Raw genomic sequence first — 57,671 nt, 5'->3', positions numbered from 1 at the left:
TAAATACTTCTTTGGCTTGTGCAAATTGTACCCCAAGATTTTTGTAAAGATATAATGTAATAAGTATAAAGAGACAAACTTTTATTATATCTGAGAATGAAACCGCCATTTTTTCCCGAACAAACCGTTTGCGAATCATATATAGTACAGTGAGTACGATGAGTAAGATAAAGGTTTCTTCTAAGTCAATTCCTTTTAGTGTATTGAAAATCGCGGCACCGATAAGAGATACCATCGTCATATAATAGGAACGTTTTGTTCCGTGATAAATCCCGCGGGATAAAATAACGAGTAAGATACCAAATGTTAGTGATAGACTAAAGGAAATTTGTATAAGGTGTTTAGGAACTAAAATATGAAGTGCATGAGCCCGTTCAATACTTGTTGGGAAAATGGTAGAAAAAATCACCATAAGTCCTGCGAAAATTGTTAATGCTGCAGATGCCCAAGAACCGAGTTTTCCTAGAAAATCACGTTGCAACGACCAAATGACTCCGGTTGTTTCGAGGGCAGGTGCGATGAACGGTTTATCTTCAAATTTCTTTAAAGCAGCTCCTGTCATTTCAAATGCTGCAAAAATTAAACCGAGACCAAACGGTAAAATATAATATACAAGGCGGTATAGTAACATAGCAGGGAGTAATACACCTGTATCTACGCCGAATTGTCCAATCCCTGTTAAGAAAACAAGATCAAAGGAACCAAGCCCCCCTGGTACAAGACTCACAACGCCAGCGAGAGCTGCAATGACATATACACCAAGAAATTTATGGAACTCTATTTCAATTCCGAATAGAAGTAAGATGACATACATTACTATGCCCGCTGATACCCACTCTACTAATGAAACTAATGAATAGAGGACAGTTGGATTTTTTTCTACTTGTTGCTCTTCTTTTTTTTGTTTGCGATTTTTTATTTTCGAAATACCTATGTATAATGGGACAAAAAGAGCAAAAAAGATGAAAACAGGCCATAGCCAAGGTTTTTCATGTAAAATGAATCTTGTATCTAATACCCCAATCAGGCCGAGAAAAGATAATAATGCTAGTCCGTTAATAAAGGCCGTTGTCATCCAGGCGATACTTCGAATAAGTTTACCATTTTCCTGTACATAAGGCCGATATAACATAGTCCTTATACCTGCCCCGACAAGACCACCAAATCCTATAAATCCATTGAATGTATTAGCAGTCCAAGAAATACGGAAAATCTTTTTAACTGGGATATCAGCTTGTAAATGCCGCAGCATAACAAAATCATAAAAAAACATTGTAGCAACAGCTAATGCACCGAGCGTAACAGCTAAGAAAAAACCACCAGGTGGAATATGCTTAATTGTTTCAACTGCTTCTCGAAATGAAATACCAGATAGTTCTTTTCGTGCTTGAAAAAATACAATTGTTAATACAACAAAGGGGAAAATAAATTTTCCAATTTGTAATATACGTTTCCATGAAAACGACATAAAGACAACTCTCCTTGTATAAGAAAACTGAGGCAATAGTTTTATTATGACAAACTTCAATAAAAATAAAAAGAAAAATTCATTGAAATTTTAGTTGTAATCTTAATGTAAAAGATTTTTTGAAAGAATTTATTTCTTTTGAAGGAAATCTGTTTTTAAAATCGAAAATCAAAACATATTAATACCTTAAAAGACTTTTGCGTATATTTTGATAAAGAAACAATAATGGTAAGACATGTTGTCAAGAAACTGATTCAGAATAAATACATAACAGAAAAATTAGCTTTAAAAATCAGTTTAAATGGTGGGGGGAGTAACTAGCATGTCCAATTTAATGGTTGAAAACCAAACGCAGCAAGTAACTGTTTTCTTGGGAGAAGTAGTTGAAGTGATCACAAAATATGTAAACTATCATTCGTTACCTTTATTATTAGAAGAAACACCAGAAGGCGATGAGCAATATTTTGCTGGATTGTTAGCTTCCATTCGGCGCTTGCTTGTATTTTGTGAAGAAGGTTTAGATGCTTGTGGCGTATTACTGAATAATACGCCGTTTCGAAAAAATGCAGCGGAAAGAACGTTATATAAAATTTATCATCAAGTAATTGCAGAGTTTTTTTCACCAAAAAATGATCATTGGTATGAAAATAGTCGATCAGCTTATACGGGAAAGAATTCAATTGTGTTTCAAAAACAACCTCCTTTTTCTATTGAACAAATGATGAAAGAGCTAGAAGGGAATTTTCAAATGTTGCGCGAAGAACTAGAATATTATGAGACAGACTATCAAACGAAAATGATACAAAAATATTAACGACTGTAAGAAGCTAGGGAACTCCTAGCTTCTTTTGCTTTTCGAACCGTCATATACGCTCGTAATTTGGAATACATTTAAAGAGGATATATTGATGGAGGTGTCATATGAGTCAGCAAGAAGTGTTCACTGATTACTTTCATGAAGTTGAAAATTGGTGTGAAAGTGTTCTCCACGTATTAGATAGCCGGGCAACAGAAGTGTATGATGTTCATATGCTTGCATATAAAATTCAAATGCTATTAGATCGGATAAAAGAAAATGAATATGACTACGATGCTGAATTTGTTTATGAAATTAGTGATGATGTTGAACATATTCAACACTACTTACAAGAAGCGTTAATGCCTGACTCAGAACAATATGTTTTATATGAAAGAAATTATACAGAAGCTTCTGTACCAATTGGCGGACATACCTTGCCGCCGCTTCCGTATCCGTATAATGCGCTAGAGCCTTATATCTCACGGGAAATTATGATGCTGCACCACGATAAGCATCATCGTAGTTATGTAGAAGGATTGAATAAAGCGGAGCAGATGATGGCAGAGGCGAGAAAAACAAATCAATTTGATTTAATAAAGCATTGGGAGAGAGAAGCTGCCTTCCATGGTTCGGGACATTATTTACACACTATTTTTTGGAACAACATGAAAAAAGAGGGTGGTGGTAGCCCGCATGGAGACTTATCAAGGCAAATTGAAAAAGATTTTGGGAGTTATTTACGTTTTCAAAAACATTTTACAGAAGCAGCAGCGAAGGTGGAAGGGTCAGGCTGGGCCATTCTCGTTTGGGCACCTCGTTCCGGACGATTAGAAATTTTACAAAGTACACTTCATCAATTATTTACGCAGTGGGATACAATACCTCTATTAGTACTGGATGTTTGGGAGCATGCATATTATTTACAGTATCAAAATCGAAAAGAAGAATATATTAAAAATTGGTGGAATATTGTCAATTGGGGAGATGTAGAGAAAAGATTTGAAAGTGCAAAAAATTTACAGTGGATACCATATTAGACGCATCACAATGCGTCTTTTTTAGTTGTTTGTTTATTCTTATGCAGTTAGTCACTCTATCAACTTCCATTCATATTTTAAAGGTCCAAGCATACACTTGTACAAAAAGTTCCAAAAAGGACGTGAATATATGCGAAGAAGATGGATTGTCATTGTACTTATTATAATATGTGCAAGTATGTTGCCACATGATACATATGCGCAAATGAAAAATGTTAGTGCGCGTAATGCTGTGTTGATGGAACAACATTCGGGGCGTGTATTATATGGAAAGTTAGAGCATGAATCTGAAAAAATCGCAAGTATTACAAAAATTATGACCGCACTTTTAGCGGCCGAATCAGGGAAAATGAAAGAAAAGGTACCCATTAGTAATACAGCAGTTCGGGTGGAAGGGTCAGCGATTTACTTAAAACCAGGACAGAAAGTACCGTTGGAAGATTTAGTATATGGTTTAATGCTGCGCTCTGGAAATGATTCAGCTCAGGCAATTGCAGAATATGTTGGTGGGAGTATAGATGGATTCGTTTATTTAATGAATGAAAAAGCAGCACAAATTGGAATGAAGGATACACATTTTTCTAATCCACATGGTTTAGACGGAGATGGAACACATTATTCTTCAGCATATGATATGGCACTGTTAACAAGGTATGCTATGGAAAATGAGGCATTTCGTAAAATTTTTGGAACGAAAACGTATCAGTCTGAAGCATGGGACTATCCATGGAAAAATAAACATAAGCTTGTTACTTCTATGTACGAGTATGCAACAGGAGGGAAAACTGGATTTACGAAAAAGGCAGGGCGCACACTTGTAACGACTGCATCAAAGGGTGGCCTAGATTTGATTGTTGTAACATTGCAAGCTTCGAGTGATTGGGATGATCATATGTACTTATTTAATGAAGGATTTAAACAATATACAGCAACTACGGTAGTAGCGAAGGGGCCCCTTTCTGAACTGCAAGACAAAAAGTATACAAATCATATATATACGAAAAATGATTTATTAGTGCCACTAACGGAAGAGGAAGCTAAAAAGGTCACGTTGAAAATCGAATTTGATAAATCAGCCAAACTGATAGATGGAGAAAAAGTAGGGCGTGCCGTTGCCTATTTAAATGATGAAGAAGTTGGAGAGCGTAATCTTTTTTATAGTAAACGGAAACTTATTGTGACTACAGGTTTGTTTTGGAAAGATTTTAAAGAAGTATTTTCTCACATGTTAGGTGTGGAAGTAGATGGTTAATATTATATGGGTTGCGATGGCGGTAATTGGTATTGTATATGCAATGTTTAATGGAACGATGGACGAGGTGAATAAAGCGGTTTTCGATGGCTCAAAAAATGCTGTAACCATTTGTATCGGGCTAATTAGTGTTCTTGTTTTTTGGCTTGGCTTAATGAAGATTGCCGAGGAAGCGGGTCTGCTAAAGAAACTTGTTGCATTGTTTATGCCTCTTGCAAAAAAACTGTTTCCAGAAGTTCCGAAGAATCATCCAGCACTGGGTTTTATCTTATCTAATATGATGGCAAACTTTTTTGGACTAGGGAATGCAGCCACACCACTTGGGATTAAAGCAATGGAACATTTAAAGGAGTTAAATGGAGGAAGAGACTTTGCGAGCCGCTCTATGATAACATTTCTTGCTTTAAATACATCAGCTATTACACTTATTCCCACTACTGTTATTTCGATTCGGATGACGTATCATTCTGCAAATCCAACTGAGATTGTAGGCGTAACGTTTATCGCCCAGGTTTTATCTATGATTGGAGCAATATGGATTGATCGTTATTTTTACCGAAGAAGAAGTAGAAAGGGGAAGAAAAAATGAGCCTCGTTAATACGATTTCTTTATGGGTTATTCCATGTGTTATTGGATTTATTCTATTATATGGGACGATAAAAAAAGTACCGACGTATGAATCATTTGTAGAGGGCGGGAAAGAAGGAATTCAAATTGCGGTATCTATTTTGCCATTTATGGTTGGTATGCTTGTTTCTATTTCAATTTTTCGAGCTTCTGGCGCGTTAGATGCAATGATACATGTAATGAAACCAATGTTAGATACTATCCATGTGCCAGCAGAAATTGTGCCTCTTGCTCTTATTCGTCCTATTTCTGGATCAGCAGGGCTAAGCATTACAACGGATTTAATTGCTACATATGGACCAGATTCGTTTATTGGGAGACTCGCGTCTACGATGCAAGGAAGTACAGATACAACCTTTTATATTTTAACAGTTTATTTTGGAGCGATTGGGATTCGGAAAATGGGCGATGCTTTAAAGGTAGGATTATTTGCTGATTTAATTGGGATTGTGTGCTCAATTGTATTTGTTTCACTTATGTTTTAGTAATAATGATTCATTTTTAATTCAAATTAGACTATAATACGGATACAGCCACTATTAAGAATGTGCTTAATAGTGGCTTTTTTATGGATTGTTTTTGACGAAACTGTGAACATTTGTTGTAAGCAAATAGAAGGGTGTAAATCATAATAAAGAGGAAAAATGTATTTTATTCCTTTATTAGCTTATAAAGCTGACGATGTTGTTTACGGTAAGTAAGGGTAACTGCCATCAAGGCTAGACAGTTGCCAAGTCCTTCTAATGAAGGTAAGATGAATTTGAGGTGAAGAAACGAAATGGAACGACTACAAAAGGTAATAGCACAAGCAGGTATTGCATCGAGACGAAAAGCAGAAGAACTCATTCAACAAGGGAAAGTTAAGGTTAACGGGAAAGTCGTGACCGAACTAGGAACGAAAGTGAGTGCGCAAGACAAGGTTGAAGTAAACAACATTCCTCTTGAAAAAGAAACTCCTGCTTACTTTTTATTATATAAACCAACCGGTGTTATTTCGAGTGTAACAGATGATAAAGGAAGAAAAGTGGTAACAGATTTCTTTCCAGAAATTCCGCAGCGTCTTTTTCCAATTGGCCGATTAGACTATGATACATCTGGTTTAATATTGATGACAAATGACGGAGAGTTTGCGAACATTTTAATGCATCCAAAGTATAAGGTTGAAAAAACATACGTGGCCAAGGTAAAAGGCCCGCTAACTGGTGAAAAAATCCGCATGTTAGAAAGAGGCGTTATGCTGGAAGAAGGAAAGACGGCGCCTGCACGTGTGAAAATCCTTTCTTGGGATAAACGTAAAGAGATTGCAATTGTACAATTGACAATTCATGAGGGAAGAAATCGCCAAGTACGTAGAATGTTTGAAGCAGTTGGATGTAAGGTGATGAAATTAAAGCGTGAGCGTTATGCCTTCTTAGAGTTAGGTAATTTACGCCCAGGGGATGCAAGAGAATTATCTCCTCATGAAGTAAAGCAACTTCGTGCTCTTGCTTCAACGAAACCGAGATAGTACGGAGTATAGAATGTTAGAGCTTCTATCAGTAAAGAAACCTTTGCTGATAGAAGTATACATATATAATATATTTCAATTTTTTTACATATAAGTCACTGTTATGCAGAAAAATACATGACTGCTACTTGATTTCTTCTTTAATTTTAAACCTTGCATGTGGCAAGAAAAGGACCTGACCACTTTTATGGATGGGCATATCTCCACCTAAAAGAAGGGGGATATGTCGGTTTTTTTATTGGTATTTTTATAGAAAAGTTTAGTATGTGCTAAACTTCTTTATTCAGTTAAGGAAGGAGAGACACCGTGAAGAAAAATAGACTATTATTTCGCGTAATTATTTTGCTTCTATTAGGAGGAGCGTTAGGGTTTACGTTATATCAAAACTTTTTTGTTGATAAAGAGAAAGTGCAAGTAGGAAAAGAAGCACCAAACTTTGTTGCTACGGATTTAGAAGGTAAAAAGATTACGTTAAAAGAATTGAAAGGCAAAGGAGTATTTTTAAACTTTTGGGGAACATGGTGTAAACCTTGCGAGAAAGAAATGCCGTATATGAATGAACTGTATCCGAAATATAAGGAAAAAGGTGTTGAAATATTGGCATTAGATGCAGACGAAACAGAACTCGCAGTGAAAAATTTTGTAAGTGGGTACGGGCTGAAATTTCCTGTAGCCATTGATAAAGGCCAAGAAATTTTAAATACATATGGTGTAGGTCCACTACCGACAACGTTTTTAATTGATAAGGATGGCAGGGTTATCGAAAAAATTACAGGTACACAATCGAAAGAACAAATGGAAGAATATTTAAAGAAAATTACTCCGTAAATGAGAAGAGTATGGAAAATCTATTAGGTTCTTCGCTGGAAAAGGTGCTGTACATGGATTTTCAGTACCTATCCTAAAATTTCTGAGTATTTCGTTAATTAATCTATAAAACATAGATATATAGTAATAAGAAAAAGGCGGTGAGAAATTTGGAACAAGTAAAATGTGATTGTGGTCATGTAAACCCAATCGGTACAATTTTTTGTGAAGCTTGCGGAAAGCCTTTTGAAGATGAGCAGGATACAAAATTACTAGATATGCGATATGAAGGAAGTGCGCGGCGTTCTCTTACACATACCAAAACAGTGATAGATAAAATTTGGAGTTTTTTTTCTTCTGTAAAAGTTGGAATATGGCTTATTGTTATTACACTTATCGCATCTGGAATTGGAACAATTTTCCCGCAAGAAATGTATATTCCACCAACTGTCACGCCGGGAGAATATTATGAACAGCAGTATGGTTTCCTTGGAAAACTGTATTATCAATTAGGGTTTAATAATTTATTTAGTTCTTGGTGGTTTATGATTTTAGTAGCATCTATTGGAATTTCTCTTGTGATATGTAGTTTAGATCGTGTTGTTCCTTTATATAAAGCGCTGAAAAAACAAAGGGTAACAAGACATCCGAGTTTTTTAAAAAGACAGCGATTATATGGAACAGCACTTGCGACAAAAGAAGAGATTGAATGTGTGAAAGAGAATTTGGAAAAGAGAAAATACAATATTCAAGTGGAAGGGGATAATATTCTAGCGGAAAAAGGTCGTTTTTCACGCTGGGGTCCATATGTAAATCATATTGGTCTTATTATTTTCTTATTTGGAACGATGCTTCGTTTTGTCCCTGGTATGTATGTAGATGCATCACTTTGGCTTCGTGAAGGTGAAACGAAAGAAATTCCTGGAACAGACGGAAAGTACTATTTGAAAAATGAAAAGTTTATTAAAGAAGTTTATGATAAAGGCAAAGAAAATGAAGTGTTTAATGATGCGATTGATCGAGTTGGAAATAAGATGATTGCGAAAAATTTTCAAACAAATGCTGTTTTGTATAAAGTAGTCGGGAAAAATGTTGCTGGTGAAGAGCCGAAGCTTGAGAAAGTGAAAGAGTATGACATTCGAGTAAATGACCCTCTTAAATTTGATGACTATGCTCTGTATCAAGTCGATTATAAAGAAGGTGAATTAAGTAAGATGTCTTTCTTTTTACAAAAGAAAGAAGGCGGTCAAAAATGGGGTCCGATTACGGTTGATCTAGCAAATCCAAAAGAAACATACGATTTAGGAAATGGGTATTCTCTGCATTTGTTAAGTTATTTTCCGGATTTTTACTTCGATGAAAGTGGAAAGCCAAATACAAAAACGAAGCTTCCTAACAACCCAGCTTTTGTCTTTAAAATGTTTACGCCTGAAACACCAAATGGAGAAGTGAGTTTTGTTGGAATTCAGCAAAATATAGAGCCTGAAGGAAACAATTTATATAAAATGTCTTTTGCAGGTATCGAAACGCGTAACGTTACAGCACTTACTGTCCGAAAAGATTTAACACTTTGGATAATCGCTTTAGGGGGCATTATTTTTATGATAGGCGTCATCCAGGGGATGTATTGGAATCATCGTCGTATTTGGGTGCAGCGTGTTGATAATGAATGGTGGATTGCTGGTCATACAAATAAAAATTGGTATGGTTTGCGAAAAGAGATCGAAAAAGTGGTAGAAGGGACAAATATTCCGCAGCCAAATGACAAAGTAAATGAGAAAAAAATTAGATAAGGTGGGGAGAGAGTATGGTAGAAATAAGTAGTAATTTCTTATTTACTGCTTTCGTATTATATTTAATTGCAACACTATTCTTTGGGGGAGCGATTAAAGAAAAAGGGCGGAAGTGGGCAAACATCGGGATAACCATCACAATTTTAGGCTTTGCTGCTCAATCAGTATATTTTGTTACGAGATGGATTGCATCAGGGCATGCACCGGTTAGTAATTTCTTTGAGTTTGGTACATTTTTCGGTATGATGATGGTCGGTGCGTTTATTCTTATTTATTTTATGTATCGGACAAGTATACTTGGCTTATTTGCGCTTCCAGTTGCTATTTTACTAATTGCCTATTCAAGTATGTTTCCAAGAGAAATTAATCCGCTTATTCCGTCGTTAAAAAGTAACTGGCTTCATATTCATGTAACAACAGCAGCGGCTGGACAAGCTATTTTATCGATTAGTTTTATTACGGGAGTTATATATTTACTAAAAAATGTGGATCAGTCAAAAAAAAGCAAGCAAAGATTTTGGCTCGAAGCAGTTATTTTTTCACTTGTTTGTGTAATTGGATTTATAGTGGCGACAACTGTTTTTTCAAGTGTAAAGTATGAAGCGAAGTTCCAATGGATTAATAAAAATGAACAGAAATCAGAAATGGTATATAATTTACCTGCTTTAGTTGGTCCCCATGAAGGAAAGTTAGTTACAGCTGAAAAATTGGAGCCTGTAATAGAAACTCCAGCTATTATTAATGCGAAAAAATTAAACACTGTGATTTGGTCAGTATTTGTAGGAACGGTGCTCTATATTCTCCTAAGATTAATTTTACGAAAACGAGTAGCGGCAGCGATTCAACCTGCGCTGCAGAAAGTTGATAGTGATTTACTTGATGAAATCGGATATCGGTCTGTCGCAATTGGTTTCCCAGTCTTTACATTAGGTGCATTAATCTTTGCGATGATATGGGCACAAATTGCATGGACGCGTTTTTGGGGATGGGATCCAAAAGAGGTTTGGGCACTTATTACTTGGCTCTTTTATGCAGCGTTTTTACATTTACGCTTATCGAAAGGGTGGCACGGTGAAAAATCAGCGTGGCTTGCAGTAATTGGCTTTGCAATTATTATGTTTAACTTTGTAGCAGTGAATTTAGTAATTGCAGGTTTGCATTCGTATGCATAACGAGTATTGGAGTTCAACGAATTCTATTGTGTAGTTCATTATTGCGGTATAAAATAGGAAGGTGACTGTCACTTTCCTATTTTAATTTTGTTAAATTCTTTTCTTTTTTGAGAAAAACATGACAAAGTATAGAGTGATTTTGTAAAATGATGTCGAGGACAAATTGTATAGTTCAGAGAAAATACATATTTTCGGAAAAAATATGAACATATTTTGTTATTTATGTGAAACATAATGCAAAAGTGAACTTTCTAATCGTGGCGAGGTTTGTCTGTGAAAAGTTATTTCACTTTAACGGGAAATTACGGCTAGCATATGTCCTATTAATTTAACTAATTCTCATAAGGGAAGTTTGAGTGTATTGAAGAAAGGTAGGTGTGAACCGTTGTGACGTGTATGTGTACAGCGGATAGCCATGGAAAATGAACTAAAGATTTTAATTGTAGATGATGAAGATCGTATCCGTCGTTTGTTAAAAATGTATTTAGAGAGAGAGCAGTACATCATTGATGAAGCTGACAACGGAGAAACGGCTTTAGAAAAAGCATTGCAAAATGATTATGATCTTATCCTTTTAGATATTATGATGCCTGGAATAGATGGCATTGAAGTTTGTAAAGGGATTCGTGAGAAAAAAGCAACGCCAATTATTATGCTAACGGCAAAAGGAGAAGAAATAAATCGAGTGCAAGGATTTGAAGTGGGCACAGATGATTATATCGTAAAACCGTTTAGCCCGCGTGAAGTTGTGCTGCGTGTAAAAGCTGTACTTCGTCGATCCGTTACAACAACATTCTTTACGCAAGATACAACAACAAAAGATGTTATTGTATTCCCGCACTTAACAATTGATAATGATGCACATCGTGTTACAGCAGATGGAGAAGAAGTGAATTTAACACCAAAAGAATATGAATTATTACTATTTTTAGCGAAGGCACCGGATAAAGTGTTTGACCGTGAACAATTATTAAAAGAAGTATGGCAGTATGAATTTTTCGGTGATTTACGTACGGTTGATACGCACGTAAAGCGTTTGCGTGAGAAATTGAGTAAAAAATCAGCAAATGCAGCGAAAATGATTGTAACAGTATGGGGTGTTGGTTACAAGTTTGAGGTTGTGAACGATTGATGCTTTGGAAAAGTGTTGTTGGAAAACTATGGATGACCATTTTGCTCCTCGTTTCTTTCGTCCTGGGTTTTGTCGCTATTTTACTTTCTCAGTTTTTCGACAATTATTATGTGACGATGGGAGAAACGAGGCTGACAAATGTTGCAACGAGCGTTTCTGAATTAATAGAAGAGGGGGCGGATGAAAAGACGATAGAACATATCGCATATAAATTCGCTGACCCTCTTTCGCGGATTATTATTATTAAAGAGGATGATAAAGTATCTGCTTCTCCGACCCAACAAGGATTGGTAACATTAACATTAGAAGATTTAAAACATGATAAAGAGTTGCAAGCTGTATTTACAGAGCGTAAAAAGGTACAAAAAATAAAAAGCGTCCCAGATAAAAAAAACAAGAAGAATCATGAAAATGATATTATGGTCGTTGGTGTTCCGTTAAAATCATCAAAAGATGGTGCAGTTTTTGTATACCAATCGTTACAAGTACCAAAACAAGGAATAGAAAAATCGACAGATTTTATCTTTTTATCTGCGGGGATTGCAATTATTTTAACAACATTCTTTGCGTTTTTCTTATCAACTCGGATTACAGCGCCGCTTCGTAAAATGCGTGAAGTAGCTTTTGAAGTAGCGCGTGGGAAATTTGATGCAAAGGTACCAATGGTTTCGCAAGATGAAATCGGTGAATTGGCAACAGCATTAAATCAAATGGGGAAACAATTAAAGTTTAATATGAATGCACTGCAGCAAGAAAAAGAACAGCTTTCTAGCATTTTAAGTAGTATGGCCGATGGTGTTATTACGTTAAATCAAGAAGGAGAAGTTGTTGTAATTAATCCGCCAGCAGAGCATTTCTTACAAGTGTGGCATGAAGAAAAAGAGGTAGAGTTAAGCGCAAGTTTACCATCTGAGCTTGTTGAATTGTTCCATTCAGTTGTAGAAAGTGAACAAGAGCAAGTTGTGGAAATTAATTTAGAAAAAGGGAATTATGTTGTATTGATGACACCTCTATACAATCAGACAAAAATTCGAGGGGCTGTTGCAGTACTTCGTGATATGACAGAAGAACGCCGTCTAGAAAAAATGCGGAAAGATTTTATTGCGAATGTCTCGCATGAATTACGTACACCGATGGTAATGCTTCAAGGATATAGTGAAGCAATTTTAGATGATATTGTTCAAACGAAAGAAGAAGTGCATGAATTTGTACAAATCATTTATGATGAATCTGTCCGATTAGGGCGTCTTGTGAATGAGTTGTTAGATTTAGCTCGAATGGAGAGCGGTCATGTAGAATTACATATATCAGAGGTGGATGTTGTTCCATTTGTTGAAAAGATTGCACGGAAGTTTCAAGGGATAGCCAAGGAAAAAGAAGTACAATTACTCGTTGATTTTCGAACTTCAATAAAGCAACATCCTTTTGATCCTGATCGAATGGAACAAGTATTAACAAATTTAATTGATAATGCGTTGAGGCATACAAATACCGGTGGTAAAGTATCACTTATTATTGATGAGAAAAATAACGGAATTGTATTCGAAGTTTCAGATTCTGGAGTTGGTATTCCAGAAGAGGATATTCCGTTCTTATTTGAGCGTTTTTATAAAGCAGATAAAGCTCGTACACGCGGGAAAACAGGTGGTACAGGTTTAGGGCTTGCAATTGCCAAAAACATTGTGCGAGGACATGAGGGTAAAATAACAGTGTCGAGTGTAGTAGGTGAGGGCACAACATTCTCTGTATATTTACCATCAGAAGTATAATGAAAAGCTTATCATTTTGATAAGCTTTTTTTTAAAGTGAAACAATGAGCTATGCGGGCTGTATTACTTAATAAGTACCAAGAGAATTTTTATGGATAAGTATCTCTAGTCTATATGAATCCAAATTAAAAAACGACATAAAACCATCTTTTTAGGTGGGTGAGAGCATCTGGCCAAGCATAGAAGCGGTCGGGGTCTTTTCCCGCCGCATGCGAAGTTTAAACAAAGGGAGAAAGCGAGTGGAAGCTCCTTTTTTTCTGAATAGCAACAATCTATATGTTGGAAAATCAAAATGGATTCCTATAGTAAAAATACATAAGAGAAGGAGGGGAAATATGAAGCTCTATACAAAAACAGGAGATAAGGGCAGAACGAGTCTTATTGGCGGGCGCGTAGATAAGGATGATTTGCGTGTGGAGGCATATGGAACACTCGATGAGGCGAATTCGTTTATTGGGCATGCAATGACACGATTGCAAGGTGAATTGTTTCAAGATATTTATCAAGAACTTGAAAAGATTCAGCATGAGTTGTTTGATTGCGGCGGGGATTTAGCGATTGTGAATAAAAAAATTCCGTATAAAGTAACGGAGGATATCATTACTTTTCTAGAGAGAAGGATTGATGTATATGTAAAAGAAGCACCGCCGCTGGAACGCTTTATTTTGCCAGGAGGAAGTGAAGGCGCAGCGATTATTCATATCGCTCGTACTGTTACAAGAAGAGCAGAACGCAGCATCGTGTCTTTAAAGAAACAAGATGAGATAAATGAACATGTTTTGCAATACGTAAATCGATTATCGGATTATTTATTTGCAGTTGCAAGGGTTGTGAATGCTCGTTCTCGTGTAAACGATGTAGAATATGAAAGAAGTGCGATTGTATTTCGAGATGAAGTAGAAAAGAAAGAGACATAGACTCTTTCTTTTTTTGTATACTTTTTTCTATAATCAACCACAATAGAAAAAGTGTGGTTGATTATAGAAAACGGAGGATTTACAATGAAAGCTTTAAAGGTTATATTGTTTTTCTTTTGTATTTTTTTTATAGGGCAAGCAGAAGGTGCTGCTGAAGAAAAACAGTGGACGTGGCCAGTAGAGGGACGTATTAGTGATTATTTTGGAACGAGAAACGGAAAGCATTTTGGTATTGATATTGCTGCACCAACAGGTACTTCAATTGTAGCTATGCAAGATGGCATTGTAACAAGATCTTATTTTTCTGATAGTTATGGTCATGTTGTATTTATTAAACATAGAGATTATGAAGCTGTATATGCACATATGAATAAACGACTTGTGAAAGAGGGAGAAGAGATTTTGCAAGGGCAAATAATTGGACAAGTAGGGAATACAGGACAGTCTAATGGAGCGCATTTACATTTAGAAGTTCATAAAGGATCTTGGACAATGGCGAAAACATATGCGGTAAATCCGCTGCAAATACTTGGCGAAAAACAAAATACGGTAGCATCTGCTTCTGTATATGTTGTACAAAAAGGAGATACGCTATTAAGTATTGCTAGGAAGTTTGGCACAACTGTTGGAGAATTGAAAGTGAAGAACCACTTACAAAAAGACAACATTTATCCAGCGCAAAAATTACATATTAATTAAAAAAGAGCTAGTCTTCCTAGCTCTTTCGTTTGTTACCAAAAAATAAACAGGCAAATAAATCCGGCAATTGCTAAATAGCTATAATAATAAAATACTTTCGCTCTTGTTTTCTCTTCTGTTCTAAATAAGACGATAGTAGGTTCAATAAGGCCGATAATTAAACAAAGTAGACCGAGAAACATACAGCCGAGGGATAGTGAATACAAGGCGATTTGGACGACTTGAAATGGAACAATAAATTTTAATACAAACGCAATTAGTGCAGTGTAGCAAATTGTTCCAATATACATATTTAATGTTGTGTTAGAACGGTAACCTGGCAGTTTTTTAAAAAATGGTCTAGAAACAATCTCTATTTCTAAAGATGTATTAGTTTGAATGATTTTTTCTGCCTTCTTTCCTTGATGAAACAAAGAAAGGATCCAATTTCGTTCCCCCTGAAAGACGAACTGGCTTTTTGTTAAATAATGATCGATTTTGACTTTTTTCCAGCTTTTCCATGGGTGTCGTTCGCAAAGTTTTAGTTTACTGTCTGAGTTTTTATCATATTGGTATATGCTAATTCCGTGTTTATCAAAGGCAGCATAATATGTATCTCTTGAGAATTTTCCTGAGTCAACAGGACAATAGAACAGTAATTCTTTTTTTAAATAAAAATATTCTTTGCGAAGATTTTTTTTCATAACTTCTTGAATTGATTGTTTTTTTTCTTTACTCATGACATTTCCTCCATTGTAAGAAAATGCTGTTTTCTTAACAATATCATATATTATCACTTTCGCATATGAATGGCTAGGGAATTGCCAACATTAAGGGCCAAACACGAAAAAATGTTCTTTTTTGTCATATTATTTACTAGTCGTTAGAATGTCATGCAATCATGAAGATTTGACTATATAAAGTTTAATAAGCATGATATTAATAAAAAAACATGCATCTAATTAGATGAGCAAGAGTATCTAACATGTTACCGAATATAAGGATAAAAACAAGGGAAGGTTTTTATAAAGTGTGAAAAAGAAGCATTTTCATTCACATTGCTTTAAAGTTGTTGTATAATGATGAGGAAAATAGAATATCGGTCTATCTTCGGGGCAGGGTGAAAATCCCGACCGGCGGTGATGAACACATGTGTTTGTTCTAAGCCCGCGAGCCGTTAAGGCAGGATTTGGTGCGATTCCAAAGCCGACAGTACAGTCTGGATGGGAGAAGATGGAGGTTCAAGCGTTCAAAAAAGATAAGTACTTGAACGTCTATTTGATGTGCCTAAAATTTCTCCCTTTGCATTTTGGATGCAAAGGGTTTTTTCATCTAGAATATTAGGGCATAGCAGAACCTTTCCACTTTCCATGAGATGATCGATGGAAAAGGAGAGAGAATTATGAAACAACAAAAGAGTGTAGTAAAAATGATGAGCATTGCGATGCTATCGAGTATTGCGTATTTGCTAATGATGCTGGATTTTCCATTTCCAGGATTACCACCGTTTTTGAAAATTGATTTTAGTGATGTCCCAGCATTAATTGTAGCAATTATTTTTGGACCACTTTCTGGTGTAATTGTAGAGGCGATTAAAAACGTTCTTTATTATGTCATCCATGGAAATTTAACGGGAGTGCCAGTAGGGGAAGTGGCGAATTTTATCGCTGGATGTCTTTTTATTCTTCCGGCATCTATTTTGTTCCGTAAACATCGCACAATTAAAAGTTTAACAACTGGATTGATGTTAGGGGCAATTTGTATGACTCTGATTATGAGTGTACTAAACTATTTTATCATTTTACCAGCCTACACTTGGTTCTTAGGTCAACCTGCTATGTCTAGCGGTGCAATGCGTCAAATGATTGTGGCAGCAATTTTACCTTTTAATTTAATTAAAGGAATTGTAGTAACAATTGTGTTTGTTCCTTTATTTTCTCGATTAAAAGTATGGGTGTTTGCAAAAATGAAAAATGCATAAATAAATAGAAGATTTTGCATCAGTGGATATTTTTCTGCTGATGCTTTTTTATCTTGTAAAAGCTTGATTGCCGACAAGTTTCGATTTGTTTAGAAGGTGTATTATTTTTATAGAATAAAAATAACCCTCATCATTTGAGGGTTATTTCTGGAGGCTATTCAAATTTTAATGCGTCGCCGTCGAATGCTTCATCTGCCACTTTAATAGAATCTGTTGGGCAACCTTCAAATGCATCCATCATATCATCGATTAATACATCTGGAATCTCAACGATACCTTGGTTATCGTCTAATGTTACGAATGCAATACCTTCATCATCGTAATCATAAATATCTGGTGCAGCAGCTCCGCAAGCTCCACATGCAATGCAAGTATCTTTATCAACAATTGTATATTTTGCCATCTTTGAATTACCTCCTCGAGAATATGTATAAAAAACACTGATAAAAATTCTAATCTTATTGTAAAACGGTTTTTATAACTTTTCAATACAAAATTATAATGATAATGCTTATCAATTAGATCTGTCAACTAATTTCTTTAGTCATTCATGATGTTTTAAAAATATCTAAATAAGTTGCATTTTGTTACAATGGAAGTAGAAGTAGAGTGAAAGGATGGAAGCGGCATTGCAGCTACAATATACTGTACTATACTGTTTAAAGCAATTAAAAGGTGAAAGGACAGTTTCTTCCATTTATCATCTTTTAAAAGGAAAGCGTTCTTCACAAACGTTTCAAGATGGGAATATGTTTCATCTTTCCTTTTTATTTGGTGTATATAAATCTTTAAGACGTCATGATTATGATAAACAGATTGAAACATTATTAAACGCACAACTTATTACATGTGTACATGAAAATACTTACATTTTATCTGAAGCAGGAGAAAAACAATTAAATGAATGGGAGAAAATATTTTATTTCCCGAAACATTTACATGGCCTGCAATACGGTGAACTTGGAGAGAATTTTTGGAAAAGATTATCCTTAATTATACAAACTGTATCAAATTTAAAGCGGCAATATGTGAAATTTATTCCAATTCAACAAGATACAGAAATTACGATATGGGTAAAACGATTTATTATGAGCTCCTCTGTTTCAAGAGAACATTTAGCGAAACAGTTATATAAAGAAATAAATTTAATATTAAAAAATGTGACTTCGTTAGAAGCAACAATTTTTGTGTACCGTCTCACAGGGTACCGACGTATTGGTTATACAACAAATCAACTTGGAGATATGATGAAGCAAGAGGCACTTCGCATATACTTTTTATTTTGGGGAACAATTCATTTCATCATTCAACAAGTGCAAAATCATAAGCAACAGTTTCCGTTGTTAACAGAAATCATTGCGTATCCAAATGAAAAAGCAGATTTATTTAGTATATCTACACAAAAAACGTATCAATTATGGAAACAAGGAAGAACTATGGATGAAATCGCGCGGATCAGGAAATTGAAAGTTGCAACAATTGAAGATCACATTGTCGAAATTGCATTACGTGAGAAAGAATTTCAGGTGGAGCAATTTATAGAAAAAGAAAAAATGAAGCAAATACAGAACATGATTGAAAAGTTACAAACACGAAAGCTGCGAATATTAAAACAAGCTGCTGGAGAGCATGTTTCCTATTTTGAGATTCGTCTTGTATTAGCACGAGTAGGGGGATTACATGAGACTTGAAGATATTTTATATCAGTGGTTTGGGTACCGAACATTTCGAAACGGACAAAAGGAAGTCGTTGCAGATTTATTAAAGGGAAACTCTGTTGTAGCAATGCTGCCAACTGGAGGCGGAAAATCACTTTGTTATCAACTTCCGGGTCTTGTACAAGATGGAACGGTACTGATTGTTTCACCATTATTGTCTTTAATGGAAGATCAAGTTACACAATTAAAATATATAGTGAAAAATCAAGTTATTGCTCTTAATAGCTTTCGGACGATAATAGAAAAAAAAGAAGCGATGCGGCGGTTGCATTCCTATAAATTTGTCTTTGTATCCCCTGAAATGTTGCAATCAGATATGTTGCTAAAAGAACTAAGAAAAATTCATATTTCTTTATTTGTTGTGGACGAAGCACATTGTATTTCTCAATGGGGATATGATTTTCGAACAGATTATAAAAAGCTAGATCAAGTTATTGCATCAATGGGTTACCCGCCGGTTCTTGCTTTAACAGCTACAGCTACGAAAGAAGTATTACAAGATATTATTGAAAGCTTACACTTGAAAGATGTGAAGCAGCACTTATATTCGATTGATCGTCCTAATATCGCGATGAAAGTCGAATTTCTACAAACGATTCAAGAGAAAAAAGAAGCATTATTATCTTATGTGAAATATTTACAAGGACCTGGGATCGTTTATTGTTCAAGTAGGGCTTGGACTGAACGCCTTGTAGCGTACTTAAGAGATGAAGGTATTGATGATATTGCATATTATCACGGGGGAATGGAACATGAAGAACGGATGTTAATTCAGCAACAATTTATGAACGATCAACTGCAAATTGTTGTCTGTACAAGTGCATTTGGTATGGGAGTAAACAAGCAAAATACACGGTATATTATCCATTTCCATTATCCAATCAATATAGAATCTTATTTACAAGAAATTGGACGAGCAGGCCGTGATGGAGAACCGAGCATTGCTATTTTGTTATGTAGCCCGCTTGATCATGATTTGCCTCTCTCCATTATTGAAGAAGAATTACCAAATGAACAACAAATTCGTTTTTTATTTTCTTTATTGCGAGAAACAGCCACGCAAACGAAAGTGTTATCGTTAGAAGATATAGAAGAAATTTGTTATAATGCAGCAGGGTTAAATGAACAATACTGGAGATTTATTCGATATCATTTCGAAAAGATGAAAATCATACAACATAGGAAAGTGATGATTGAATTCTTGTCAGATGATGCTGAGCAGAAATTAATTACAGAAGTGAGAACGCGGCTTTATAATAAATATGGTCAACTAGAAACGATGAAAGAATGGATAGGGCGAACAGATTGTCAAAGAGAAGCAATTCTTTCTCAATTTGGATATGGAAAGGAAATACAGCCGAAAAATTGTTGTAATTATTGTGGGATTCATATGGAAGATTATAAAAAAAAGCAAGCGAGACAACCTGTTTTCGACTATAATTGGGAAACAGAGTTACAATTGCTCTTCGGATTTAGAGGGAAGGAATGATGGATATACGTAAAAAAAGTATTGAAGACATGAGCCCAAAAGAAATCCGATTAAATTTATATATTACACAAGCAATTATTATATGTGTGGGAATACTATTAGCGTATACATTCTTTCCGAGTGTGGATACATTTTTGAATTTGTGGTCTTGGGATTTTTTATCTATTTTTTTTATAGGTGGAGGAGTAGCTTGTATTATTGTTCTGTTGGATTATATTGCAATGAAACTTTTTCCTGACTCGTGGTTTGATGACGGTGGAATTAATGATCGCATGTTTCAAGGTATGTCTGTTTTTCAAGTGTTGGCTGTTACTCTTTTAATTGGAACAGCAGAGGAATTTTTATTTCGGGGTGTGATCCAAACATATTTTGGTTTAATTTTTGCGAGTGTGGTATTTGCTGTTTTACATATTCGCTATATTACAAAGCCGTTTTTATTTTGTTTTGTATTACTGATTAGCATTGTATTTGGTTATGTGTTTCAATATACAGGGAATTTATTAATTACAATTTTTGCGCATTTTTTAGTCGATTTCATAATGGGGTTACAATTAAGAAATCAAACGAAAGATGATGGTGACCGAGATGACGACGAGACAGACAACAGAGTTTGAAGAGAATATAGAAGAGTCAACGCAAACAGAAAAAGAGGGTTTACCGCCGCGTAGTGAAGTTCATAAAGACAAAAAAAATAAAAAATCAAAATTTAAAATAAAGCATTTTTTTGTTCGAATTTTAACAGTATTATTTATCCTACTTCCGATTGGAATTTTATGGTATACAGATCGTTACATTGCAGAAAAAAACGGAAAATCAAGTGCTGATTCTGAACATAGTGCATTTGAAGTTATTTTTTATGATTCAAAAAAGAAAACAAATCATGAATCAAAATCATCTTCATCAGAGACATTTCAGTTTCATACAGTAAAAGAAGGAGAAACTTTGGAAGAGGTTGCAAAGAAATATTTTCCGAACGAAGATGGAATAGCGATTATAAAGAAATATAATGAGGTAGCAGGAGAATTAGAGTCAGGACAGGTGTTAAAAATTCCGAAGAAGACAGAATCAGAACAGAAAAAGTAAAAAGAAAATTTTATTCTGCTTTTCGCGGACAGTAAGCCCCCATCTTAAGATTATGAGGAATTTGGAGAAGAGTGATGGGGGATAACTGTTAAGTCGTATCAATCTTATTTTTACAGGAAGTTATTCTTCTCTCTTCATAAATTGCTGTGGTTATATTCTGTTAAGAAGAAAGATGGGGGAAGTGTATGACATGGATAGTACTAGGTTGCTTCATTTTATGTAGTGTAATTGTTTGTTTTATTATGATGTATAGAGAAGCGATACGTGATACATTGTTGGAGCATAGCATATCATTTGCGAATTTTCCAATAAGTTTTGGAGAGGTTCGAATTTTTTTTATTTCAGATATTCACAGAAGAACAGTATCTCAATCTTTAATACAGAAAGTAAAAGGAAAAGTAGATCTTGTTATTATAGGTGGGGATCTAGCGGAACGAGGAGTACCTCTATCACGAGTAGCTGATAATATTAAACGATTAAATGAACTTGGACAAGTATATTTTGTTTGGGGAAATAATGATTATGAAATTGATTTTCACGAATTAGATGCGTTACTTCTTCAAAATGGCGTGAAAATTTTAGATAATACAGGAACTTTATTTGAATCGGAGCAGGGAGAAAAAATATGGTTATTAGGTGTCGATGATGTAGGCTTAAAGCGTGATCGATTAGATTTAGCATTAGCAGATTGCGAAGAAGAGGGTTTTCGCATCCTTGTGAGCCACAATCCTGATATTGCACATAAATTAAATGGAACGGAACGTATTTCCTTTATATTAAGTGGTCATACGCACGGTGGGCAAATTCGATTGTTTCATGCTACACGTTTTTTGAAAGGTGGAATGTATGAATATCCACATACGACTTTATTTGTAAGTAATGGTTATGGAACAACATTTGTACCATTACGGTTTCAGGCCCCTGCACAAACGCATTTGATCACATTACGAAGAAAAGATTGACGTTGTTTTTTAAGGTGGGAAGATATATGCCAAATACTACCGGTAAATATAATATTAAAGCAATTTCCAATATGCTAGGTATACATCCAGGAACATTGCGAGCTTGGGAAAGACGATATCAAATCATTACACCGAAACGTAATGATGCTGGACATCGTTTATATACAGAAGAACATGTTCAAATTTTCAAATGGCTTATTAATAAACTGAATCAAGGTTTTACCATTGGACAAGCAGTAAGTTTATTAGAAAATAATCAATTACAAAATCACATTTTATTAGAAAAAGAATATAATAAAGTAGAACTTTTAGTAGACGATATCTTGTATTCTTTGTTAAAATTTGATGAAATACAAGCTCACGAATTATTGAACGAAGCTTTTAGTATTTTTTCAATAGATAAAGTGATTACAGATGTGTTCTTAAAATTGCTGGTCAAGTTAAGAGAGCAACGCTTGAATGAAAAAATAACAAGTGCTGAGGAACAATATGCAATTTCTCTTTTACAATCACGTATGGGAGCGATTTATTATAGTATACCCACCAATACAGGAACATCAAAGGTGCTTTCTATATGCGTTCCAGGAGAATTACATGAACTTGAATTGTTTATTTTTACAACATATTTACGACGAAAAGGTTATCCAACAATCTATATTGGGACAGGCATAGAAGAAGCCGGCATTCATGATGTAATTACACGAGTAAATCCTAAGTTTTTGTTTATTTCTTGTACAATGCAAGAAAATATAATGGCGAGTATTCAACTTGCAAAGAGATTGCATGAGCAATATAAAAATCTTTCTATCGGACTTAGTGGTTTTGCTTTTAGGTTTACTTCTAATGAAGAAAGAGAAGAGATTTGTAATTTGTTTGTTGGGGATACGACAGAAGAATGGGACGAATGGTTAAAAATGTCAGAATAGTTGTTCGAAAAGAACCATCTATTTTCTGTTTCATATAATAAAAATTAGATACAACGGTTGCGTAAGGAGGTTACGGGATGAGGCTAGAACGTTTAAATTATAATAAAATAAAAATCTTTCTAACGTTCGATGATTTGTCAGAACGTGGACTCACGAAGGAAGATTTATGGAAAAATGCCCCTAAAGTACAACAACTATTTCGAGATATGATGCAAGAAGCAAATAAAGAGCTTGGTTTTGAAGCAGATGGTCCAATAGCAGTGGAAGTGTTTTCATTACAAGCGCAAGGTATGGTTGTTATTGTTACAAAAGAAAATCAAGAGTTAGATACGGAAGAAGAATTTCAAGATGAATTTATTGAAATGCAAGTTACTCTTGATGAGAGTGAACATATACTATACGAATTTGCTTCATTAGACGATATAATTGCTTTAGCTGGTCGTTTATATAGTCTTGGAGTTACAGGCGGAAAGCTTTATGGGTGGCAAGATCGTTTTTATTTGTGGTTAGAAGAGGAAACAGCTACTTTATTGAAAGAAGATATGATTGCCATCTTAGCAGAGTTTGGCAGTTCTTCTACAATTACAATTTATCGTATGATGGAATATGGAAAAGAGCTAATGGCGAATGACGCAATTAAACAAATCTACAAATACTTTATCGCAAAAGAAAACCTCAGCTAAGTGATGTAGTTGAGGCTTTCTTTATATAAAGTATTTAAACATTATATTATATAAAAAATGTTAGCTTTTTAAGTATTTCGCTTTTCTAAAAACAACAAAAAGACTATAATAATATTGAAAACGTTTGCAAAAATAAAAAAGGTTTGCATATATTTGTTAGCGTTTTCTCTTGCATTCCTATTTTAAGAGTGTATACTAAGCAATGAAGGTTTACTAAACAAGTGAAATTACAGGGGGTTTACTTACTATGGTAGCCGAAAAGGGAGCTCAAACACAAACACAACAAAGAGAACAACATTTTGAACTGTTGAATTCGACGCAAATTGTTATTAAAGAAGCCTTAGAAAAATTGGGTTATCCAAACGAGGTATATGAATTACTTAAAGAACCAATTCGTATGATGACAGTGAAGATTCCAGTTCGTATGGATGATGGGACTGTTAAAATATTTACAGGATATCGTGCTCAGCATAATGATGCTGTTGGTCCGACAAAGGGTGGTATTCGCTTCCATCCGAATGTAACGGAAAATGAAGTAAAAGCACTTTCGATTTGGATGAGCTTAAAATGTGGTATTGTTGACCTACCATATGGTGGGGGTAAAGGTGGTATCATTTGTGATCCACGTGAAATGTCTTTCCGTGAGTTAGAAAGATTAAGCCGTGGCTATGTAAGAGCAATTAGTCAAATTGTAGGGCCAACAAAAGATATTCCGGCTCCAGACGTATTTACAAATTCACAAATTATGGCATGGATGATGGATGAATATAGCCGTATTGATGAATTTAATTCACCTGGATTTATTACAGGGAAGCCACTTGTTTTAGGTGGATCTCATGGTCGTGAAACAGCGACTGCAAAAGGTGTAACAATTTGTATTCGTGAGGCAGCGAAAAAGCGAAATATTGATATTAAAGGTGCACGTGTTGTTGTACAAGGATTCGGAAATGCAGGTAGCTTCTTAGCGAAGTTTATGCACGATGCGGGAGCGAAGGTAATTGCAATTTCTGATGCTTACGGTGCACTTCATGATCCAAACGGTCTGGATATTGATTATTTATTAGACCGCCGTGATAGCTTCGGTACAGTAACGAAATTGTTTAATAATACAATTTCTAATAAAGAGTTATTAGAACTAGATTGTGATATTTTAGTACCAGCTGCTATTGAAAATCAAATTACAGAAGAAAATGCAGCAAATATTAAAGCGAAAATTGTTGTAGAAGCAGCAAACGGCCCTACAACATTAGAAGCAACGAAAATTTTAACTGAACGTGGCATTTTACTTGTTCCAGACGTATTAGCAAGTGCTGGTGGCGTAACAGTATCTTACTTTGAGTGGGTACAAAACAACCAAGGTTACTATTGGACAGAAGAAGAAGTTGAGGCTCGTTTAGAAAAAGTAATGGTAAGCTCGTTTGATTCTATTTACGAAACAGCGCAAATTCGTAAAGTGGATATGCGTTTAGCGGCTTATATGGTTGGTGTTCGTAAAATGGCAGAAGCAAGTCGCTTCAGAGGCTGGGTATAAACCGATTCTTGATTATGAAAACCGCAATTTCCTTAAAGGAAGTTGCGGTTTTTTGTTGTAATTAGATTGCAAGGTAAATTAAAATTTTTCTCAACGTGGCATCTTCTATTGAGAAAAGTTGAAGTGTTTGGAATAAGTCAAAAGATGATTAAGGAAGGAAAGATGAAAAGTGCAAATAGATCCAATGAAACGAGTGGATGAATTAGAACAGCGAATTATGGATTTAGAAAAGAGATTAGAAGAAAAACGAATAAGAAAAATAAGGCCGATTCAAATATTGGGGGAGGCATTTGCTTCTCTGTTATTTGGTGTATTAATTGTTGGCCCGCTTATTACAGTTGTAGTGGCGTTATTTGTATTCCTAATGAGCTACATAAATTCGTAAAAAAGAACACTTGTTCTAACAGAACATTTGTGCTATACTCTCCTTAGATAGAAAAACGGAAATAAAGTGAAAGTTTCACAATGAGAAGTTTATTTGGTATTCATTGATGGAAAATATTCGCTAATTATAAAGGAGAGATTTTAATGAAAACGACTGCACAGCAACGTTTTATGATGCCAACACATGTAATGGAGCGAGTTGAAAATTTACGTAAGAAGAACGTGAAAGAATATTCCTTCTTGCATACAGTGAATCGTTTTTTTGGTTTAGAAACGAAGCAAGATGAAATGTGGTTTTATGGTTTTTATACGGTGGCAGTAAGTGTACTATTATTTATGGTATTTGTTTCGAATATGATGGATTTTCTGTTTTCATAATAATGTTTGCGATAGGGACACATCATCTGAATACATATAAGATTAGGAAGATGATTCTATAAGAGCGGAGATGATGTGAATGGCGAAGTTTCCTATACAGCGAAATTACATTAAACATGGAAGCTCTCGGCCTGGCCTTCCACTTTCAAAAGTTCGTTTTATTGTCAGTCATGACACAGGGAATCCAGGTAGTAATGCGATTGGAAATCGAGACTATTTTAATGAAGTGCAACCGAAAGCTTCAGCTCATACATTTATTGATGATACAACCATACTCGAGATTATTCCGATCAATGAGGTAGCCTACCATGTTCGATACAATGTTCCAACAGATAATGATATATATGGTTACAATGCGAATAGCGCAGCAATTGGTGTTGAACTTTGCTACGGTGGGAATATAAACTTTTGGGATGCATATACACGCTTTACATGGTATCATGCTTATTTGTGTCATAATTTTGGGTTGAATCCAAGGACAGATATTGTTTCACATAAAAAGCTTGATTCTACTCGTAAGATTGATCCGGAACACGTATTAAATAATCAAGGTATACCTTTTAAACAATTTTTAGCGGACGTCTATCGCATGTACGTATCGTATAGATGACAAATATATGAAAAATGAATACAATAAAGATAGGTGCCTACTGCTGAAAGTAGGTTTTTTCTTGTTTTTAATTGTTTATTTGAATAGAGAGTAGAAGACTAGGAGTTGAGCCTTATATGCAAAAGGAAACAGCAATTATCATCGGCGGAGGGCCATGCGGATTAGCGGCAGCGATTGCGATGCAAAATGTTGGGATGAATCCACTTGTGATTGAAAAAGGGAATATTGTTAATGCAATCTATAATTATCCAACACATCAAACGTTTTTTTCCTCTAGTGAAAAACTAGAAATTGGTGGAGTAGCCTTTATTACAGAAAACCGTAAGCCTGTTCGGAATCAAGCATTAGCATATTATCGGGAAGTAGTGAAACGGAAGCATGTACGTGTGAACGCGTTTGAGCGAGTAGAAGAAGTGCGGAAAGAGGAAGATACTTTCCTTGTTCAAACGTTAAAGAGTGATGGTGAGCGAGAGAAGTACAGTGCAAAATATGTTGTTATCGCAACAGGATATTATGACAACCCTAATTATATGAATGTTCCTGGAGAAGAGTTAGAAAAAGTAACACATTATTTCAAAGAAGGGCATCCTTATTTTAATAGGGACGTTATCGTTGTAGGAGGAAAGAATTCAAGTATAGACGCAGCGTTAGAGCTTGTAAAGTGCGGAGCACGTGTAACGGTGTTATATCGTGGTCAAGTATATTCTCCTAGTATTAAACCGTGGATTTTACCGGAATTTGAAGCGTTAGTGCGACAAGGAACGATAAAAATGGAATTCGGTGCACATGTAAAAGAAATTACAGAACATACAGTCACATATACAGTGGGAACCGAAGAATATACGGTTTCAAATGATTTTGTCTTTGCCATGACAGGTTATCATCCAGATCATAGTTTTTTAACAGAAATGGGTGTGGAAATTGACTCTGAAACAGGAAGACCACTGTATAACGAAGAAACGATGGAAACAAATGTGGAAGGAATTTTTATCGCGGGTGTAATTGCTGCTGGTAATAATGCAAATGAAATTTTTATAGAAAATGGTCGATTTCATGGGGATGCCATTGCGGAGCTCATTGCAGCTCGAGAACAGAAAAATTAGTAAGAACGGTAACAAATGAAAAGCACCTCCATCTAATTCGTAGGTTTAAGAGTTAGACGGAGGTGTTTTTTTGTTACAATCAAATTTTAATGTTTAAACATAGATTGAATCTCTGTTTGTTTTTTTGTTACTTCCAGTGCAACAAGTAGCTTAATACGAGCTTTTTGAGCATTTAAACCATATGTGAAGACAATGCCCATATTTTTCAATTGTTTGCCCCCGCCCTCATAAGAATATACATCTTGAACAATTCCGTTAAAGCAGCGAGAAACGAGAACAACTGGAATCTCTTTATCTATCAAACGCTGCAGAGCAGGAAGTGTACGCGGTGGTAAGTTTCCTTGTCCGAGTGCTTCGATAATGATTCCATCAACTGGCAATTGCTCAATTGCAGCTAATAATGTTTCATCCATACCAGCATACGCTTTTAATATGACAACATTTTTTGTAATTTGTGCGACAGCATATTTTTCATGATGCATTAATGCGTGATGGAAGACAACACCGCGCTTAGTTACCATGCCGATTGGTCCATATTGTGGACTTTGGAATGTTGCTACGTTACTTGTATGTGTTTTTGTCACATTCGTTGCACAGTGAATTTCATCGTTTAATACGACAAGAACGCCTTTTCCTTTTGCTTCTTCACTACTCGCAACTTTTACTGCTGACAAAAAGTTATATAAACCGTCTGCTCCTAACTCATTACTTGAGCGCATTGCTCCTGTAACGACAATTGGAACATTGGCTTGTACAGTTAAGTCAAGGAAATAAGCTGTTTCTTCTAATGTGTCTGTTCCGTGTGTAATGACAACACCTTGCACGTTATTGTTTTTTACCTTCTCGTCAATCATGACTTGCAATTGTAGCATTTCATTTGGTGTCATGTGAGGAGATGGAAGATGAAAGACATCTTCAACAATTAAATCGATATCTTCTTCTAAATTTGGAATGAATTTCAAAAGTGGATTTTGTGCGCCTGGTTGAACAACTCCAGTTTCTTTATCTTCCTCCATCGCAATTGTTCCACCTGTATGCAAAACAAGAATTTTTTTCAATGCCTTTACTCCTCTCCAATCAATGCAAATACATTAAGAACATAACATGATTTGATCGGATTCGACAATGAAAAAGTATAAAACTTCTAAGTAATTATCACAATGAAAATAAAGTGAAACTTCCATCAATGGAGAGTTTTTCATCCCCTGCTGATGGAAAGTCCAACCAATCAGGCTTTTACGGGAAAAATGACTTCCCCCTAACTTCCTCGTTTCTCTTTTTCTTGAACTGGGGGCACCATGTATCCGCTTTACAATTTTAAGGTGGAAGTTTCAGTGTCCACTAGAGTGGAATAATAATGAAAAAGGAGCTGTAGGTTTTGAAAACAATGGAGAGAATTTTAATTTGGTTACTAATTGGACAATGTATTTGTTTGTGTATTGTTCAATTGCTTTTAACGGAGGAAAACATAGCAAAATATGTATCGAAAGTTGTCTATTATGAAGGCGTTACAAAAGGGCTTATAACAAATGTTTTAGAGGTAAATCAATAGTTTTTTTCATTTGCTTCTAAGAGAGAGTGTGCTACAATAGTTGAGGACTTGAAACGGGGTAAAGTGAAACGGTTATTAGTGAAAAGAGCTGATCGTTAATGGAACCAATCGGATTTTTACTTCCTGTTAATGTAAAATGAAACAATGTTGAGAGAAGCAGGGAATACCTGCTTTTCCTTCTGTTCTTATAAGTGAAAAATGGGGTGTTACAATGGAGAAACGAATTTCAATCGCAATTGATGGCCCGGCAGCTGCAGGGAAAAGTACGGTTGCTAAAATTGTTGCTAAAAAATTGTCTTATGTTTATATTGATACGGGTGCAATGTATCGTACTGTAACATATGCGGCATTAGAGCAAGGGATTGATATTGAAAATGAAGAAGAGTTAATGGGAATAGTTAGGGATATAGACATTTCATTTCAACAAGGAGAAAATGTACAGCTTGTCTTTTTAAACGGAAAAGATGTATCAGAAGTGATTCGCACACCGGATGTAACAAATCGTGTATCGATTGTGGCAAGACATCGCCTTGTACGTGAAGAAATGGTGCGTCGTCAACAAGCTTTAGCCGAAAAGGGCGGCGTTGTTATGGACGGACGTGATATTGGGACGCATGTATTGCCGAATGCGGAAGTGAAAATTTTTATGCTAGCTTCTGTTGAAGAGCGAGCTGAAAGAAGGCATTTAGAAAATACCCAAAAAGGATTTCTTTCTAACTTAGAACAACTAAAAGAAGAAATTGCGCGCCGTGATAAATTAGATTCTGAACGTGAAGTGTCTCCGTTAAAAAAAGCTGAGGATGCAATTGAATTAGATACAACGTCTTTATCTATTGAGGAAGTAGTTCAAAAGATTATGGATATTGTATCGGTAACGTTCGCAAAATAAAGGAAGGGGGACCCCCTTCCTTTATTTTTATTTCTATTTCTATCTGTTAATAAGGAGACAATTTTCTTGACAAATTCATCGATTTGTTAGAAGTTAGTAAAAGAGGGTATTTTCTAAATATTTTACATACATGCAAATGGAAGCCATTGTTTCCATTTCGTATATACATAAAGATGCTTTATCATTTTAGTAGGGAGGTATTTCCATGGTAGAAAAGATGAATGAAGAAGTTGTAAACACAAAGGCATTACAAGTAGGCGATATTGTTACAGGTACAGTAACTAAAGTTGAAGAAAAGCAAGTATTTGTAAATGTTGGGTACAAAACTGATGGTGTGATTCCAATTAGTGAACTGGCAAATGTTCATATTGAAAAAGCAAGCGATGTTGTAGAAGTTGAACAAACTCTTGAATTGAAAGTAATTAAATTAGAAGATGATGATTTAGTGTTGTCTAAACGTGCAGTAGATGCAGAAAAAGCATGGGAAGTATTGCAAGGGCAATTTACATCAGGTGAAGTATTTGATGTAACAATTAAAGATATCGTTAACGGAGGTCTAGTTGTTGACCTTGGTGTTCGTGGCTTTATTCCGGCTTCACTTGTAGAGATGCATTATGTAGAAGATTTTACTGATTATAAAGGAAAAACATTGGCAGTAAAAATTGTAGAATTAGATCGCGAGAAAAATCGTGTGATTCTTTCTCATAAGGCAGTTGTAGAGCAAGAGCTAGACAAGAAGAAAAAAGAAGCGGTTTCTTCTTTACAAGCAGGCGATGTTGTAGAGGGCACAGTTCAACGTTTAACTGACTTTGGAGCATTTGTAAATGTGGGCGGTGTAGATGGCTTAGTTCATATTTCTCAAATTTCTCACGATCGTGTAGAGCAACCATCTGATGTATTAACAGAGGGACAAACTGTAAAAGTAAAAGTGTTATCTGTTGATGCTGATACGCAGCGTATTTCTTTATCTATGAAAGCGGTGCAACCAGGTCCATGGTCGAATGTTTCAAATCAAGTAAAAGTAGGCGATTTATTAGATGGGAAAGTAAAACGCCTTGTTACTTTTGGAGCGTTTGTTGAGATTTTTCCTAGTGTAGAAGGACTTGTTCACGTTTCGCAAATCGCAAATCGTCATGTGAAAAACCCGAATGAGGTATTAAACATCGGACAAGATGTGAAAGTAAAAGTATTAGAGGTTCATTCAGAAGAAAAGCGTATTTCTTTAAGTATAAAAGAAGCGCTTGAAGAAAATAATGTAACAGAAGATTATAGCAAATATGAACCAACTTCTGATTCTGCAACATTCCAATTAGGTGATATTATTGGAGAACAGCTAAAAAATTTAAAGAAATAATGAGGGATGTGTGTGGTAAGAGCAAAGCGTAAATTAGAACATATTGAGTATGCTCTTTCTACTGGACAGTCTCGTACACATGGCTTTTGTGATGTTGCTTTTGTTCATCAAAGCTTACCGAATATAAGTTATGAAAGTATATCATTTCAAACAGAAATCGGCGAACTTGTTCTAAGTTCGCCGATTTTTATCAATGCGATGACTGGTGGTGGCGGAGAGCACACACTACATATAAATAAACAACTAGCCCAAGCTGCACAGCAGTATCAACTTGCAATGGCCGTCGGTTCACAAATGGCGGCGTTAAAAGACACTAATGAAGCAGCGTCTTTTAAAATCGTGAGAAAAGTGAATCCGAATGGAATTGTTATTGCAAACTTAGGCAGTGAAGCAACAGTAGAACAAGCGAAGCGAGCTGTTGATATGATTGAAGCAAATGCTTTACAAATTCATTTGAATGTCATTCAAGAATTGACAATGCCAGAAGGCGATCGCGATTTTACTGGTGCATTAAAGAGAATTGAACAAATTGTTAAGTATTCTTCTGTTCCTGTTATTGTAAAAGAGGTTGGTTTTGGCATGAGTAAAGAGACGGCAGAGGATTTAGCAAGTATTGGGGTTTCTACTATAGATATTGGTGGATATGGCGGTACAAACTTTGCGGCGGTTGAAAATGAAAGAAGACAGCGAGTACTTTCCTATTTCAACGAGTGGGGTATTTCGACTGCTTCTTCTTTAATTGAAGTATCCTCTACACAAAACCCTCTCTCTGTTATTGCATCAGGTGGTATTCAAACAGCACTTGATGTAGCGAAAGCATTAGCGTTAGGGGCGTCAGCAGCTGCATTTGCCGGTCATTTTTTACGGATTTTGATGCAAGAAGGTATAGAGAAATTAATTGAAGAAATTGAATTATTACATACAGATTTACAGTTTATTATGACGGCGCTTGGAGTACGAACAATCACTGAGCTTCAGCAAGTACCACTTGTTATTAAAGGTGATACATACCACTGGGTGAACGAGCGTGGGATTGATACAACAATTTATAGTAGGCGCTAGATAAAATGCATCTTAGGAAGCTTTTTGATAAAGTTCATGTAAAGTAAATCCTAAATGATGCATTTTTTTATTTTGCACGTCTCATAATACTTTTGTTATTTGTTTAGCTAGGAGAAACTTTGGATTTTACTGTTAACGAACAGCGATATAAAAATCAACCGAATGAATCAACCATTCGGTTGATTTTTTTTGTTTATAAAATTTATACAATGAGGAAGAAAGGAGCGGATGATATGGAAAAGTTAATTGAAGTAAGAGAGTTAGAAAAATGTTACGCGCAATTTAAAGCATTAAATGGGATTTCATTCGATGTAAGAGAAGGTGAAATTTTATGTTTCCTAGGTCCAAATGGTGCGGGGAAAAGTACAACTATTCATATTTTGTCGACCATTTTGCAATACGACGGGGGCGAAATTTTATTTGAAGGAAAAGATGTAAAAAAACATGCACGATATGTAAAGCGCAATCTCGGTATTGTCCCCCAGGATTTAGCGATTTATGAAGATCTATCAGCGGAAAAAAATGTAGCATTTTTTGCAGCCCTTTATGGCTTGAAAGGAACACAATTACAGCAATCTGTAGATGAAGCGTTGCAATTTGTTGGGCTGCTTGATAGGAAAAATGAAAAACCGAAAACTTTTTCGGGCGGAATGAAAAGAAGGCTGAATATAGCGTGTGCAATTGCACATAAACCAAAAGTTATTATTATGGATGAACCGACAGTTGGGATTGATCCGCAATCTCGAAATCATATTTTACAGTCGATTCAACAATTACAAGAACAAGGATCTACAATTATTTATACAACCCATTATATGGAGGAAGTAGAAGAGATATCGACGAGAATTATCATTATGGATCATGGTGAGATTGTTGCAGAGGGAACAAAAGAAGAGCTCAAAAAGTATATCGCGGATGAAAAACGCTATTTCATTGAATGTGAACAGATAACAGCTGGTATAGAAGAGGGCTTTTTTAAAATTGAAGGAATGAAAGAAGTAATAATAAAAGACGAGCTAATAGAAGTTGTTGTATTAAAAGGTGTGGAAAATTTGGATAAAATCATTACGCTTCTTGTAAATGAAGGAATGAAAGTGAAAAATATTATGAGTGAACGTGCAAGTTTAGAGACAGTGTTTTTACAGTTAACGGGAAGAAAATTAAGAGATTGAAGGTGAAAATAATGAGCTTCTTTGTGTTATATAAACGCGATGTAGTCAATATTGTCATGAATCCAGTCCTTTTACTAACGAATACAATTTCTCCGATTTTATTTATATTAATTTTCGGTTATTTGAGTAATGGTAGTTACGGAGAAAGTGGGATTACATCCTATGATTATTATGGCGTTACAATTTTGATTTATGGCATCTTGAATGTATCAATGACAGCTTCTAATAGTTTTATGGAGAAAAGATTGAAAAATAGTAATTTACGAGTTATGTATAGCCCAATTCGTGTTTCTTATCTATATTTGTCGAAAATATTTGCTACATTTACTTTTACATCTGTTTGTTACTTATTTGTCATGTGTGTAGCGCATGTAGGCCTGCATGTAACATTTGGAGGAAGGAATGTTGGCTATGTCATGATCATTATGTTGTTGTTTAATTTTTTATCAGCGGTTATTGGTGTATTGTTTTGCTGTATGTTTAAAAGTGAAGAGGTAACGAATAAAATACTAAGTTTGTTAAATAACGCTTTCGCAATTTTAGGAGGAGTATTCTTTTCTCTTGATGGATTAGGGGATGCTGTTCGAACAATATCATATATTTCACCAGTAAAGTGGGTTGTAGAATGTGTGATGAAGATCATATATGATCAAGATTTTAGTCTTTTTCTTACAACAGGCGGTGTGTTAGTTTTGTTAACTTGTTTCGGATTAGTTGGTTGTAAATTTCTATTTAAAGTGGAGGATTATGTATGAACGAGATTTTCATTGTTTTTCGTCATAATATCCGGAGAGCTATTAGTAAGAAGAATTATATACTTTTAACAATTCTCCTTACGTTTATTTCTATTTCACTCGCTATCTTCTTCACATCCAAATTTGAATTGAAAGGAAATATTGCGTATGTAACAAAAGAAGACAAGGGTAATATACATGTAGAAGGATTTCGTATTAAAAATACGAATGAAATTCCAAGGATGTCTGAATTTGTAATGAAAAAATATGATGCGGCAGTGATCCCAAAAGACAATGGAGAGATAGAAGTAAGGACGATTAAAGAGCATGATTTTAAAGAAAAAGTTGAGATAGCATTTCAACAAAAAAGTAGCGGTTCTCTTCAGCCAGGTGGAGTGAGGAAAATAGGTACGAATATTTTGGGCTATCTTTGTATGTTTGTATTACTAGAGAGTATCATGTTTATGAGTTTTTTTACAGAAGATAAAGAAAATCATACATTTACACGTACTGTATCTTCACCTATACGTATTAGTAACTATTTATTTGCACATTTCCTTTTTACATTCTTTATTGTATATATTCCAACATTTATTATATTAATCGTCGAGAAGATAGTGTTTCAGGTAGATATAGGATTTAGTTATTTAGAATATAGTTATTTATTGGCTATCCTTGTTATGATTGCAACATCTTTTGCGTTATTTATGAGCACGATTATTGAAACCACTGATAATACAATGATGTTGTCTTCGTCCATTATTATTTTTACTACAATTTTATCAGGGGCCTTCTTTACTTTAAATGACAAGAATGGGATAGTAGATTGGTTTGTGCGAATGTTGCCACAAAAACAGTATCTATCGATTATTGACGGTTTTGAAAATGGTTATAATATAGCACGGTATGGAGGCGCAATTACGTATATAAGTTTTATTATCTTGTTGTTCTTTATGCTTAGTATCATCATTTGTAAAAAAAGAGTACAGGAAGGTCGATATTGAAATTTACTGTGTCAACCATATAAAATGGAAATAAAATGCATAAAACAAATGACAAGGTGATGAAATGAAGAGAGAAGTTCAAATCATTTCTACAAAATTAATGACTCCAACTCCGAGGAAAAATTATGTACGTAGAGAAAATGTATTAAAAAAATTAGAAACATTGTACGATTATAAGCTTGTAGTTGTGAAAGGATCAGCTGGTAGTGGAAAAACGACTATATGCTCTTCTTTTGTAAAAGAAAACCAAGAATTTTCAATTGCGTGGATTACACTAGATAAAGAGAATAATAATGTATTTTCTTTTTGGTACTATATGTTAGAGAGTATGCGTGTATATATTGAAGAAATAAAAGACATTATTTCTTTATTTCAGATGATTATGCATAAAGATGATATGAAACGTATTATTGTAGCTTTAATTAACTTATTAAGTACAAAAGATGATATTACGATTATTATTGATGATTTTCATTATATAACGGATGTTGATGTTAATAAAACAATGGAATATTTTTTAAAGCATTCCTCAGAAAATGTTCGCATTGTCTTATTAACGAGGGAAGAACCTAAATTTTATGTAGGTGATTTTCTCATATCAGGAAGACTATTAGAAATTGGAGAAGAAGAATTAAAGTTTTCGGCAGATGAAGGTTTTCGATTTATTAAAGATACATTGAGGATGGATCTAAATTATGAGGTAATTCATGATATGAACATGTTGGCAGAAGGGTGGATTGGTGGTCTTCAGTTAATTGCACTTGCACGTTCTTATCATAAAAATGATTGCACACAGCATATGAAAGTGCTGAATAAATATATGATTACTTATTTATCGAAAGAGATTTTAGATGCGCTGGAAGAAGATGAAAAAGACTTTCTCGTGAAAACATCTATTTTAAGTTATTTTAATGAGGAAATTTGTAATAAATTATTGGAAAAACAAGGTACAAAAGAAATAATTACACGTCTATTTCAAAAGCATTTATTTATAATTAATCTTGATGAAGATCGTGGAATATATCGCTATCATGCTATTTTTCAACAGTTTTTACAACATTCTTTTAAGCGGTTAGAAAAGGAGAAACAAAAGAAGTTACGTTTACGAGCGGCAGAAGTATACGAACGATGCGGTGATTTTGAGGAATGTATAAAACAATTATTAGAGATGCAATGTTTTGAGGATGCGCTCAGAAAAATTGAAGTGCACGGACAAAATCCACAAGGATGGAGTTATTTGCAACATATTCCGTTAACGTGTATTGTGCAAAATAAAGAGATGACGTTTCAACTCATTTTTTACCATTATTGTAATATGGAGTTTGAACAGTGTACAGAAATATTAAATATCGTGTACGAAGGGGAAAGTGGTCATCATCCTTGGAGGGTATTCGAATTTTGCAAGGCTTTAATTGAGGAAAATAATTTACAATTAGATGTTTTGTTTATAAATGAAATTGAAGACATGGATATAAGTGATGTAACTAAGGCGATCATTTATGTAGAATTATCATTTTTTCTGAGGTTTCAGGAGCGAATCAAGGATGCACTATATGTGCTTGATAAAGCGTCTGTGCTTGAGAAGAGAATGAAAAATCCATATGTGAAAATGGGCATTTTAAGTTCTTTATGCCAGATTAAAGAGGAATTAGGAGATTTAAAAGAGTGTGAGAGCTTATATAAGCAGCTTTTTCAGGTAATTGAACAACATCCATTTTTATCAGCTCTCACAGTAACTTGTCATATTGGAATTACGGGTATTTATTTAAAACGCTTACAATTAGAGGAGGCTGAAAAATCACTACAACATGTACAAGGTGACGAAGCTGTTGTAGGAAAAGCTTATTTATATAATTTAATGGAACTTCAATTTCTGAAAGGTGATAAACAGCAAGCAAACGAAACGATTCGAAAGTTACAAACATTTGAGGTGTATCAAAATGAGCTGTTTATATCCTCCATACTAAAATATGCGATTCATGTTGATGGAGAATATGCACAGCAATTAGATCAGTTCGTATTGATGTACAAACAAAAGAAAGAAAAAAAGAAACTACGAACTGAAGATAAATTGTTATATGCTCAGATTTTATTGCAGAAAGGACATGTGCAAGAATCATTACAGTTACTTGATGAAGTTGCGGAATTTACGAGAAAGCATAAAGTGAAAGTACTATTAATAGAAGCGTTATTATTAAAAGTTCTTATCTTAGGAAATGATATGCAAAAGCATAAGCGGGAGCTTTTAAATTTATTACGAGAAGCGGTACATTATAGTTATGAAAATCATATTTTATTACCTTACTTAAGGATAGATAAACAAATTCAAACATTATTGATGTTATTAAAAGAAGAACGGTTGCAAGATTTAAATGAAAGAGAGCGGGAGTTTTTATACACGTTATTACAGTTAGGGGATCATGATAAAGAGAATATTCTGTTAAGTAATAGAGAATTAGAGGTATTGAAGGTTCTTGCGACTGGGGCATCAAATAAGAAAATTGGTGAACAATTGTGTATATCGATTTCGACAGTTAAGACGCACATTATTAACATATATTCAAAGCTTCATGTTTCTAACCGTGTTGAAGCAATAAAGAAAGCCACAGAACAAGGAATGATGAACTATATAAATCCAAATTAAAAACCGATATAAAACCATCTTTTTTTAGGTGGGCGAGAGCATCTGGCTATGCATAGAAGTGGTCAGGGCCTTTTCCTGCCACATGCGAAGTTTAAACAAAGTCAGAAGGCGAGTGGAAGCTCCTTTTTTTCTGCATAGCAGCAATCTATATGTCGGAAAATCAAAATGGATTCATATAGTTATTAATATGTGAAAACAAAGAACCAGCCAACGGTATGTCGGCTGGTTCTTTGTTTTAATGTTGATTTTGTCTTCGTGCTTGCTCCGGTGTATCGAGTCCTGTTGCACCAGGATATTGTAATGATTGGCTGCGGTCGGATTCTACGCGTCGTGATTGTTTCAATTTCTTCTCTTGACGATCTTTACCCATGGTGTTCCCACCTCCTTAGTACAAAGTGTTGCTGTTATTTTTAAAAATATGCAGCGGTAGAAAATGATTATTTTTCATAAACAATTCCCATAATGGAAATAATAGGAGGTGTTCACTTGGAAGGTGGTTATTTTTATTTTTTAGCATGGATGGGTTGGATTGTTACGACGTTTTTTTTGAAAAAAGATACAGTTAGGCTTAGGCTCAGTGCCGGTATTTTATTATTAATTATTTGTTCGCAAGCAGTGATATCTTTTGCTTCTATTACAATTTCGGTAAACGCTCTTTTGTTAGGAGGGATCTCATTTATTGGAATTGCGGCATATTCAGTATGGAAAAAGATCTACACTTTACTATGTGCACTTATGATCGCGATGTTATATGCAAGTTTTTCTTTAATCGAACTATATGATCCAATTTGGATTGTTGTAGATCGTACATGGATGTTAAGTAGTATTCTCGTTTATACATCTGTTTTATTACATAGGGATCGTGTATTACGTATATGGAGCTTATATGCAGGGGCGTTGCAGGGTGAGGTGTTTGTAGCTTTCATCTTAAAAACATTTAATTTTCCGTATCAATTAGGAAATTTACAATTTTTTAATATGATTGCTGTGTCTACCATGTTCTTTAGTCTTTTATACGGATTTGGAAAAATAATGACATATACAGAGCAATTTAAGCAAAAGCAAGTGAAGGAGGGACAAGGTTAACTTATGAATTCGTATACATCAGCTATGTTGCTTGGAGTAACTGTTGGAACCGTCACACGAATTTTAATGCTTCAAACTGATACAAGGCAGTATCCCACTCGTTTACATGGCAAGATTATTCATATTGCAATGGGAATTATTGCAGCTGCTCTTGGGGCGGTTGCCATTCCAGCTATTTTGAAAAAGGATTTCTCTGCTATTACATTTCTGACATTAGCAGCATCGCAGTTTCGTGATGTACGGAATATGGAGCGGAATACATTGCAGCAATTAGACGGGTATGAACTTGTCCCTAGGGGCAATACGTATATTGAGGGAATTGCAATTGTGTTTGAGAGCCGTAATTATTTAGCAATGTTAACTTCTTTCTTAGCAACCTTTGCTTATTTAGGATTTAAATCGTGGTATGCCGGTATTTTAGCTGGAATTATAGGATTCTTTTTCGCGAAAAAGTTGATGTCTGGTAAACGGCTGCACGATCTTGTTGAAGTTGAGCATGCTCCATTGCATTTTGAAGGAGCAGGCCTTTATGTTGATAATATTTATATTATGAATATCGGTTTACCAGCAAGACAAAAAGAAATTATGAAGTATGGTATGGGTTTTATTTTAAAACCAAAATCTATTGATGCTCGGGTAACATTAGCAAACCTTGGTCAAAGACAAGCGATTTTGCATGATATATCTGTTGCGCTTGGTGTATATCGAGATTCTGGAACACCTGCACTTGTACCGCTTGCAAAACGTGATTTAAATGATGGGAGAATAGGCATATTTGTTTTGCCGCAAGATCAAGATGTAAATAAAGCGATTCAGGTCATTGGGAATGTTCCAACATTAGAAAGTGCGATTCATATGTCTTCTGAGGCCCCAAATGGAAGGGGAGAAAAAGGATGATATTAGAAAAATGTATTCTTGCTGTTATTACAACAATTCCGGAAAAGTTTGCTGGCGGGGCTCCATTATTTGTATGTGAGACAGTAGAAGAAATGGAGTTTGTTGCTAGTAATTTAGAAGCGATCTTAGATGGAATTGCCCACCGTTTGCAAGAGAACTTATATATTATTGTGAAACATTCTTAAAATGTGTTATAATATGAGATGTTTTGATACGAAGAGAAATATTCTGGAATGCAAATCCCTTCTTGCACAAAGAAGGGTTTTTTACATAATAACAGAAGCAAATAGAAAGGATGAAAGTATATGCCAAAACCGGTAGTGGCAATAGTAGGACGCCCAAATGTGGGGAAATCTACTATTTTCAATAGAATTGTTGGAGAAAGAGTGTCGATTGTTGAAGATATCCCTGGTGTAACAAGAGATCGTATATATAGCGCAGGAGAATGGTTAAATCATGAGTTTAACATTATTGATACAGGTGGAATTGATATTGGAGACGAGCCATTCTTGACACAAATTCGTCAACAAGCAGAAGTTGCGATTGATGAGGCTGATGTTATTATTTTTATGACAAATGGTCGCGACGGTGTAACAGCTGCGGATGAAGAAGTTGCAAAGATTTTATATCGTTCTAAAAAGCCAGTTGTATTAGCTGTGAATAAGGTAGATAATCCAGAGATGCGCAGCGATATTTACGATTTTTATGCGTTAGGCTTTGGGGAACCGTTTCCTATATCTGGAACGCACGGTTTAGGTTTAGGGGACTTATTAGATGAAGCAGCAAAACATTTCCCGCAAATTGAAGAAGAACCGTACGATGATGAAACGATTAAATTCTGTTTAATCGGTCGCCCGAACGTTGGAAAATCATCAATGGTAAATGCAATTCTTGGTCAAGAACGTGTAATCGTTAGTAATGTAGCAGGTACTACACGTGATGCGGTTGATACGCCGTACAGCAAAGATGGACAAGATTACGTTATCATTGATACAGCAGGAATGCGCAAAAAAGGAAAAGTATATGAAAGTACTGAAAAGTATAGTGTGCTTCGTGCACTTCGAGCAATTGAACGCTCTGATGTTGTTTTAGTTGTTTTAGACGGTGAAGAAGGAATCATTGAACAAGATAAAAAAATTGCTGGATATGCCCATGATTCAGGTCGTGCTGTTATTATTGTTGTAAATAAATGGGACGCGGTTGAAAAAGATGAGAAAACGATGAAGGAATTCGAAGAGAATATTCGTGCTCATTTCCAATTTTTAGATTACGCACCAATCGTATTCTTATCTGCAAAAACGAGAAAACGTACACACACACTACTTCCTGTTATTAATGAGGTAAATGCAAGTCATAGTATTCGTGTACAAACAAATGTATTAAACGATGTAATTATGGATGCTGTTGCAATGAATCCAACACCAACGCATAATGGACAACGTTTGAAAATTTTCTATGCAACACAAGTCGCGGTGAAACCACCGACATTTGTTGTGTTCGTAAATGATCCAGAGTTACTGCACTTCTCATATGAGCGCTTCTTGAAAAATCGTCTGCGCGATGCGTTTGGTTTCGTAGGAACACCAATTAAAGTTATTGCAAGAGCACGAGACTAATGGAGAGGATGTGATTTTATGAAAAAAATCACAGTAGTAGGAGCAGGTAGCTGGGGAACGGCGTTAGCAATGGTATTAGCTGACAACGGCCATGATGTACGTCTTTGGGGAAATCGAGCAGAACTTATGGATGAAATTAATGAAAAACATGAGAATAGTCGTTATCTTCCGGGGATTACACTGCCAGCTGGTATCGTTGCTTACTCTTCCTTAGAAGAGGCATTAGTAGGGGTTGATACAGTACTTCTCGTTGTACCTACAAAGGCATATCGAGAAGTATTGCAAAATCTGAAAACATTTGTTTCGCAGCCAATTACATGGATTCATGCGAGTAAAGGGATTGAACCAGGAACTTCAAAGCGTATTTCGGAAGTGATTGAAGAAGAAATTCCGGCACATCTCATTCGCGATGTGGTTGTTTTATCAGGACCGAGTCATGCAGAAGAAGTTGGATTGCGCCAAGCTACAACAGTTACATCAGCTGCAAAGCGTATGGAAGCAGCTGAAGAGGTTCAAGACTTATTTATGAATAGCTATTTCCGTGTATATACAAACCCAGATATTATTGGAGTTGAACTTGGCGGAGCGCTAAAAAATATCATTGCCCTTGCGGCGGGTATTACTGATGGAATTGGCTTAGGAGATAATGCTAAGGCAGCACTTATGACGCGAGGATTAACAGAAATTGCTCGTTTAGGACGTAAAATGGGTGGGAACCCATTAACGTTTGCTGGCCTGACAGGTATGGGTGACCTAATTGTAACATGTACGAGTGTTCATAGCCGAAATTGGCGTGCTGGTAACATGCTTGGTAAAGGTTGCTCGTTACAAGAAGTATTAGATAATATGGGAATGGTTGTTGAAGGCGTACGGACAACGAAAGCAGCATATGAGATGGCTAAGAAAATGGATGTCGAAATGCCGATTACAACTGTTTTATATGATGTGTTATTTAATGGGAAAAATGTAAAAGATGCTGTTGGAATGTTGATGGGACGTGTGCGTAAACACGAAGTAGAAGCCATTCCAGACTTGCTGTAAAAAAAGCTGTACAAATGTAAAAAGACATTTGTACAGCTTTTTCTTTTGGGTTTTTTCACCATTCTTTATTTTCTGCATACGATGAAGTGTAGATTACATGAGAGGGTGAACAAGGTGGATAATAATTTATTCAACAATATTGAAAAGGAATCCAAAGTAAATAAAGAAGATATTTTTAAATTAGCCTCTTCGGTTCAAAATTCAAATTTACGCGATGAAAAAGTGTTACGTCAGTTAATTCATCAGGTTGCAACAATGGCGGGAAGAGATGTATCAAAAGAAAAAGAAGAGCAAATTATAAATGCGATTATTAATAATAATATGCCAACTGACTTTAGTTCATTGACTAAAATGTTTAAAAAATAAAGTATGAGAAACCCTTGTTATATACATTGCATACGATACTATGAAGGAATGAATATGAGCTGTTTGTGGGAGCATTTGGTCAACCGAAGCGAAGAAGTCCCGTTCGCTTCGGTTTTTATTCGTTTCAATATAAGATGAAACTTTAATCAGTAGGGGGGAGGCTTCCTCCCCCACTGATAATTAGCCCCCACCAATCGGGCACATGCCAGAAGTTTATCTCCCGCCTAACCTCTTTAGAAAAGCGGCTCGCTCAGAATGGTAGGACGCCCGCGCCAAAGGTAGAGAGGTACTCTTCGCCTCGTCCGAGGGGCGAAACGACCGGAGATTCTAGCCGCTAAAGCTGGACAATGCTTTTGCTGAATTTTGAGGTATTGTCAAATAAATAGATTATTTTCATTTGTTTAAAAGTTATAATTTGTTAAAATAATAGGAAAATACATTAGGAGGGGGATATATGTCTGTTGGTCTTATAAAGATGTGGTTTGCTTTGGGGGCAATGGCTCTCATGTTTATTTCTGTTGCTTTCATTTTGCTAAGTCGTCATAAAATAAAGAATACATTTTTGAAAGGGTTTACAGCTTTGTTTGCATATGCATGTATGGTTGTATCAGGATTTATTATCTTTCTTGTCGTATTTAGCGGACCAATCGAACAATAGAAACTAAAGGACGGATTTCTAATGAAGAAAATACTAATGATTTTCGTAATATGCTGCACTATTATTCTATCTGGTTGTCTATATCCGAAAGAAAAGGTGCAACAACACGCCGTACCATATGAAGACCAATTACAAGCGGTACAAATAGCGGTTAATACATATAGAGAACAAAATGGTCATATATTGCCTATTAAAACACGTGATATGAATACACCAATCTATCAAAAATATCCGATTGATTTTCAAAAGATTACGCCTAGACTAATGCAAGAACCTCCTGGAAATGCTTTTGAAAGCGGCGGCATTTATCAGTATGTATTAGTTGATGTAGAAACAAATCCAACTGTGAAATTAATTGATGTACGAACAGCGGAGCGGGTTCAAGATTTAAAGTTGAAACTACAAATCTATCGTGATGAGCATCGATATCCACCATTTAAAAAAGTAATTACAGATGGTGTGTATGAGCTTGATTATAATAAAATGGGCTATAAAGAAATTCCTCAAGTGGAAAGCCCTTATTCTGGTAAAAACTTACCTTTTGTTGTTGACGAGAAAGGTGAGGTATATATTGATTATCGCATTGACTTATACGACATGTTACAAAAACATGGTGATGAAGTAAAAGAAGGAGACGATATTCGTCAGTTGCTTGTAAAGCATACTCCATTTGTACCAGCTTATTCTTTGCCATATACAGTGAAGGATAAAGAACCAATTTTTTTTAAGTGATAAGTCATGAACCCTTCTTTTAGCGAATAAGTTCTAGAAGAAGGGTTTTTTACTTCTTGAAATATTTGCATCGCTAATAAAAAGTTTTTTTAAAATAGTCATATGAAATTGGGACAAAATCATATGCTGTATTGTCCAACTACAAGAATAATCATGATTTATTCCCAAAAATTTTGAGGGAGGGAATCACTTGGAAAAGGTTGATATTTTTAAAGATATTGCTGAGCGCACAGGCGGTGATATTTATCTCGGGGTTGTAGGGGCTGTCCGAACAGGGAAATCAACTTTTATTAAGAAGTTTATGGAGCTAGTTGTCATTCCAAACATTGAAAATGATTCAGATCGCCAGCGCGCACAGGATGAACTGCCGCAAAGCGCAGCAGGGCGTACAATTATGACGACAGAACCAAAGTTTGTTCCAAACCAAGCGGTTTCTATCCATGTTGATGAAGGGCTTGATGTAAATATTCGCTTAGTAGATTGTGTGGGTTATACTGTCCCAGGAGCGAAAGGATATGAAGATGAAAATGGGCCACGTATGATAAATACACCGTGGTATGAAGAACCAATCCCATTTCATGAAGCGGCGGAAATTGGAACGCGCAAAGTAATTCAAGAGCATTCTACAATTGGGGTAGTCATCACAACTGATGGAACAATCGGAGAAATCCCACGCCGCGATTATATTGAAGCGGAAGGACGGGTTGTAAATGAATTAAAAGAAGTAGGGAAACCGTTTATTATGATTATTAATACAGTACAGCCCTATCATCCTGATACAGAACAACTTCGTCAAAGTTTAGTAGAAGAATATGATATCCCGGTGTTGGCAATGAGTGTAGAAGGACTAAGAGAAGGCGATGTATATAACGTATTACGTGAGGCGTTATATGAATTTCCGGTTCTTGAGGTGAATGTAAATCTTCCAAGCTGGGTAATGGTGCTAAATGACAACCATTGGCTTCGTCAAAGCTATCAAGAGGCTGTTCAAGAAACGGTGAAAGATATTAAGCGACTTCGTGATGTTGATCGCGTTGTATGGCAATTTAGTCAATATGAATTTATCGATCGTGCAAGTTTGGCAGGGATTGATATGGGGCAAGGTGTTGCAGAGATTGATTTATATGCACCAGATGAATTGTACGATCAAATTTTAAAAGAAGTGGTAGGTGTTGAAATTCGAGGCCGAGATCATTTGTTAAAACTAATGCTCGACTTCGCTCATGCAAAAATTGAATATGATCAAGTTGCGGATGCGCTGAAAATGGTAAAACAAACCGGATACGGTGTTGCAGCACCGGCCTTAGCAGATATGAGCTTAGATGAACCGGAAATTATTCGACATGGATCACGCTTTGGTGTGAAATTGAAAGCTGTTGCCCCGTCGATTCATATGATTAAAGTTGATGTGGAATCAACATTTGAACCGATTATTGGAACAGAAAAGCAAAGTGAAGAGCTCGTTCGCTATTTAATGCAAGATTTTGAAGATGATCCACTTTCTATTTGGAATTCTGATATTTTTGGGCGTTCACTTAGCTCAATTGTTCGAGAAGGGATTCAGGCAAAATTATCATTAATGCCAGAAAATGCTCGCTATAAGTTAAAAGAAACGCTAGAACGAATTATAAATGAAGGATCGGGCGGCTTAATAGCAATTATTTTATAATCGAAAGACTCCTTATTTTGGGGTCTTTTTTTATTTTTCATAGAAAAACAAAATGTCATTATCTAATACTTTATAGTTGATTGTCAAGTTTCATTAGTTTTTTACAATTTCACGGCAACATTTTCTTTAAAAATATTGAATTATAAAGGAGAATCGTATAATATAGGCCTAGATAATGATTTATCTATACCTTTGTAGTATAGAATTTGTAAAAATTGCCTACAAATGAAGGTAAGACTCATTTTATGATCATTATACAGTCGTATCTTTGGGAGGAGGTGAATGGCATGAACAAGACAGATTTAATCAATGCTGTTGCAGAAGCAAGTTCCCTTTCTAAAAAGGACGCAACAAAAGCAGTTGACGCTGTTTTTGATTCCATCTTAGAAGCTTTAAAGCAAGGTGATAAAGTACAACTTATCGGATTTGGTAACTTCGAAGTTCGTGAGCGTGCGGCTCGTAAAGGACGCAACCCACAAACTGGTGAGGAAATTGAAATCGCGGCAAGCAAAGTACCTGCATTCAAACCTGGTAAAGCGCTAAAAGATGCGGTTAAATAATCCTTACATATTTACGGGGAAGAAGAGTTTCCTTATTGGAAACTCTTCTTTTTGCATTTAAAAACATATATATGCTAGAATGTGTTCGTAGTATTTTTAGGTTTTATTCGGGAGGGATAGCGGATGGCAAATGTAAACTTAGAGCAAATAGAACATGCAGTACGCCTAATTTTAGAAGCAATTGGGGACGATCCAAATCGTGAGGGCGTATTAGATACACCAAAACGTGTTGCGAAGATGTATGCAGAAGTATTTTCTGGTATGCATGAAGATCCGAAAGAACATTTACATAAAGTGTTTGGTGAAGATCATGAAGAACTTGTATTGGTAAAGGATATTCCGTTCTTTTCTATGTGTGAGCATCATCTCGTTCCGTTTTATGGCGTTGCTCACGTTGCATATATTCCACGTGGTGGAAAAGTAACTGGACTAAGTAAATTGGCACGTACGGTAGATACAGTTGCACGTCGACCGCAATTACAAGAACGCATTACATCAACAGTAGCAGATTCTATTATGGAAGTATTAGAGCCGCATGGTGTGATGGTTGTTGTAGAAGCAGAGCACATGTGTATGACAATGCGCGGTGTGAAAAAACCTGGTGCCAAAACTGTAACAACCGCAGTGCGTGGTACGTTAGAAGCAGACGTAGCAGCACGTGCGGAGATTTTAACTTTTATTAAGACGAATTAGTAGGAAAGCAGGAAACTGCTTTTCTTTTTTTATCTACCCATATATAAATTAAAAACCCCTTCTTTTTTGGTGGACGAGTGCATCTGGCGGCGTATAGAAACGGTCAGGGCTTTTTCCTGCCACATGCAAAGTTTCAAACAAAAGGAGAAAGCCAGTAGCGGTCATGGTGTATTCTGCATAGCGACGATTTATATGTCAGAAAATTAAAATGGATATATAGCTATTATTGACTCCTATTTCAAGATTTAGAAAAAAGAAGATGGGGAGGAATAACTGCTAATATATACCTAAATGGTGAGGGGACTATGGAAGTTTCATTTTATAATAATTTAATGGTTAAGATAAGGGGAAATAAAGGTCAATTTTTACTTTAGTTTGTTGCGTCAAGTTTTATTTATAGAAAAATGAATGAATGTGTTATAATAGGTTTTATGAATTAGAAAACAAGGGTGATTTTTGTGGATGAAATTTACGGAGGGTTTGCGGATATAAAGGAGCAGCTATATAAAAAACTACGCCATCCTTATTTTATAAAATATATTGAAGAACCAGTTGTTGATGAAAAAAAAATAGCGTTCTTATATTCCATTTTAAAAAGCGCAAACTTACATAAAGAACAAATTGAACATTACGCAGTTACAATTATGCTTGTACAAATTGCTTTGGACACGCATGAGAAAGTATCAAATAAAGAAGAGACTGATGAATTTCATAAGCGGCGCCAATTAACGGTATTAGCGGGTGATTATTACAGCGGGTTATATTATTATTTACTTTCAATGAATCATGACATCACATTGATTCGTGCCTTAGCAGACGGAATTAAAGAAATCAATGAACAAAAAATTATGCTATATCAGCAAACGTATGAAACGATTGAAGAAATGTTAAAAAGTGTCGGATTGATTGAATCGGCTCTTTTACAGAAAACATGTGACCATTTTCAGGTGCCGCATGTAAAGTCTGCAATAACTAACATGTTAACAATAGATCGTTTGCAAACTGAGTATCAAATATACACGAAGAAAGAATCGTCACCTGTATTTGCTGCATTTCAAAAGATTTTGTCTCATGATGGTGAAATAAAAGTAGAAACCTTATATAACGAATTAATAAGAAAAATGCGAAGTCAGGTCAATACTTTGGTGCAAAATAATACAGGAATTGGAACATTTCTTTCCACATTGAAAGAGGCTACTTGAACATTTTGAATTTACAGTTGGAAGAAGGGTAAAGCATGCAACAATCAAAAGAAGAAAGAGTACATGACGTATTTGAGAAGATATACAATAAATACGATGTAATGAATTCGGTTATTAGCTTTCAAAGACATAAAGCATGGCGCAAAGAAACAATGCGAATTATGGATGTTCAACCGGGCAGCATAGCGCTTGATGTATGTTGTGGAACGGCTGACTGGACGATTGGGCTTGCTGATGCAGTCGGTTCTAGCGGGAAGGTATATGGATTAGATTTTAGTAAAAATATGCTTTCTGTTGGAAAAGAGAAAGTGGCTGCTTTACAATTAAATCAAGTAGAGTTACTTCATGGTAATGCGATGGAATTGCCATTTGAGGATAATATGTTTGATTATGTCACAATTGGATTTGGGCTCCGGAACGTACCAGATTATATGCAGGTATTAAAGGAAATGACGCGTGTCGTAAAACCAGGTGGAAAGGTTATTTGTTTAGAAACATCTCAACCGACAATGATTGGAATCCGCCAAGGCTACTTGTTATATTTTAAATTTATCATGCCGTTATTTGGAAAATTATTTGCCAAAAGTTACAAAGAATATTCATGGCTACAAGAATCTGCAAGCACATTTCCAGGGATGAAAGAATTGGCTCGTATGTTTGAAGAAGCTGGATTAGAAAAAGTACAAGTAAAGCCGTTTACTTTTGGGGTAGCAGCAATGCATTTAGGATATAAACCGAAGTAAATAAAGAAATGTATTTTTGATGATGGAAAGCCTTCAGCAATCGAGAGCATATTAGAAGTTATCTCCCACCTGCCTTTTTTATTTTTTGATAAATTTAAGGTGGAAGTTTTGTTATTGATTAGAGCGGGATAAAATAGAAAAGAAGTTTTAGGTTAAGGTGAACGATATGAAGTTACAACTTATGTATTCTTTTTTACGATTGGATATTGATAAAATTGAGAAAGAACTAAAAATAGTTGTTGCTTCTGAGCAACAATTGCTGGAAGAAGCAGCGTTGCAACTAATTGAGGCCGGTGGAAAACGAATCCGACCTGTTTTCGTTCTGCTTGCAGGGAAATTTGGCGATTATAAGCTTGATGTGATTAAGCATGTTGCGGTTGCATTAGAGCTTATTCATATGGCTTCTCTTGTGCATGATGATGTAATAGATGCCGCTCTTTTAAGAAGAGGAAGTGCGACTGTAAATGCCAATTGGGGTGATCGCATTGCAATGTATACAGGTGACTATCTATTTGCAAAATCTCTGGAATGCATTACAAATTTAGAAAATCCAGAAGTACATAAAGCATTATCAAATACAATTCTTGAAGTATGTAAAGGTGAAATTGAGCAAATTAAAGATAAGTATGATTTTGGGCAAAATTTACGAACATATTTACGCCGTATAAAGCGGAAGACAGCATTGTTAATTGCAGCTAGCTGTCAATTAGGTGCCCTTGCATCTGGAGCTTGTCGGGATACTGTAAATCGTTTGTTTTGGTATGGGTACTTTGTTGGTATGTCATATCAAATTATTGATGATATTTTAGATTTTGTATCAACAGAAGAAAAGCTTGGAAAACCAGCAGGGGGAGATTTATTACAAGGTAATATTACACTTCCTGTTTTATATGCAATGGAAGACCGAGTACTTCGTGAGAGAATTGTTCAAGTTAACGAAAATATGTCTTCGGATGAAATGAAGAGACTTATTGAAGCAGTCAAAAATAGTGATGCAATTGATCAAGCATTTGCATTTAGCGAGAGATATTTACATAAAGCACTAGAAGTGATTAAGCCGTTGCCACGTGGACAGGCAAAACTGGCGTTGCAAAATGTTGCAAAATATATTGGAAAACGTAAATTTTAAATGTTTTTTGAGAAAAATAATAATCTCTCCATTTCAAAACTATTGCACAATTCTGATAAGGGTGATACTATGTGTTTGGGGATATACAATTATATACATAATGAGAAGTGGAGAGATTTATTATGGAAAAAACGTTTTTAATGGTAAAACCAGATGGTGTGCAACGTGCAATCATTGGGGAGATTGTTGCTAGATTCGAAAGAAAGGGCTTTCAATTAGTCGGAGCTAAGCTAATGCAAATCACACCAGAGATTGCTGGAGAGCACTACGGTGAGCATAAAGAAAAGCCATTCTTCGGTGAATTAGTAGATTTTATTACATCTGGACCTGTTTTTGCAATGGTATGGCAAGGTGAAGGCGTTGTGGAAACAGCTCGTAATATGATGGGAAAAACAAAACCAAGTGAAGCTGCACCTGGTACAATTCGTGGTGACTTTGGACTAACTGTTGGGAAAAATATTATTCACGGTTCAGATTCTCTTGAAAGTGCAGAACGTGAAATTGGTATTTTCTTTAAAAAAGAAGAACTAGTTGAGTATTCTAGAGTAATGAATGAGTGGATTTACTAATTATTTTTAAATAATTTGTAACCGCTTTAAAAATAGTAGGTATAATGAGAAAGGCGCAAGAAAGGATGGTCACACTCCTTCTTGCGCTTTTTTGTTTCATTTTGATTTTTCAACATATAAGTCGCTGCTATGCAGAATACAACATGACCGTTACTTGCTTTCTCTCTTTGTTTTAAACCTCGCATGTGGCAGGAAAAGGCCCTGACCGTTTCTATGCACGGCCAGATGCTCTCGTCCTCCCTAAGAAGAAAGAGGGTTTTTAGGTCGTGTCTTTAATTTGTGCTTATTTAGTTACGAAACAATAAAGGTTATGATATAGTGTTACATAAATACTGAAGTAAAGGGGAGTAACCGATGAGATATATAACAGCTGGTGAATCTCACGGACCGCAACTAACGACAATATTAGAGGGGATTCCGGCAGGTTTATCTTTAGTTGCAGATGATATTAATACGGAGTTAGAAAGAAGACAAAAAGGCTACGGCCGTGGACGCCGCATGCAAATCGAAAAAGATCAAGTTCAAATTTTAAGCGGTGTTCGTCATGGATATACAATTGGTGCACCAATTACACTTGTTGTCGAAAATCGTGATTTTACACATTGGACAAAAATTATGGGGGCAGAGCCATTAACAGATGAAGAATCAAAAGAAGTAAAACGGCAAATTACACGACCTCGTCCAGGACATGCAGATTTAAACGGAGCAATTAAATATGGCCATCGTGATATGCGAAATGTATTAGAACGTTCTTCTGCTAGGGAAACAACGGTTCGTGTTGCTGCTGGAGCTGTTGCAAAGCGTATTTTAGAAGAATTGGGGATAAAAGTAACGGGGCATGTTATTGAAATTGGGGGAGTTAAAGCAGAAAAGCAATCGTATTCCTCTATTGAAGAGCTACAAATGATTACAGAGGCATCTCCTGTTCGATGTTTAGATGAAGATGCAGGAAAGAAAATGATGCAGGCAATCGATAATGCGAAAACAAACGGAGATTCTATCGGAGGAATCGTTGAAGTTGTTGTCGAAGGGATGCCGATTGGTGTTGGAAGTTATGTACATTACGATCGTAAATTGGATGCAAAACTTGCAGCGGCGATCATGAGTATTAATGCGTTTAAAGGTGTAGAGATTGGAATTGGCTTTGAAGCAGCTCATAAACCTGGAAGCCTTGTTCATGACGAGATTTTATGGGACAAGGATCATGGGTATACAAGACGTACAAATAACGCCGGTGGATTAGAAGGCGGTATGACGACTGGGATGCCAGTTATTGTTCGCGGGGTTATGAAACCAATTCCAACTCTATATAAACCGCTGCAAAGTATAGATATTGATACGAAAGAAGTGTTTCAAGCGAGTATTGAGCGTTCTGATAGTTGTGCAGTGCCAGCAGCAAGTATTGTAGCAGAAGCTGTTGTAGCTTGGGAGCTTGCCGCAGCTGTCATTGAACAATTTGGAACGGATCGCATCGATTTAATTCGTGAAAATATTAAGAAACATAACGAATATACGAGGGAGTTTTAATGGAGACAATACAGATTCAAACAAGTTCTAAACAATACGATGTGTATGTCGGAAATAATGCACTATCACAAATAGCAACGCTTATAGAAAATATGAAGCCAGCTGTTTCAAATATTTTACTGATTTCTGATGAAACGGTAGCATCATTTCATTTAGACGAAGTAATCAATACTTTGCATGTAAAACAAGAAGTATTTTCGTTAGTAGTTCCAAGTGGCGAGAAAGAAAAATCGTTTGAAAACTATTATGCGGCTCAAACGTTTGCGCTTGAAAATGGTATGGATCGTCATTCGCTCATTCTTGCGCTTGGCGGCGGAATGATTGGAGATTTAGCGGGATTTGTTGCAGCGACGTTCATGAGAGGGATTCGATTTGTCCAAATACCAACTACATTACTTGCGCATGATAGTGCCGTTGGAGGGAAAGTGGCCATTAATCATCCGCTTGGGAAAAATATGATTGGCGCATTTCATCAACCAGAAGCGGTGATTTATCATACTCCATTTTTAAATTCGCTTTCAGAAGAAGAGTGGCGCTCTGGTTTTGCGGAAGTCATTAAACATTCGCTTATTGGAGATGTAGAATTCTATCATTGGCTTCGTAAAGAAGTGAAACAGCTGACTGATTTAAGAGATGATAAATTAATTTATACATTGCAACGAGCGATTCCAGTAAAGGCAAAAATTGTTGCAGAGGATGAAACTGAAAAAGGTATTCGTGCTCACTTGAATTTTGGGCATACACTTGGGCATGCACTTGAAAAAGAGATGGGATATGGAAGCATAACACATGGTGACGGCGTTGCAATTGGCATGTTATTTGCAATCTTTTTAAGTGAACAAATCTATGAAAAAGACCTTCAATATAAGGAAATCAAACGTTGGTTTACGGCATATGGCTATCCAAGTATGTCGAATAGACTTGATGTGAACCGTCTTATTCAAGTAATGAAACAAGATAAAAAAGCGAACGGTGGAACAATTCGTATGGTTGTTATGCAGGAGATTGGGGTAGTGGATGTCGTATCTATTTCAGATGAAACCGTCCGCACAGCTTTAGAGTCATTTCAAAGAGAGGGGGAGTCTATTTGATTCGCGCGATTCGCGGCGCAACCACAGTCAGTTATAATGAGACTGAACAAATATTGACTGCAACAGAGCGTTTAGTGAAAAAAATGGCAAGCGATAATAGAGTTTCTCCTGATCATATTGTATCTGTACTCATTTCAACAACAGCAGATATAAATGCGTGTTTCCCAGCTGCGGCTTTAAGACAGATGGAAGGCTGGGCATATGTACCGGTTATGTGCATGCAAGAAATAGAAGTGCCAGATGCTCTTGAGAAATGTATTCGCGTAATGATGACGGTTATGACAAATAAACACCAACATGAAATTCAACATGTCTATTTAGAGAAAGCGGTACGATTAAGGCCCGATTTACAAAAATGACAGGGGGAATTTGAATGAAAGTAAAAGAGCAATTATTGTCGCTTAAAGCGTATGTGCCAGGAAGAAATATTGAAGAAGTAAAGAGACAATATGGACTATCTAAAATTGTGAAACTAGCGTCAAATGAAAATCCATTTGGATGTTCACAACGTGTAGATGAAGCGTTGGCATCGTTAGCTGGGCAATATGCGCTCTATCCGGACGGCGGGGCGTATGCTCTTCGTGAGAAATTAGCAGCACATCTTCGTGTGAAAGAAGAACAAATTCTATTTGGTAGCGGTTTGGATGAAGTTATTCAAATGGTTAGCCGTGCTCTTTTACAAGAAGGAACAAATGTTGTTATGGCAAAGCCGACATTTTCACAGTATCGTCATCATGCCATAATTGAAAAAGCGGAAGTACGTGAAGTCCCTTTAAAAGAAGGTATACATGATTTAGAGGCAATGCTTGCGCAAGTTGATGAGCATACACGAATTGTGTGGATTTGTAACCCAAATAATCCGACCGGAACGTATGTAGCAGAAAAACAATTACTTTCATTCTTAGAGGCAGTTCCGAAAACAACACTTGTTATTATGGATGAAGCATACTTTGAATATGCTGGAGCGAAAGATTATCCGCAAACATTACCACTTCTAGAGAAATATGAAAATTTGATGGTATTGCGCACATTTTCAAAAGCATACGGATTAGCGTCATTCCGCATTGGTTATGCAGTAGGAAATGAAAAGTTAATACGTTCATTAGAAATTGCTAGATTACCATTTAATACGTCCTCAATTGCACAGATAGTTGCGCAAGCTGCAATTGAAGATCAAGCCTTTTTACAAGAGTGTGTGAAAGTGAATAATGAAGGATTGCAACAATATTACGATTTTTGTGAGAAGCATCAAGTATTTTATTATCCATCACAGACGAATTTTATCTTTTTAGACCTTGGGCTTTCAGGTGATGAAGTATTTGAAAGATTATTGCAAAAAGGATACATCGTTCGTTCTGGTGGTCCGCTTGGTTTACCAAATGGTATTCGTATTACTGTTGGTACGAAAGAAGAGAATGACGAAATTATTGCAGTGCTTACTGAACTCATAGAAAAAAATGTGAGAAAAGAAGAGACATATTCATAAAAAAAGAAACGGCTCCATGAATAGGAGTCGTTTCTTTCATCTTATTTGCGAAAAGAAGATAGAAAGAAGTACAATAAAGAGAGAATACATAGGTGAATAGTAACGAGGTGTTAGAGGTGAAACGATTAACAAGGCTTAAGAATGGATTAAACGGAACGATATTTATTCCTGGAGATAAGTCCATTTCGCATCGTGCTGTCATGTTTGGGGCGATTGCAGAAGGGGTAACGAAGATTACGAATTTTCTTCAAGGTGAAGATTGCTTAAGTACGATTGCTTGTTTTCAGAAGTTAGGCATTACGATTGAGCAAAATGGTACTGATGTCACTGTATATGGAAAAGGGTTACAAGGATTAGTAGAACCAGCGGAAGTATTAGATGTTGGAAATTCAGGAACGACAATTCGGTTAATGCTTGGTATACTCGCAAATGTACCCTTTCATTGTACAGTTATTGGAGATGCTTCAATTGGAAAACGTCCGATGAAACGTGTTACAGTACCCCTTCGGCAAATGGGTGCTAAAATTGATGGAAGAGAAGATGGACAGTATACCCCGTTGTCGATTCGAGGTGGGAATATAAAAGGTATACATTATTCTTCTCCTGTAGCAAGCGCGCAGGTGAAATCAGCCGTTCTTCTTGCGGGATTACAAGGGGAAGGCGTCACGACTGTAACAGAACCACTACAATCTCGTGATCATACAGAGCGTATGTTACGTGCATTCGGTTGCGATGTTACTATTGATGAATTAACTGTATCATTACAAGGCGGACAAGAGCTTTTTAGCACGAATATTGAGGTGCCAGGAGATATTTCTTCTGCTGCCTTTTTCTTAGCGGCAGGTGCAATTGTACCTAATAGTAAAATTGTACTGAAAAATGTAGGATTAAATCCAACAAGAACTGGGATTCTTGATGTACTATCACAAATGGGTGCAACATTATCCATAGATAATATTCGGAATGAAGAGTTTGAACCATGCGGTGATATTACAGTTGAAACCTCACAGTTAAGAGGGATAGAAATTGGTGGTGCATTGATTCCAAAACTCATTGATGAAATTCCAATTATAGCATTGTTAGCAACGCAAGCAGAAGGGACAACTGTAATTAAGGATGCAGAAGAATTAAAAGTAAAAGAAACGAATCGTATTGATACAGTTGTGAATGAATTGAAAAAATTAGGGGCAAATATTGAAGCGACCGAAGATGGTATGATTGTGCGTGGTAAAATGCAATTACATGGAAATGCGGTAAATAGTTATGGGGATCATCGTATTGGGATGATGTTAGGAATTGCAGCGTGCATAGCAGATGGAGAAGTTATCATAGAAAATAGTGAAGCGGTAGCTGTGTCATACCCAAATTTCTTTCAACAGTTACACATGCTACAAAGATAAAAGAATCTTTTCCTTTTTGAGAAGGTTCTTTTCTTCATCATGACGGTTGATTACATAGAAGTAGTTGTTTATTATGGAATTTACACAAGTATTTATATAAAGGAGCGAGTTATGCAAAAGTTTGAACAAGCTGTTACATATATTGAAAACGGAGAAGTAGAGAAAGGGTTACAACTATTAGCGGAACAAGTAAAACAAAGTACGGATGAAGAAAAGTATGATATTGCCCGTTATTACTACACGCTAGGGTTTGTAGATCAAGCGTTAGAAATAGCAGAAGATTTACATTTGTTATATCCAGAAGAAAGTGAGTTCACGCTATTTTTAGCAGAATTATATATTGATTTAGATAAAGAAGATGAAGCGATTGAAGTGCTTCACGGTATTCCAGAAAGTGATGAATTATATGTTCAGTCTCTATTACTTGCATCTGATTTATATCAAATGCAAGGTTTTGACGAAGTAGCAGAACAAAAATTACTAAAAGCAAAAGCAATTATGCCGGATGAGCCAGTAGTTGCTTTTGGACTTGGAGAATTATATAGCAGTAAAGGTGAAGATAGTAAAGCCATTCCATATTATGAATTATTACTTCCAGAGCATAAAGTAATGGGCGGTGTTGTTGTTGCGCTTCGCTTAGCTGAAAATTTAAGTGCACTTGGACAATGGGTTGAAGCAATTTCTTATTATGAGGAAGGTTTAGAAGAGCAGAAGGATATACATTCTTTATTTGGATTTGCGTTTACGCTATACCAAGGAGAACAATATCAAAGAGCAATCGGTGTGTGGGAAGAATTAAAAGAGTTAGATCCAGAATATGCATCTTTATACATGTATTTGGCGAAATGCTATGAAAAAGAAGGGATGCTTCAAGAAAGTTATGAAACACTTCAAGATGGAATAAAAATTGATGAATTATCGGTACCGTTTTATGTAGAGTTTGCTAATGTTGCAGCGAAACTAGGAAAAAGATACGAAGCGGAAGCTG

At 35.7% G+C, this 57,671-nt stretch carries 60 protein-coding genes and 1 riboswitch (2 of these 61 cut by a window edge); of the genes, 55 read left to right on the top strand and 5 right to left on the bottom strand.

Going from position 1 to position 57,671, the window contains the following annotated elements; translation table 11 throughout:
- Positions 1 to 1,468, bottom strand: the 5' portion of a protein-coding gene (mprF, locus tag Q9306_RS08055; protein WP_306197073.1) for a bifunctional lysylphosphatidylglycerol flippase/synthetase MprF. The gene continues 1,106 nt to the left of window position 1, outside the view; only the first 1,468 of its 2,574 coding nucleotides appear in the window; it begins with the start codon at positions 1,466 to 1,468; its stop codon lies beyond the left edge, outside the window.
- Positions 1,469 to 1,790: 322 nt separating this feature from the next.
- Between mprF and Q9306_RS08050 the strand changes: the two genes are divergently transcribed.
- The 13 genes from Q9306_RS08050 to Q9306_RS07990 all read left to right on the top strand — a co-directional run bounded on the left by Q9306_RS08050 (position 1,791) and on the right by Q9306_RS07990 (position 14,980).
- A complete protein-coding gene (locus tag Q9306_RS08050; RefSeq protein ID WP_306197071.1) occupies positions 1,791 to 2,282 on the top strand; it encodes a YpuI family protein in 492 nt (163 codons plus the stop codon).
- A 107-nt stretch (positions 2,283 to 2,389) separates the two neighbouring features.
- Positions 2,390 to 3,304, top strand: a complete 915-nt coding sequence (locus Q9306_RS08045) for a superoxide dismutase (RefSeq protein ID WP_306197069.1) — start codon at positions 2,390 to 2,392, stop codon at positions 3,302 to 3,304.
- A gap of 130 nt (positions 3,305 to 3,434) precedes the next feature.
- Positions 3,435 to 4,556 carry a D-alanyl-D-alanine carboxypeptidase family protein gene (locus Q9306_RS08040; protein ID WP_306197067.1) on the top strand — a complete coding sequence of 374 codons (1,122 nt, stop codon included), beginning with the start codon at positions 3,435 to 3,437 and terminating at the stop codon, positions 4,554 to 4,556.
- On the top strand, positions 4,549 to 5,145 hold the full coding sequence (locus Q9306_RS08035; RefSeq protein ID WP_306197065.1) for a nucleoside recognition domain-containing protein: 597 nt from the start codon (positions 4,549 to 4,551) through the stop codon (positions 5,143 to 5,145). Before Q9306_RS08040 ends, Q9306_RS08035 begins: the two co-directional genes overlap by 8 nt.
- The gene (spmB, locus tag Q9306_RS08030) at positions 5,142 to 5,669 is read left to right on the top strand and encodes a spore maturation protein SpmB (protein ID WP_306197063.1); all 528 of its coding nucleotides are present in this window, start codon (positions 5,142 to 5,144) and stop codon (positions 5,667 to 5,669) included. Before Q9306_RS08035 ends, spmB begins: the two co-directional genes overlap by 4 nt.
- Positions 5,670 to 5,962: 293 nt before the next feature.
- Complete coding sequence (gene rluB, locus Q9306_RS08025) at positions 5,963 to 6,691, top strand: 23S rRNA pseudouridine(2605) synthase RluB (RefSeq protein WP_306197061.1); 729 nt, start codon at positions 5,963 to 5,965, stop codon at positions 6,689 to 6,691.
- Positions 6,692 to 6,997: 306 nt separating this feature from the next.
- Complete coding sequence (resA, locus tag Q9306_RS08020; protein ID WP_306197059.1) at positions 6,998 to 7,519, top strand: thiol-disulfide oxidoreductase ResA; 522 nt, start codon at positions 6,998 to 7,000, stop codon at positions 7,517 to 7,519.
- A 149-nt stretch (positions 7,520 to 7,668) separates the two neighbouring features.
- Complete coding sequence (resB, locus tag Q9306_RS08015; RefSeq protein ID WP_306197056.1) at positions 7,669 to 9,291, top strand: cytochrome c biogenesis protein ResB; 1,623 nt, start codon at positions 7,669 to 7,671, stop codon at positions 9,289 to 9,291.
- Between the two features lie 14 nt (positions 9,292 to 9,305).
- On the top strand, positions 9,306 to 10,463 hold the full coding sequence (ccsB, locus tag Q9306_RS08010) for a c-type cytochrome biogenesis protein CcsB (protein ID WP_306197054.1): 1,158 nt from the start codon (positions 9,306 to 9,308) through the stop codon (positions 10,461 to 10,463).
- A 415-nt stretch (positions 10,464 to 10,878) separates the two neighbouring features.
- Positions 10,879 to 11,595, top strand: a complete 717-nt coding sequence (locus tag Q9306_RS08005) for a response regulator transcription factor (RefSeq protein ID WP_098915337.1) — start codon at positions 10,879 to 10,881, stop codon at positions 11,593 to 11,595.
- 32 nt (positions 11,596 to 11,627) lie between these two features.
- Positions 11,628 to 13,364 (top strand): ATP-binding protein, encoded by a 1,737-nt coding sequence (locus Q9306_RS08000; RefSeq protein WP_306197102.1) that lies wholly within the window; start codon positions 11,628 to 11,630, stop codon positions 13,362 to 13,364.
- Between the two features lie 335 nt (positions 13,365 to 13,699).
- Positions 13,700 to 14,281: a cob(I)yrinic acid a,c-diamide adenosyltransferase gene (locus Q9306_RS07995; protein WP_306197051.1), complete on the top strand. Its 582-nt coding sequence runs from the start codon at positions 13,700 to 13,702 to the stop codon at positions 14,279 to 14,281.
- A gap of 84 nt (positions 14,282 to 14,365) precedes the next feature.
- Entirely contained in the window at positions 14,366 to 14,980 is a 615-nt protein-coding gene (locus tag Q9306_RS07990; protein WP_306197048.1) for a peptidoglycan DD-metalloendopeptidase family protein, read from the top strand.
- Positions 14,981 to 15,012: 32 nt separating this feature from the next.
- On the opposite strand, the gene Q9306_RS07985 is transcribed toward Q9306_RS07990, so the two are convergent.
- Positions 15,013 to 15,699 carry a hypothetical protein gene (locus Q9306_RS07985; RefSeq protein WP_306197046.1) on the bottom strand — a complete coding sequence of 229 codons (687 nt, stop codon included), beginning with the start codon at positions 15,697 to 15,699 and terminating at the stop codon, positions 15,013 to 15,015.
- Between the two features lie 362 nt (positions 15,700 to 16,061).
- A riboswitch (FMN riboswitch) is annotated at positions 16,062 to 16,198 on the top strand.
- A 163-nt stretch (positions 16,199 to 16,361) separates the two neighbouring features.
- Here Q9306_RS07985 and Q9306_RS07980 point away from each other — a divergent pair.
- On the top strand, positions 16,362 to 16,940 hold the full coding sequence (locus Q9306_RS07980) for an ECF transporter S component (RefSeq protein WP_306197042.1): 579 nt from the start codon (positions 16,362 to 16,364) through the stop codon (positions 16,938 to 16,940).
- Between the two features lie 154 nt (positions 16,941 to 17,094).
- On the opposite strand, the gene Q9306_RS07975 is transcribed toward Q9306_RS07980, so the two are convergent.
- The gene (locus Q9306_RS07975; RefSeq protein ID WP_017152544.1) at positions 17,095 to 17,343 is read right to left on the bottom strand and encodes a ferredoxin; all 249 of its coding nucleotides are present in this window, start codon (positions 17,341 to 17,343) and stop codon (positions 17,095 to 17,097) included.
- 226 nt (positions 17,344 to 17,569) lie between these two features.
- On the opposite strand from Q9306_RS07975, the gene Q9306_RS07970 reads away from it, so the two are divergent.
- From Q9306_RS07970 to Q9306_RS07915, 12 genes are all read left to right on the top strand, one after another.
- On the top strand, positions 17,570 to 18,631 hold the full coding sequence (locus Q9306_RS07970) for a YpbB family protein (protein ID WP_306197099.1): 1,062 nt from the start codon (positions 17,570 to 17,572) through the stop codon (positions 18,629 to 18,631).
- Positions 18,621 to 20,147 (top strand): RecQ family ATP-dependent DNA helicase, encoded by a 1,527-nt coding sequence (locus Q9306_RS07965; protein ID WP_306197039.1) that lies wholly within the window; start codon positions 18,621 to 18,623, stop codon positions 20,145 to 20,147. Before Q9306_RS07970 ends, Q9306_RS07965 begins: the two co-directional genes overlap by 11 nt.
- Positions 20,147 to 20,761 (top strand): CPBP family intramembrane glutamic endopeptidase, encoded by a 615-nt coding sequence (locus tag Q9306_RS07960; RefSeq protein ID WP_306197037.1) that lies wholly within the window; start codon positions 20,147 to 20,149, stop codon positions 20,759 to 20,761. Before Q9306_RS07965 ends, Q9306_RS07960 begins: the two co-directional genes overlap by 1 nt.
- Positions 20,733 to 21,230: a LysM peptidoglycan-binding domain-containing protein gene (locus Q9306_RS07955; protein ID WP_306197035.1), complete on the top strand. Its 498-nt coding sequence runs from the start codon at positions 20,733 to 20,735 to the stop codon at positions 21,228 to 21,230. The genes Q9306_RS07960 and Q9306_RS07955 overlap by 29 nt, the downstream gene beginning before the upstream one ends.
- A 185-nt stretch (positions 21,231 to 21,415) precedes the next feature.
- Positions 21,416 to 22,192 carry a metallophosphoesterase gene (locus tag Q9306_RS07950; RefSeq protein ID WP_306197033.1) on the top strand — a complete coding sequence of 259 codons (777 nt, stop codon included), beginning with the start codon at positions 21,416 to 21,418 and terminating at the stop codon, positions 22,190 to 22,192.
- Between the two features lie 26 nt (positions 22,193 to 22,218).
- Positions 22,219 to 23,118: a MerR family transcriptional regulator gene (locus tag Q9306_RS07945; RefSeq protein WP_306197031.1), complete on the top strand. Its 900-nt coding sequence runs from the start codon at positions 22,219 to 22,221 to the stop codon at positions 23,116 to 23,118.
- A 77-nt stretch (positions 23,119 to 23,195) separates the two neighbouring features.
- Complete coding sequence (locus Q9306_RS07940) at positions 23,196 to 23,801, top strand: genetic competence negative regulator (RefSeq protein WP_306197029.1); 606 nt, start codon at positions 23,196 to 23,198, stop codon at positions 23,799 to 23,801.
- Positions 23,802 to 24,048: 247 nt separating this feature from the next.
- Complete coding sequence (gene gudB / locus Q9306_RS07935; RefSeq protein ID WP_098915308.1) at positions 24,049 to 25,332, top strand: NAD-specific glutamate dehydrogenase; 1,284 nt, start codon at positions 24,049 to 24,051, stop codon at positions 25,330 to 25,332.
- Positions 25,333 to 25,501: 169 nt separating this feature from the next.
- On the top strand, positions 25,502 to 25,717 hold the full coding sequence (locus Q9306_RS07930; RefSeq protein WP_306197025.1) for a hypothetical protein: 216 nt from the start codon (positions 25,502 to 25,504) through the stop codon (positions 25,715 to 25,717).
- Positions 25,718 to 25,860: 143 nt separating this feature from the next.
- Positions 25,861 to 26,094 carry a DUF3961 domain-containing protein gene (locus Q9306_RS07925; protein ID WP_306197024.1) on the top strand — a complete coding sequence of 78 codons (234 nt, stop codon included), beginning with the start codon at positions 25,861 to 25,863 and terminating at the stop codon, positions 26,092 to 26,094.
- A 79-nt stretch (positions 26,095 to 26,173) separates the two neighbouring features.
- Entirely contained in the window at positions 26,174 to 26,704 is a 531-nt protein-coding gene (locus Q9306_RS07920) for a peptidoglycan recognition protein family protein (RefSeq protein ID WP_306197022.1), read from the top strand.
- Between the two features lie 116 nt (positions 26,705 to 26,820).
- A complete protein-coding gene (locus tag Q9306_RS07915) occupies positions 26,821 to 27,807 on the top strand; it encodes a YpdA family putative bacillithiol disulfide reductase (protein WP_306197020.1) in 987 nt (328 codons plus the stop codon).
- Between the two features lie 86 nt (positions 27,808 to 27,893).
- On the opposite strand, the gene Q9306_RS07910 is transcribed toward Q9306_RS07915, so the two are convergent.
- Positions 27,894 to 28,865 (bottom strand): asparaginase, encoded by a 972-nt coding sequence (locus tag Q9306_RS07910; RefSeq protein WP_306197018.1) that lies wholly within the window; start codon positions 28,863 to 28,865, stop codon positions 27,894 to 27,896.
- A 320-nt stretch (positions 28,866 to 29,185) separates the two neighbouring features.
- Here Q9306_RS07910 and Q9306_RS07905 point away from each other — a divergent pair, with 320 nt between their 5' ends.
- The 8 genes from Q9306_RS07905 (at position 29,186) to Q9306_RS07870 (ending at position 38,218) form a co-directional block, all read left to right on the top strand.
- Positions 29,186 to 29,359: a DUF5359 family protein gene (locus Q9306_RS07905; protein WP_306197016.1), complete on the top strand. Its 174-nt coding sequence runs from the start codon at positions 29,186 to 29,188 to the stop codon at positions 29,357 to 29,359.
- A gap of 211 nt (positions 29,360 to 29,570) precedes the next feature.
- Positions 29,571 to 30,248, top strand: coding sequence for a (d)CMP kinase (gene cmk / locus Q9306_RS07900; protein WP_306197014.1), 678 nt, complete (start codon positions 29,571 to 29,573; stop codon positions 30,246 to 30,248).
- 205 nt (positions 30,249 to 30,453) lie between these two features.
- Positions 30,454 to 31,602 carry a 30S ribosomal protein S1 gene (gene rpsA / locus Q9306_RS07895; protein ID WP_306197012.1) on the top strand — a complete coding sequence of 383 codons (1,149 nt, stop codon included), beginning with the start codon at positions 30,454 to 30,456 and terminating at the stop codon, positions 31,600 to 31,602.
- A gap of 12 nt (positions 31,603 to 31,614) precedes the next feature.
- On the top strand, positions 31,615 to 32,664 hold the full coding sequence (gene fni / locus Q9306_RS07890) for a type 2 isopentenyl-diphosphate Delta-isomerase (protein ID WP_306197010.1): 1,050 nt from the start codon (positions 31,615 to 31,617) through the stop codon (positions 32,662 to 32,664).
- Positions 32,665 to 32,897: 233 nt separating this feature from the next.
- Complete coding sequence (locus Q9306_RS07885; RefSeq protein ID WP_306197009.1) at positions 32,898 to 33,836, top strand: ABC transporter ATP-binding protein; 939 nt, start codon at positions 32,898 to 32,900, stop codon at positions 33,834 to 33,836.
- An 11-nt stretch (positions 33,837 to 33,847) separates the two neighbouring features.
- The gene (locus tag Q9306_RS07880; protein ID WP_306197007.1) at positions 33,848 to 34,591 is read left to right on the top strand and encodes an ABC transporter permease; all 744 of its coding nucleotides are present in this window, start codon (positions 33,848 to 33,850) and stop codon (positions 34,589 to 34,591) included.
- Positions 34,588 to 35,574, top strand: coding sequence for an ABC transporter permease (locus Q9306_RS07875; RefSeq protein WP_306197005.1), 987 nt, complete (start codon positions 34,588 to 34,590; stop codon positions 35,572 to 35,574). Before Q9306_RS07880 ends, Q9306_RS07875 begins: the two co-directional genes overlap by 4 nt.
- 64 nt (positions 35,575 to 35,638) lie before the next feature.
- Entirely contained in the window at positions 35,639 to 38,218 is a 2,580-nt protein-coding gene (locus Q9306_RS07870; protein WP_306197003.1) for a winged helix-turn-helix domain-containing protein, read from the top strand.
- A 235-nt stretch (positions 38,219 to 38,453) separates the two neighbouring features.
- Here the strand turns inward: Q9306_RS07870 and Q9306_RS07865 are convergent, their stop codons facing one another.
- Positions 38,454 to 38,588 (bottom strand): YpzI family protein, encoded by a 135-nt coding sequence (locus Q9306_RS07865; protein ID WP_090915567.1) that lies wholly within the window; start codon positions 38,586 to 38,588, stop codon positions 38,454 to 38,456.
- 116 nt (positions 38,589 to 38,704) lie between these two features.
- On the opposite strand from Q9306_RS07865, the gene Q9306_RS07860 reads away from it, so the two are divergent.
- From Q9306_RS07860 to Q9306_RS07760, 21 genes are all read left to right on the top strand, one after another.
- Positions 38,705 to 39,304, top strand: coding sequence for a YphA family membrane protein (locus tag Q9306_RS07860; RefSeq protein WP_306197000.1), 600 nt, complete (start codon positions 38,705 to 38,707; stop codon positions 39,302 to 39,304).
- A gap of 3 nt (positions 39,305 to 39,307) precedes the next feature.
- Positions 39,308 to 40,201 carry a YIEGIA family protein gene (locus Q9306_RS07855; RefSeq protein ID WP_306196998.1) on the top strand — a complete coding sequence of 298 codons (894 nt, stop codon included), beginning with the start codon at positions 39,308 to 39,310 and terminating at the stop codon, positions 40,199 to 40,201.
- Positions 40,198 to 40,386: a capping complex subunit for YIEGIA gene (locus Q9306_RS07850; RefSeq protein WP_090915573.1), complete on the top strand. Its 189-nt coding sequence runs from the start codon at positions 40,198 to 40,200 to the stop codon at positions 40,384 to 40,386. The genes Q9306_RS07855 and Q9306_RS07850 overlap by 4 nt, the downstream gene beginning before the upstream one ends.
- A gap of 120 nt (positions 40,387 to 40,506) precedes the next feature.
- Entirely contained in the window at positions 40,507 to 41,817 is a 1,311-nt protein-coding gene (gene der / locus Q9306_RS07845) for a ribosome biogenesis GTPase Der (protein ID WP_306196995.1), read from the top strand.
- A gap of 18 nt (positions 41,818 to 41,835) precedes the next feature.
- A complete protein-coding gene (locus Q9306_RS07840; protein ID WP_306196993.1) occupies positions 41,836 to 42,858 on the top strand; it encodes an NAD(P)H-dependent glycerol-3-phosphate dehydrogenase in 1,023 nt (340 codons plus the stop codon).
- Positions 42,859 to 42,972: 114 nt separating this feature from the next.
- The gene (locus Q9306_RS07835) at positions 42,973 to 43,224 is read left to right on the top strand and encodes a stage VI sporulation protein F (protein ID WP_154713310.1); all 252 of its coding nucleotides are present in this window, start codon (positions 42,973 to 42,975) and stop codon (positions 43,222 to 43,224) included.
- Positions 43,225 to 43,678: 454 nt separating this feature from the next.
- Positions 43,679 to 43,882 carry a DUF2768 domain-containing protein gene (locus tag Q9306_RS07830; protein ID WP_306196990.1) on the top strand — a complete coding sequence of 68 codons (204 nt, stop codon included), beginning with the start codon at positions 43,679 to 43,681 and terminating at the stop codon, positions 43,880 to 43,882.
- A gap of 21 nt (positions 43,883 to 43,903) precedes the next feature.
- Positions 43,904 to 44,614 (top strand): hypothetical protein, encoded by a 711-nt coding sequence (locus tag Q9306_RS07825; protein WP_306196988.1) that lies wholly within the window; start codon positions 43,904 to 43,906, stop codon positions 44,612 to 44,614.
- A gap of 190 nt (positions 44,615 to 44,804) precedes the next feature.
- A complete protein-coding gene (gene spoIVA, locus Q9306_RS07820; protein WP_306196986.1) occupies positions 44,805 to 46,283 on the top strand; it encodes a stage IV sporulation protein A in 1,479 nt (492 codons plus the stop codon).
- 287 nt (positions 46,284 to 46,570) lie between these two features.
- Positions 46,571 to 46,843, top strand: a complete 273-nt coding sequence (locus Q9306_RS07815; protein ID WP_001043860.1) for an HU family DNA-binding protein — start codon at positions 46,571 to 46,573, stop codon at positions 46,841 to 46,843.
- Positions 46,844 to 46,966: 123 nt separating this feature from the next.
- Positions 46,967 to 47,536 carry a GTP cyclohydrolase I FolE gene (folE, locus tag Q9306_RS07810; protein ID WP_306196983.1) on the top strand — a complete coding sequence of 190 codons (570 nt, stop codon included), beginning with the start codon at positions 46,967 to 46,969 and terminating at the stop codon, positions 47,534 to 47,536.
- Between the two features lie 458 nt (positions 47,537 to 47,994).
- Complete coding sequence (locus Q9306_RS07805; protein ID WP_306196981.1) at positions 47,995 to 48,738, top strand: heptaprenyl diphosphate synthase component 1; 744 nt, start codon at positions 47,995 to 47,997, stop codon at positions 48,736 to 48,738.
- A 35-nt stretch (positions 48,739 to 48,773) separates the two neighbouring features.
- Positions 48,774 to 49,481 carry a demethylmenaquinone methyltransferase gene (locus Q9306_RS07800; RefSeq protein ID WP_020059604.1) on the top strand — a complete coding sequence of 236 codons (708 nt, stop codon included), beginning with the start codon at positions 48,774 to 48,776 and terminating at the stop codon, positions 49,479 to 49,481.
- 166 nt (positions 49,482 to 49,647) lie between these two features.
- Positions 49,648 to 50,610, top strand: a complete 963-nt coding sequence (hepT, locus tag Q9306_RS07795) for a heptaprenyl diphosphate synthase component II (RefSeq protein WP_306196978.1) — start codon at positions 49,648 to 49,650, stop codon at positions 50,608 to 50,610.
- A gap of 122 nt (positions 50,611 to 50,732) precedes the next feature.
- Positions 50,733 to 51,179, top strand: a complete 447-nt coding sequence (gene ndk / locus Q9306_RS07790) for a nucleoside-diphosphate kinase (protein WP_098915284.1) — start codon at positions 50,733 to 50,735, stop codon at positions 51,177 to 51,179.
- A gap of 354 nt (positions 51,180 to 51,533) precedes the next feature.
- Complete coding sequence (aroC, locus tag Q9306_RS07785) at positions 51,534 to 52,706, top strand: chorismate synthase (RefSeq protein ID WP_306196974.1); 1,173 nt, start codon at positions 51,534 to 51,536, stop codon at positions 52,704 to 52,706.
- Positions 52,706 to 53,797 (top strand): 3-dehydroquinate synthase, encoded by a 1,092-nt coding sequence (aroB, locus tag Q9306_RS07780; RefSeq protein WP_306196972.1) that lies wholly within the window; start codon positions 52,706 to 52,708, stop codon positions 53,795 to 53,797. The genes aroC and aroB overlap by 1 nt, the downstream gene beginning before the upstream one ends.
- Positions 53,794 to 54,156: a chorismate mutase gene (aroH, locus tag Q9306_RS07775; RefSeq protein ID WP_306196970.1), complete on the top strand. Its 363-nt coding sequence runs from the start codon at positions 53,794 to 53,796 to the stop codon at positions 54,154 to 54,156. Before aroB ends, aroH begins: the two co-directional genes overlap by 4 nt.
- A gap of 14 nt (positions 54,157 to 54,170) precedes the next feature.
- Positions 54,171 to 55,283, top strand: coding sequence for a histidinol-phosphate transaminase (hisC, locus tag Q9306_RS07770; RefSeq protein ID WP_306196968.1), 1,113 nt, complete (start codon positions 54,171 to 54,173; stop codon positions 55,281 to 55,283).
- A 92-nt stretch (positions 55,284 to 55,375) separates the two neighbouring features.
- Positions 55,376 to 56,683 (top strand): 3-phosphoshikimate 1-carboxyvinyltransferase, encoded by a 1,308-nt coding sequence (gene aroA / locus Q9306_RS07765; RefSeq protein ID WP_306196966.1) that lies wholly within the window; start codon positions 55,376 to 55,378, stop codon positions 56,681 to 56,683.
- 111 nt (positions 56,684 to 56,794) lie between these two features.
- A protein-coding gene (locus tag Q9306_RS07760) for a tetratricopeptide repeat protein (RefSeq protein WP_306196964.1) crosses the window boundary here: on the top strand, positions 56,795 to 57,671 show its 5' portion. 386 nt of this gene lie beyond the right edge of the window; 877 of the gene's 1,263 nt are visible here — the first part of the coding sequence; the start codon lies at positions 56,795 to 56,797; its stop codon lies beyond the right edge, outside the window.

This window comes from Bacillus multifaciens (genome assembly GCF_030756675.1).
GTDB lineage: Bacteria > Bacillota > Bacilli > Bacillales > Bacillaceae_G > Bacillus_A > Bacillus_A multifaciens.
Note: the sequence above shows the minus strand (reverse complement) of the source record. Positions and strands in the feature narration are given on the sequence as shown.

Coding starts and splice junctions, on each gene's coding strand:
- der (WP_306196995.1), top strand. CDS start 40,507: ATGCCAAAACCGGTAGTGGCAATAGTAGGACGCCCAAATGTGGGGAAA.
- Q9306_RS07940 (WP_306197029.1), top strand. CDS start 23,196: ATGAGGCTAGAACGTTTAAATTATAATAAAATAAAAATCTTTCTAACG.
- Q9306_RS07855 (WP_306196998.1), top strand. CDS start 39,308: ATGAATTCGTATACATCAGCTATGTTGCTTGGAGTAACTGTTGGAACC.
- Q9306_RS07995 (WP_306197051.1), top strand. CDS start 13,700: ATGAAGCTCTATACAAAAACAGGAGATAAGGGCAGAACGAGTCTTATT.
- Q9306_RS07955 (WP_306197035.1), top strand. CDS start 20,733: ATGACGACGAGACAGACAACAGAGTTTGAAGAGAATATAGAAGAGTCA.
- Q9306_RS07920 (WP_306197022.1), top strand. CDS start 26,174: ATGGCGAAGTTTCCTATACAGCGAAATTACATTAAACATGGAAGCTCT.
- Q9306_RS08000 (WP_306197102.1), top strand. CDS start 11,628: ATGACCATTTTGCTCCTCGTTTCTTTCGTCCTGGGTTTTGTCGCTATT.
- Q9306_RS07960 (WP_306197037.1), top strand. CDS start 20,147: ATGGATATACGTAAAAAAAGTATTGAAGACATGAGCCCAAAAGAAATC.
- Q9306_RS07945 (WP_306197031.1), top strand. CDS start 22,219: ATGCCAAATACTACCGGTAAATATAATATTAAAGCAATTTCCAATATG.
- Q9306_RS07800 (WP_020059604.1), top strand. CDS start 48,774: ATGCAACAATCAAAAGAAGAAAGAGTACATGACGTATTTGAGAAGATA.
- Q9306_RS08040 (WP_306197067.1), top strand. CDS start 3,435: ATGCGAAGAAGATGGATTGTCATTGTACTTATTATAATATGTGCAAGT.
- Q9306_RS07880 (WP_306197007.1), top strand. CDS start 33,848: ATGAGCTTCTTTGTGTTATATAAACGCGATGTAGTCAATATTGTCATG.
- Q9306_RS07875 (WP_306197005.1), top strand. CDS start 34,588: ATGAACGAGATTTTCATTGTTTTTCGTCATAATATCCGGAGAGCTATT.
- Q9306_RS07925 (WP_306197024.1), top strand. CDS start 25,861: ATGAAAACGACTGCACAGCAACGTTTTATGATGCCAACACATGTAATG.
- aroC (WP_306196974.1), top strand. CDS start 51,534: ATGAGATATATAACAGCTGGTGAATCTCACGGACCGCAACTAACGACA.
- hisC (WP_306196968.1), top strand. CDS start 54,171: ATGAAAGTAAAAGAGCAATTATTGTCGCTTAAAGCGTATGTGCCAGGA.
- Q9306_RS07865 (WP_090915567.1), bottom strand. CDS start 38,588: ATGGGTAAAGATCGTCAAGAGAAGAAATTGAAACAATCACGACGCGTA.
- spmB (WP_306197063.1), top strand. CDS start 5,142: ATGAGCCTCGTTAATACGATTTCTTTATGGGTTATTCCATGTGTTATT.
- ccsB (WP_306197054.1), top strand. CDS start 9,306: ATGGTAGAAATAAGTAGTAATTTCTTATTTACTGCTTTCGTATTATAT.
- cmk (WP_306197014.1), top strand. CDS start 29,571: ATGGAGAAACGAATTTCAATCGCAATTGATGGCCCGGCAGCTGCAGGG.
- gudB (WP_098915308.1), top strand. CDS start 24,049: ATGGTAGCCGAAAAGGGAGCTCAAACACAAACACAACAAAGAGAACAA.
- Q9306_RS07980 (WP_306197042.1), top strand. CDS start 16,362: ATGAAACAACAAAAGAGTGTAGTAAAAATGATGAGCATTGCGATGCTA.
- aroB (WP_306196972.1), top strand. CDS start 52,706: ATGGAGACAATACAGATTCAAACAAGTTCTAAACAATACGATGTGTAT.
- Q9306_RS07815 (WP_001043860.1), top strand. CDS start 46,571: ATGAACAAGACAGATTTAATCAATGCTGTTGCAGAAGCAAGTTCCCTT.
- Q9306_RS07885 (WP_306197009.1), top strand. CDS start 32,898: ATGGAAAAGTTAATTGAAGTAAGAGAGTTAGAAAAATGTTACGCGCAA.
- Q9306_RS07825 (WP_306196988.1), top strand. CDS start 43,904: ATGAAGAAAATACTAATGATTTTCGTAATATGCTGCACTATTATTCTA.
- Q9306_RS07830 (WP_306196990.1), top strand. CDS start 43,679: ATGTCTGTTGGTCTTATAAAGATGTGGTTTGCTTTGGGGGCAATGGCT.
- Q9306_RS08045 (WP_306197069.1), top strand. CDS start 2,390: ATGAGTCAGCAAGAAGTGTTCACTGATTACTTTCATGAAGTTGAAAAT.
- Q9306_RS08050 (WP_306197071.1), top strand. CDS start 1,791: ATGTCCAATTTAATGGTTGAAAACCAAACGCAGCAAGTAACTGTTTTC.
- ndk (WP_098915284.1), top strand. CDS start 50,733: ATGGAAAAAACGTTTTTAATGGTAAAACCAGATGGTGTGCAACGTGCA.
- Q9306_RS08005 (WP_098915337.1), top strand. CDS start 10,879: ATGGAAAATGAACTAAAGATTTTAATTGTAGATGATGAAGATCGTATC.
- hepT (WP_306196978.1), top strand. CDS start 49,648: ATGAAGTTACAACTTATGTATTCTTTTTTACGATTGGATATTGATAAA.
- Q9306_RS07850 (WP_090915573.1), top strand. CDS start 40,198: ATGATATTAGAAAAATGTATTCTTGCTGTTATTACAACAATTCCGGAA.
- rluB (WP_306197061.1), top strand. CDS start 5,963: ATGGAACGACTACAAAAGGTAATAGCACAAGCAGGTATTGCATCGAGA.
- Q9306_RS07990 (WP_306197048.1), top strand. CDS start 14,366: ATGAAAGCTTTAAAGGTTATATTGTTTTTCTTTTGTATTTTTTTTATA.
- rpsA (WP_306197012.1), top strand. CDS start 30,454: ATGGTAGAAAAGATGAATGAAGAAGTTGTAAACACAAAGGCATTACAA.
- Q9306_RS07985 (WP_306197046.1), bottom strand. CDS start 15,699: ATGAGTAAAGAAAAAAAACAATCAATTCAAGAAGTTATGAAAAAAAAT.
- Q9306_RS08035 (WP_306197065.1), top strand. CDS start 4,549: ATGGTTAATATTATATGGGTTGCGATGGCGGTAATTGGTATTGTATAT.
- Q9306_RS07870 (WP_306197003.1), top strand. CDS start 35,639: ATGAAGAGAGAAGTTCAAATCATTTCTACAAAATTAATGACTCCAACT.
- folE (WP_306196983.1), top strand. CDS start 46,967: ATGGCAAATGTAAACTTAGAGCAAATAGAACATGCAGTACGCCTAATT.
- Q9306_RS07975 (WP_017152544.1), bottom strand. CDS start 17,343: ATGGCAAAATATACAATTGTTGATAAAGATACTTGCATTGCATGTGGA.
- Q9306_RS07840 (WP_306196993.1), top strand. CDS start 41,836: ATGAAAAAAATCACAGTAGTAGGAGCAGGTAGCTGGGGAACGGCGTTA.
- Q9306_RS07965 (WP_306197039.1), top strand. CDS start 18,621: ATGAGACTTGAAGATATTTTATATCAGTGGTTTGGGTACCGAACATTT.
- Q9306_RS07915 (WP_306197020.1), top strand. CDS start 26,821: ATGCAAAAGGAAACAGCAATTATCATCGGCGGAGGGCCATGCGGATTA.
- Q9306_RS07950 (WP_306197033.1), top strand. CDS start 21,416: ATGACATGGATAGTACTAGGTTGCTTCATTTTATGTAGTGTAATTGTT.